The sequence below is a fragment of the Rhodococcus sp. 14-2470-1b genome (assembly GCF_002259415.1).
GTDB lineage: Bacteria > Actinomycetota > Actinomycetes > Mycobacteriales > Mycobacteriaceae > Rhodococcoides.
Genome location: NZ_NPFY01000031.1, coordinates 1 through 57671, shown reverse-complemented (window position 1 = coordinate 57671; position 57671 = coordinate 1). Strand labels below are relative to the sequence as shown.

Annotated in this window: 52 protein-coding genes and 1 riboswitch (1 of these 53 running past the window's edge); of the genes, 18 read left to right on the top strand and 34 right to left on the bottom strand. The window is 65.2% G+C overall.

The features are described from left to right. From CH293_RS21810 to CH293_RS21730, 17 genes are all read right to left on the bottom strand, one after another. Window positions 1-376, bottom strand: partial view of a YggS family pyridoxal phosphate-dependent enzyme gene (locus CH293_RS21810; protein ID WP_094721474.1) — the 5' end (the start) only. It extends 386 nt beyond the left edge of the window; only the first 376 of its 762 coding nucleotides appear in the window; its start codon is at window positions 374-376; the stop codon falls past the left edge of the window. 8 nt (window positions 377-384) lie between these two features. Further along, window positions 385-1131 carry a peptidoglycan editing factor PgeF gene (gene pgeF / locus CH293_RS21805; protein WP_037109119.1) on the bottom strand — a complete coding sequence of 249 codons (747 nt, stop codon included), beginning with the start codon at window positions 1129-1131 and terminating at the stop codon, window positions 385-387. Between the two features lie 6 nt (window positions 1132-1137). Next, window positions 1138-2364: a cell division protein FtsZ gene (gene ftsZ / locus CH293_RS21800; RefSeq protein WP_037109121.1), complete on the bottom strand. Its 1227-nt coding sequence runs from the start codon at window positions 2362-2364 to the stop codon at window positions 1138-1140. Window positions 2365-2557: 193 nt separating this feature from the next. After that, a complete protein-coding gene (locus CH293_RS21795; protein WP_094721473.1) occupies window positions 2558-3478 on the bottom strand; it encodes a cell division protein FtsQ/DivIB in 921 nt (306 codons plus the stop codon). Beyond that, window positions 3475-4971 (bottom strand): UDP-N-acetylmuramate--L-alanine ligase, encoded by a 1497-nt coding sequence (gene murC / locus CH293_RS21790; RefSeq protein ID WP_176460085.1) that lies wholly within the window; start codon window positions 4969-4971, stop codon window positions 3475-3477. The genes CH293_RS21795 and murC overlap by 4 nt, the downstream gene beginning before the upstream one ends. 38 nt (window positions 4972-5009) lie before the next feature. After that, window positions 5010-6155 (bottom strand): undecaprenyldiphospho-muramoylpentapeptide beta-N-acetylglucosaminyltransferase, encoded by a 1146-nt coding sequence (murG, locus tag CH293_RS21785; protein WP_176460084.1) that lies wholly within the window; start codon window positions 6153-6155, stop codon window positions 5010-5012. Then, window positions 6152-7699 (bottom strand): putative lipid II flippase FtsW, encoded by a 1548-nt coding sequence (gene ftsW, locus CH293_RS21780; protein ID WP_094721471.1) that lies wholly within the window; start codon window positions 7697-7699, stop codon window positions 6152-6154. The genes murG and ftsW overlap by 4 nt, the downstream gene beginning before the upstream one ends. Further along, window positions 7699-9147 carry a UDP-N-acetylmuramoyl-L-alanine--D-glutamate ligase gene (gene murD, locus CH293_RS21775; RefSeq protein WP_094721470.1) on the bottom strand — a complete coding sequence of 483 codons (1449 nt, stop codon included), beginning with the start codon at window positions 9145-9147 and terminating at the stop codon, window positions 7699-7701. Before murD ends, ftsW begins: the two co-directional genes overlap by 1 nt. A gap of 27 nt (window positions 9148-9174) precedes the next feature. Continuing rightward, window positions 9175-10254 (bottom strand): phospho-N-acetylmuramoyl-pentapeptide-transferase, encoded by a 1080-nt coding sequence (gene mraY / locus CH293_RS21770; RefSeq protein ID WP_019665926.1) that lies wholly within the window; start codon window positions 10252-10254, stop codon window positions 9175-9177. Continuing rightward, a complete protein-coding gene (murF, locus tag CH293_RS21765; protein WP_094721469.1) occupies window positions 10251-11777 on the bottom strand; it encodes a UDP-N-acetylmuramoyl-tripeptide--D-alanyl-D-alanine ligase in 1527 nt (508 codons plus the stop codon). The genes mraY and murF overlap by 4 nt, the downstream gene beginning before the upstream one ends. Next, entirely contained in the window at window positions 11774-13390 is a 1617-nt protein-coding gene (locus CH293_RS21760; protein WP_094721468.1) for a UDP-N-acetylmuramoyl-L-alanyl-D-glutamate--2,6-diaminopimelate ligase, read from the bottom strand. Before CH293_RS21760 ends, murF begins: the two co-directional genes overlap by 4 nt. 175 nt (window positions 13391-13565) lie before the next feature. Beyond that, complete coding sequence (locus CH293_RS21755; RefSeq protein ID WP_094721467.1) at window positions 13566-15407, bottom strand: penicillin-binding protein 2; 1842 nt, start codon at window positions 15405-15407, stop codon at window positions 13566-13568. 128 nt (window positions 15408-15535) lie between these two features. Next, a complete protein-coding gene (locus CH293_RS21750; RefSeq protein ID WP_255122951.1) occupies window positions 15536-16342 on the bottom strand; it encodes a hypothetical protein in 807 nt (268 codons plus the stop codon). After that, entirely contained in the window at window positions 16343-17302 is a 960-nt protein-coding gene (rsmH, locus tag CH293_RS21745; protein ID WP_170945324.1) for a 16S rRNA (cytosine(1402)-N(4))-methyltransferase RsmH, read from the bottom strand. It lies immediately after the preceding gene. A gap of 310 nt (window positions 17303-17612) precedes the next feature. Further along, entirely contained in the window at window positions 17613-18044 is a 432-nt protein-coding gene (gene mraZ / locus CH293_RS21740) for a division/cell wall cluster transcriptional repressor MraZ (protein WP_019665932.1), read from the bottom strand. Window positions 18045-18567: 523 nt separating this feature from the next. After that, on the bottom strand, window positions 18568-18999 hold the full coding sequence (locus tag CH293_RS21735; RefSeq protein WP_037109137.1) for a DUF3040 domain-containing protein: 432 nt from the start codon (window positions 18997-18999) through the stop codon (window positions 18568-18570). Between the two features lie 253 nt (window positions 19000-19252). Then, the gene (locus CH293_RS21730; protein ID WP_094721464.1) at window positions 19253-19696 is read right to left on the bottom strand and encodes an SAV_6107 family HEPN domain-containing protein; all 444 of its coding nucleotides are present in this window, start codon (window positions 19694-19696) and stop codon (window positions 19253-19255) included. 192 nt (window positions 19697-19888) lie between these two features. Here CH293_RS21730 and CH293_RS21725 point away from each other — a divergent pair, with 192 nt between their 5' ends. The 5 genes from CH293_RS21725 to CH293_RS21705 are packed head-to-tail and all read left to right on the top strand — an operon-like array spanning window position 19889 to window position 24844. Further along, on the top strand, window positions 19889-20503 hold the full coding sequence (locus CH293_RS21725) for an N-acetyltransferase (RefSeq protein ID WP_037109140.1): 615 nt from the start codon (window positions 19889-19891) through the stop codon (window positions 20501-20503). Window positions 20504-20522: 19 nt separating this feature from the next. Beyond that, on the top strand, window positions 20523-22136 hold the full coding sequence (locus CH293_RS21720) for an NAD(P)/FAD-dependent oxidoreductase (RefSeq protein WP_094721463.1): 1614 nt from the start codon (window positions 20523-20525) through the stop codon (window positions 22134-22136). Then, window positions 22133-22948 carry a carotenoid biosynthesis protein gene (locus tag CH293_RS21715; RefSeq protein WP_170945319.1) on the top strand — a complete coding sequence of 272 codons (816 nt, stop codon included), beginning with the start codon at window positions 22133-22135 and terminating at the stop codon, window positions 22946-22948. Before CH293_RS21720 ends, CH293_RS21715 begins: the two co-directional genes overlap by 4 nt. Before the next feature lie 49 nt (window positions 22949-22997). Continuing rightward, on the top strand, window positions 22998-23696 hold the full coding sequence (locus CH293_RS21710) for a DUF3153 domain-containing protein (protein WP_037109144.1): 699 nt from the start codon (window positions 22998-23000) through the stop codon (window positions 23694-23696). Further along, the gene (locus tag CH293_RS21705) at window positions 23693-24844 is read left to right on the top strand and encodes a glycosyltransferase family 2 protein (protein WP_037109146.1); all 1152 of its coding nucleotides are present in this window, start codon (window positions 23693-23695) and stop codon (window positions 24842-24844) included. The genes CH293_RS21710 and CH293_RS21705 overlap by 4 nt, the downstream gene beginning before the upstream one ends. 39 nt (window positions 24845-24883) lie before the next feature. On the opposite strand, the gene CH293_RS21700 is transcribed toward CH293_RS21705, so the two are convergent. After that, entirely contained in the window at window positions 24884-25852 is a 969-nt protein-coding gene (locus CH293_RS21700) for a methylenetetrahydrofolate reductase (protein ID WP_170945318.1), read from the bottom strand. A 170-nt stretch (window positions 25853-26022) separates the two neighbouring features. Between CH293_RS21700 and CH293_RS21695 the strand changes: the two genes are divergently transcribed. The 4 genes from CH293_RS21695 to CH293_RS21680 all read left to right on the top strand — a co-directional run bounded on the left by CH293_RS21695 (window position 26023) and on the right by CH293_RS21680 (window position 31496). Next, window positions 26023-27117, top strand: coding sequence for a polyprenyl synthetase family protein (locus CH293_RS21695; protein WP_255122955.1), 1095 nt, complete (start codon window positions 26023-26025; stop codon window positions 27115-27117). A 35-nt stretch (window positions 27118-27152) separates the two neighbouring features. Beyond that, window positions 27153-28718 (top strand): phytoene desaturase family protein, encoded by a 1566-nt coding sequence (gene crtI / locus CH293_RS21690; protein ID WP_037109150.1) that lies wholly within the window; start codon window positions 27153-27155, stop codon window positions 28716-28718. 143 nt (window positions 28719-28861) lie between these two features. Further along, window positions 28862-30508, top strand: coding sequence for an alpha-(1->6)-mannopyranosyltransferase A (locus CH293_RS21685; RefSeq protein ID WP_037109152.1), 1647 nt, complete (start codon window positions 28862-28864; stop codon window positions 30506-30508). Beyond that, entirely contained in the window at window positions 30501-31496 is a 996-nt protein-coding gene (locus CH293_RS21680) for a phytoene/squalene synthase family protein (protein ID WP_037109153.1), read from the top strand. Before CH293_RS21685 ends, CH293_RS21680 begins: the two co-directional genes overlap by 8 nt. Here CH293_RS21680 and CH293_RS21675 read toward each other — a convergent pair. Continuing rightward, window positions 31468-31839, bottom strand: a complete 372-nt coding sequence (locus CH293_RS21675) for an Rv2175c family DNA-binding protein (RefSeq protein WP_019665946.1) — start codon at window positions 31837-31839, stop codon at window positions 31468-31470. The genes CH293_RS21680 and CH293_RS21675 overlap by 29 nt on opposite strands. Window positions 31840-32008: 169 nt before the next feature. Here CH293_RS21675 and pknB point away from each other — a divergent pair, with 169 nt between their 5' ends. Further along, a complete protein-coding gene (gene pknB, locus CH293_RS21670; RefSeq protein WP_094721462.1) occupies window positions 32009-34033 on the top strand; it encodes a Stk1 family PASTA domain-containing Ser/Thr kinase in 2025 nt (674 codons plus the stop codon). Window positions 34034-34045: 12 nt separating this feature from the next. Here pknB and CH293_RS21665 read toward each other — a convergent pair whose 3' ends face one another. Both CH293_RS21665 and CH293_RS21660 read right to left on the bottom strand, forming a co-directional pair. Beyond that, on the bottom strand, window positions 34046-35434 hold the full coding sequence (locus CH293_RS21665) for a class II 3-deoxy-7-phosphoheptulonate synthase (protein ID WP_019665948.1): 1389 nt from the start codon (window positions 35432-35434) through the stop codon (window positions 34046-34048). A 61-nt stretch (window positions 35435-35495) separates the two neighbouring features. Beyond that, window positions 35496-35981, bottom strand: a complete 486-nt coding sequence (locus CH293_RS21660) for a polyadenylate-specific 3'-exoribonuclease AS (RefSeq protein WP_094721461.1) — start codon at window positions 35979-35981, stop codon at window positions 35496-35498. 217 nt (window positions 35982-36198) lie between these two features. On the opposite strand from CH293_RS21660, the gene CH293_RS21655 reads away from it, so the two are divergent. Beyond that, window positions 36199-37506, top strand: coding sequence for a glycosyltransferase 87 family protein (locus CH293_RS21655; protein WP_094721460.1), 1308 nt, complete (start codon window positions 36199-36201; stop codon window positions 37504-37506). A gap of 15 nt (window positions 37507-37521) precedes the next feature. Here CH293_RS21655 and CH293_RS21650 read toward each other — a convergent pair whose 3' ends face one another. The 6 genes from CH293_RS21650 to CH293_RS21625 all read right to left on the bottom strand — a co-directional run bounded on the left by CH293_RS21650 (window position 37522) and on the right by CH293_RS21625 (window position 42137). Next, window positions 37522-38247 carry a 1-acyl-sn-glycerol-3-phosphate acyltransferase gene (locus CH293_RS21650; RefSeq protein ID WP_019665951.1) on the bottom strand — a complete coding sequence of 242 codons (726 nt, stop codon included), beginning with the start codon at window positions 38245-38247 and terminating at the stop codon, window positions 37522-37524. Between the two features lie 162 nt (window positions 38248-38409). Then, on the bottom strand, window positions 38410-39384 hold the full coding sequence (locus CH293_RS21645; RefSeq protein ID WP_094721459.1) for an ROK family protein: 975 nt from the start codon (window positions 39382-39384) through the stop codon (window positions 38410-38412). Window positions 39385-39460: 76 nt separating this feature from the next. Further along, the gene (locus tag CH293_RS21640) at window positions 39461-39913 is read right to left on the bottom strand and encodes a hypothetical protein (protein ID WP_094721529.1); all 453 of its coding nucleotides are present in this window, start codon (window positions 39911-39913) and stop codon (window positions 39461-39463) included. 40 nt (window positions 39914-39953) lie between these two features. Then, window positions 39954-41165 (bottom strand): ArsA family ATPase, encoded by a 1212-nt coding sequence (locus tag CH293_RS21635; protein ID WP_080732948.1) that lies wholly within the window; start codon window positions 41163-41165, stop codon window positions 39954-39956. A gap of 35 nt (window positions 41166-41200) precedes the next feature. Beyond that, a complete protein-coding gene (locus CH293_RS21630) occupies window positions 41201-41638 on the bottom strand; it encodes an SRPBCC family protein (RefSeq protein ID WP_019665955.1) in 438 nt (145 codons plus the stop codon). Between the two features lie 100 nt (window positions 41639-41738). Continuing rightward, entirely contained in the window at window positions 41739-42137 is a 399-nt protein-coding gene (locus CH293_RS21625; RefSeq protein WP_170945317.1) for a polyketide cyclase / dehydrase and lipid transport, read from the bottom strand. A 126-nt stretch (window positions 42138-42263) separates the two neighbouring features. Here CH293_RS21625 and CH293_RS21620 point away from each other — a divergent pair, with 126 nt between their 5' ends. Beyond that, window positions 42264-44069, top strand: coding sequence for a long-chain fatty acid--CoA ligase (locus tag CH293_RS21620; protein WP_170945316.1), 1806 nt, complete (start codon window positions 42264-42266; stop codon window positions 44067-44069). A gap of 40 nt (window positions 44070-44109) precedes the next feature. Here CH293_RS21620 and CH293_RS21615 read toward each other — a convergent pair whose 3' ends face one another. The 5 genes from CH293_RS21615 to CH293_RS21595 all read right to left on the bottom strand — a co-directional run bounded on the left by CH293_RS21615 (window position 44110) and on the right by CH293_RS21595 (window position 49084). After that, window positions 44110-45234, bottom strand: a complete 1125-nt coding sequence (locus CH293_RS21615; RefSeq protein ID WP_176460083.1) for a glycosyltransferase family 4 protein — start codon at window positions 45232-45234, stop codon at window positions 44110-44112. Between the two features lie 14 nt (window positions 45235-45248). Further along, window positions 45249-46565, bottom strand: coding sequence for a hypothetical protein (locus CH293_RS21610; protein WP_094721457.1), 1317 nt, complete (start codon window positions 46563-46565; stop codon window positions 45249-45251). 8 nt (window positions 46566-46573) lie between these two features. After that, on the bottom strand, window positions 46574-47635 hold the full coding sequence (locus tag CH293_RS21605) for a C40 family peptidase (protein ID WP_094721456.1): 1062 nt from the start codon (window positions 47633-47635) through the stop codon (window positions 46574-46576). A 308-nt stretch (window positions 47636-47943) separates the two neighbouring features. Beyond that, entirely contained in the window at window positions 47944-48504 is a 561-nt protein-coding gene (locus CH293_RS21600) for a C40 family peptidase (RefSeq protein WP_027498846.1), read from the bottom strand. A 19-nt stretch (window positions 48505-48523) separates the two neighbouring features. After that, a riboswitch (cyclic di-AMP (ydaO/yuaA leader) is annotated at window positions 48524-48687 on the bottom strand. Between the two features lie 115 nt (window positions 48688-48802). After that, on the bottom strand, window positions 48803-49084 hold the full coding sequence (locus CH293_RS21595) for a hypothetical protein (protein WP_094721528.1): 282 nt from the start codon (window positions 49082-49084) through the stop codon (window positions 48803-48805). Window positions 49085-49210: 126 nt separating this feature from the next. Here CH293_RS21595 and CH293_RS21590 point away from each other — a divergent pair, with 126 nt between their 5' ends. Both CH293_RS21590 and CH293_RS21585 read left to right on the top strand, forming a co-directional pair. Next, window positions 49211-50962 (top strand): DEDD exonuclease domain-containing protein, encoded by a 1752-nt coding sequence (locus tag CH293_RS21590; protein ID WP_094721455.1) that lies wholly within the window; start codon window positions 49211-49213, stop codon window positions 50960-50962. A gap of 10 nt (window positions 50963-50972) precedes the next feature. Further along, the gene (locus CH293_RS21585) at window positions 50973-51248 is read left to right on the top strand and encodes an Lrp/AsnC family transcriptional regulator (protein WP_019665964.1); all 276 of its coding nucleotides are present in this window, start codon (window positions 50973-50975) and stop codon (window positions 51246-51248) included. Window positions 51249-51269: 21 nt separating this feature from the next. On the opposite strand, the gene trpD is transcribed toward CH293_RS21585, so the two are convergent. Continuing rightward, complete coding sequence (gene trpD / locus CH293_RS21580) at window positions 51270-52343, bottom strand: anthranilate phosphoribosyltransferase (protein ID WP_170945315.1); 1074 nt, start codon at window positions 52341-52343, stop codon at window positions 51270-51272. A gap of 79 nt (window positions 52344-52422) precedes the next feature. Then, window positions 52423-52905 carry a hypothetical protein gene (locus CH293_RS21575; protein WP_176460089.1) on the bottom strand — a complete coding sequence of 161 codons (483 nt, stop codon included), beginning with the start codon at window positions 52903-52905 and terminating at the stop codon, window positions 52423-52425. Window positions 52906-53056: 151 nt separating this feature from the next. Here CH293_RS21575 and CH293_RS21570 point away from each other — a divergent pair, with 151 nt between their 5' ends. The 4 genes from CH293_RS21570 (at window position 53057) to CH293_RS21555 (ending at window position 57588) form a co-directional block, all read left to right on the top strand. Beyond that, window positions 53057-53668: a heme-copper oxidase subunit III gene (locus CH293_RS21570; RefSeq protein WP_026347923.1), complete on the top strand. Its 612-nt coding sequence runs from the start codon at window positions 53057-53059 to the stop codon at window positions 53666-53668. Between the two features lie 103 nt (window positions 53669-53771). Next, entirely contained in the window at window positions 53772-54614 is an 843-nt protein-coding gene (locus CH293_RS21565) for a c-type cytochrome (RefSeq protein ID WP_037109179.1), read from the top strand. After that, window positions 54593-55813 (top strand): ubiquinol-cytochrome c reductase iron-sulfur subunit, encoded by a 1221-nt coding sequence (locus CH293_RS21560; protein WP_052059245.1) that lies wholly within the window; start codon window positions 54593-54595, stop codon window positions 55811-55813. Before CH293_RS21565 ends, CH293_RS21560 begins: the two co-directional genes overlap by 22 nt. Beyond that, complete coding sequence (locus CH293_RS21555; RefSeq protein WP_094721453.1) at window positions 55810-57588, top strand: cytochrome bc complex cytochrome b subunit; 1779 nt, start codon at window positions 55810-55812, stop codon at window positions 57586-57588. Before CH293_RS21560 ends, CH293_RS21555 begins: the two co-directional genes overlap by 4 nt. Window positions 57589-57671: the final 83 nt, after the last annotated feature.

Here is a 57671-nt window from a genome sequence, read left to right as displayed (position 1 = left end):
GCGCTGCGTCCACCGCCTTGCCGAGAGCAGACACCAAGCGATCACTGTCGACCGAGTGGATCGACGTGGCCCATCTTGCGACGGATTTGGCCTTGTTACGTTGCAGATGCCCGATCATGTGCCACCTGGCCGGTTCGGTACCGAACGCTCCGGCCAACTCGTCGACCTTCGCCGACGCGTCCTGCTCGCGCGACTCGCCGAAATCGCGGCATCCGAGACCGTACAAAATCTCGATGTCCGACGCCGGGAAAAACTTGGTGACCGGAAGCAACATCACGTCGTCCACCGAACGGCCGGCGGCGGCACACGCGGCGGCAAGCCGAGCGTTCACCGAGCGAAGTGCCTCCGAGATCTCGGACTCTCTGGTCGTCGTCATACCGACAGTCAAGCAGGGCCGTCGGTGCGGCCGGCCGAGGTGTCCATCCAGATCACGCTTGCCGATCGTCCGGTCGGCGAACCGCGCCGATGGCTGAACAGGGTCCGATCTTCGATGGTGCACCGAGGATCGACGGCAACCGATGTGACGCCGAGTCCATTGAGCTGTCGTCTGATTCCGTCGCGGATGTCCAGGCCCGGCGTCTTCCTGACGGTCGTCGTGGCGCTACCGGGAAGGTGTTTCTCCACGTCGGCCTGCATGTGTGCGGGCACCTCGTACTGGCGCCCGCTCGCCGCCGGGCCGAGAAACGCACCGATTCGACCCGGTTCGGCTCCGAGCGACACCATCGCCTCGACCACACGGGGAACGATGCCGATGCGTGCTCCGACCCTCCCGGCGTGTACAGCTGCGATCACACCGGCCTCGTCGTCGGAGAGCAGGACCGGCACGCAGTCGGCAGTGAGCACGACGAGTGCGAGATCACGACTGGTCGTGACCAACGCGTCGGTCACCGGAACGGGTTCGGACGTCGGGCCGTCGACGACAGTGACGGTGCGTCCGTGGACCTGCTCCATCCACACCAGACGACTCGCGCCCATGCCGAGCTCACTACCGAGCCGTTCGCGGTTGGCGGCCACGGCCGACGGTTCGTCGCCGACGTGGTCGCCGAGGTTGAAGCTGTCGTACGGCGGCGCCGACACTCCGCCTGCCCGCGAGGTGGTGACCCTACGAACCTTGAAGTCGTTCTCCGCCATCGGCGATCAACGACGCATGAACGATGGCACGTCCACATCGTCTTCGCCGTCGTCCTCGGTGACGGGCACACGCCGACCCGAGTTGTTCGACCCTGACGATCCCGAGTTCGAGGACTGAAGAGGAGGCAGGCTGCTGCCGTTACCTGCACTACCAGCACCGACCGGGTCACGGAACACGGCACCGGATTCGGTCGACTCGGACCGAGACGACACCTCTCCTGATCGTGCGGATCCGATAGTGCTGCGTGAGGCGCCGGGAGCTGCCTCGACGGGACGTCTCGTCGGGGTCCCTCCGTCGAAACCGGCTGCGATCACGGTGACGCGTACTTCGTCGCCGAGCGAATCGTCGATGACGGTTCCGAAGATGATGTTGGCGTCGATGTGTGCCGCTTCCTGAACGAGCGACGCAGCTTCGTTGATCTCGAAAAGTCCGAGGTCCGAGCCTCCCGCGATCGACAGCAACACCCCGCGCGCACCTTCCATCGACGCTTCGAGCAACGGCGAATTGATGGCGGACTCGGCTGCTTTGATGGCACGGCCTTCGCCGCGCGACGAGCCGATTCCCATCAGGGCGCTGCCCGCCCCCGACATGACTCCCTTGACGTCGGCGAAGTCGACGTTGATCAGCCCAGGAGTGGTGATGAGGTCGGTGATGCCCTGAACGCCGTTGAGGAGCACCTCGTCTGCGCTTCGGAACGCGTCCATCAGGCTGACGGCTGCGTCACCGAGCTGGAGCAGACGGTCGTTGGGGATGACGATGAGGGTGTCGCAGGACTCGCGCAGTTGTTGGATCCCGGTGTCGGCCTGCCCACCGCGACGCTTGCCCTCGAACGAGAACGGGCGCGTGACGACGCCGACGGTGAGTGCGCCGAGCTTGCGAGCGATATTGGCGACGACGGGCGCGCCACCGGTACCGGTGCCACCTCCCTCGCCTGCGGTGACGAAGACCATGTCGGCGCCCTTGAGCACCTCTTCGATCTCGTCCTTGTGGTCGTCGGCGGCCTTGCGGCCGACTTCGGGATCGGCGCCTGCGCCGAGGCCACGGGTGAGCTCACGACCGACGTCGAGCTTGACGTCGGCGTCGCTCATCAGCAGCGCTTGAGCATCGGTGTTGACCGCGATGAACTCGACTCCCTTGAGTCCCTGTTCGATCATGCGGTTGACCGCGTTAACGCCGCCGCCGCCGATGCCGACGACCTTGATTACGGCGAGGTAGTTGTGCGGGGGCGTCATTGGCTCTCGCCTTCCGTGGTTGTGTACTGGTCCGTCTTCGTACCTGGCTGATGCGCTTCGACAAAACCCTCAACCTAAACCATAGGCTTAAGGTTATGTCAAGTACTCGACGCTCGGAACGCTATTCATCGCGACGGAGATACGCCATTAGGCGCGCCGAGAAGTCGAGAAAAGAATTTGGCTTTCGTGAAAGTCACTTGGTGGTGGGCAGGTCCGGACTCGACACATCCAGGATCTGTCCGGGTTGAGACAACAGCGCAAGAGCCACAGCGGATTTCCGCTCGGATCTGTCGCGGTCGCCCCACACCACCGTCCTGCCGTCGAACAGAATCAAGGATACGTCCGACGCCGAACCCGCCCGAATCTCCCCTACCTGCACTCGCAGCGGCTCGGGCAACGAATCGAGCACTGCGAGAGCACTTTCCGTCGGCGGATCGCCTGTCACCGGATTGTCGGTGACCAGTCGGATCACCCCGGGAGGCGGCGGGGCGACGGCGAAATCCACGGCATCGGCGTCGAGCAGGTGGGTTCCGTCCGGCCGGTCGACGAACACGACCGGTACCCGCTCGGTGACGGTCACCCGGATGGTCGACGGGTACATCCGTTGCACCCGAACCGAAGCCAACGAAGGAATCGACGCGACGCGCCGTGCGGCAGCGCCGGTGTCGACTCGAACGAGCTTCTCCCCCATCGGCACCGCCAGATCGGCGATCACCTCGTCTTCCGAGACCGACACCGCCCCGCGTACGTCGATGGTCCGCACCGTCAGGACGGGTGACAGGTACACGACGGCGAACCCTGCGAGTACGACGGCGAGAACGGCCGCCGCGATCAGTCCGGCGCGCCGACGCGACCGCGACACCTTCGCGCGTTCGTCCTCGCGCGCTCGACGACGATCCGCGCGTTCCTGGGATTCGGCGCTCGGATGGGAGGCGTCGCGGTTGTCCCGGCGTGCGTACGCGCGCCGATCCCGAGCGCCGCCCTTCGATGCACTGCCCGTGTCGACCTTGCCCGTGTCGACCTTGCCCGTGCCGACCGGGGTTCCCGTGTCGGTCCGAGCGGAGTCCTCGCCGGAGGACGTGTCCTCGGTCGGACGCTTCGGACGAGACGTCACTGCGAAGCCCGGCCCTGACCGATCCGGAAAGTCGTCCTCGAACGCAGCGCGTCGAGGATCGGACCGGCCAGCATGGTGACGTCCCCGGCACCCATGGTGATGACGACGTCGCCGGGCTCGGCGAGGGACGCAACCTGCTTCGCCACGAGCGACAGATCCGGTTGGTAGATGACGGGCTTGGTCACCGCAGACGCGACGAGCGCTCCCGTCACACCGGGGAGCGGTTCTTCGCGGGCACCGTAGACGTCGAGGACGACCACTTCGTCGGCGATCGACAGCGCTGCACCGAACTCCGCCGCAAACGTTTCCGTACGGGAGTACAGGTGCGGTTGGAAGACGACGACGACTCGCCCACGCTCGCCCGCGCCTGCAGCGCTCGTGACGAGTTGCTGAGCTGCGCCCAGCACGGCACGCACCTCGGTGGGATGGTGCGCATAGTCGTCGAACACACGGATGCCGTGCTCGCGGCCGCGAATCTGGAAACGTCGGTGCACACCGCCGAAGCCTGCAAGACCTTCCAGCAGATCCGTCGCTGCGGCGCCTGCCTGGGTTCCGGCCGTGAACGCAGCCAGTGCGTTCAGTGCCGTGTGCCGTCCCGGAACACCGAGTCTCAACGTCCGCGGGCTCTCCTCCCCCGCTATCGACAGTTCGGCGACGCCGCCGACGTCCTCGGGTTCCCACTTCAGCAACCGGACCGCCATCTCCACGTCGCCTGCGTCGGTGTCCTCGGATCCGTATCCCAGCACGCGGACGCCTGGCAGAGCGCGTTCGTGGACTCGCCGAGCCAGAGCAGCCGACCCTGGATCGTCCATACAGGCAACGAGCACTCCCCCCGGACCGAGCAACGCGGCAAAATCGTCGAAGACCTGCGTGTACGCCTCGGGCGTGCCGAAGTAGTCGAGGTGATCGGCCTCGATGTTGGTGACGATGACGACATTCGGGCTGTATTGCAGGAGCGAACCGTCGCTCTCGTCTGCCTCGGCGACGAACACGTCACCACTGCCGTGGTGCGCGTTGGTGCCCGCCTCGTTCAGTTCTCCACCCACCGCGAACGACGGATCGAAGCCGCAGTGCTGCAGTGCGACGATCAACATCGACGTGGTCGAGGTCTTGCCGTGGGTGCCGGACACCAGCAGTGCCCGATAGCCCTCCATCAGCGATGCCAACACAGTCGGCCGGAGCACGACGGGAATTCCCCGTCGCCCGGCTTCTACCAGTTCGGGATTGGTCTTGGGTATCGCGGCGTGCGTGGTGACCACCACCGTCGGACCACCGGAGATCAAGTCGAGAGCCGAGGCATCATGACCGACGCGAACCTGCGCACCACGAGCGCGCAGTGCCAGAACCCCGCGGCTTTCCTTCGCATCGGAGCCGGAGACTTCGCCGCCGCGAGCGAGCAGAATCCTGGCGATGCCGGACATGCCTGCACCCCCGATTCCGACCATGTGAACACGTCGGAGATCCTCCGGCAGTTCGGCGGGTAGCTCGGGCATGTCCGTCCTTTCGGTACCACCTTGTCGTGCCACGACCGTCACGCGCCCTGTCGACGCTGGGAAGCGACGTCGAGCACGATTCTCGCCACGGTCGCAGCTGCGTCGCGGTGGCCTGCGCTCGCGGCGCTCCTCGACATCGCTTCCACTCGCGCGGAATCTGTGATCAGGTCGATCACGTCACGTGCGACGTAATCCGGAGTCACCGATCCGTCGGCCACGAGTATGCCTCCCCCGGCGTCGACCACGGGGCGTGCGTTGAGTTCCTGTTCACCGTTTCCGTGGGGCAACGGAACGTACACTGCGGGTAGACCCGTCGCCGACACTTCTGCGACCGTCATAGCCCCCGAACGGCAGATGGCCAGATCCGCGGCGGCGTACGCCAGGTCCATGCGATCGATGTACGGAACTGCGACGTACGGTGCAGGAGCATCGGCCGTCGGCACCTCGATCGAATTCTTGGGTCCGACGGCATGCAGTACCGACACTCCGGCATCGGCCAACCGATCCGCGGCGCCCGACACGGCATCGTTGAGCGACCTGGCACCCTGCGATCCGCCGAACACCAGCAGTACAGGGCCGCTCTCCGGCAGCCCGAAATACTCGCGAGCCTCGGCGCGCATCGCCGCTCGGTCCAGCCCGGTGATGGTCGGTCGCACCGGAATTCCGACGATGTCGGCGTCGGAGCGGCCACGAGCCGACACTCCGGATCCGGCCACCGCGGCGAGAACACGCGTCGCGACCTTCGCGCCGACTTTGTTCGCGATCCCGGCACTGGCATTGGCCTCGTGGACGATGACCGGAATCGACCGTTCACGTCCGAAGGCACGCCGCGCAGCAAGGTAAGCGGGCAAGGCCACGTAGCCACCGAACCCGACCAGCACGTCGGCGTCGACGGCCGCGAAGACCGCCCTGGTGGCCCGCACCGACCGAATCACACGACCGGGCAGCCGGACCAGATCCAGGGTGGGCTTGCGCGGCAGCGGGACCGGCGGAATCAACTCGAGCTGGTAGCCCCGCGCCGGAACGAGCGTGGTCTCGAGTCCACGCTCGGTTCCCAGGGCAGTGATCCGTACCGAGTCGTCGAGCGCGCGCAGTGCGTCCGCGACAGCCAACGCCGGCTCGATGTGCCCCGCGGTCCCACCGCCCGCGACGACGACGGACAAGTGTGTGGGAGATGCATTCACCGTCGATATCCTCGCGTATCCGAGTGTCCGTACGCACCGCGGGGTTGAGCACTTGCGCGCGGTGCTGCGTTTCGCCCTCCCACTGCACTGCCACGAACTGCACTGCCACGAACTGCACCACCACGGGGAAGTGCAGCGCCGGTTCTGCGTGGTTCGGAACGGCGAGGGGGCTCGCCCGCTCGAGCTCGACCCGTGCGGGCACCGGCGTCCGGTGCACGACGCTGCGAGGGACCGCTCTCGATCCGACGGCGATCCTCGCGATCGAGCGCAGGCCGGGTGGACTTGGATCTGGCCGCGGCGGCACGCAACGGAGAGAACGACGCGGGCATCGGGAGTCGCAGCACACGGTCCAACCGCGAGTCCTGTCCCGAGTGCAGTGCCGCGATGGCTTCCGGTTCGTGCCGCGCGGCGTTGGCGATGATGCCGAACATCATCAGTGTGATCGCGGTCGACGAACCGCCGTAGGACACGAGGGGAAGCTGGAGACCGGTGACCGGGAGCAGCCCGACCACGTATCCGATGTTGATCATCGCCTGCGCGAAGATCCAGGTTGTCGAACCCGCCGCGAGCAGACGCAGAAACGGATCGACCGATCGCATCGCGATGCGCAGACCCGTGTAGACGAACAATGCGAACAGACCCAGTACTGCGAGACAGCCGATGAAACCCAGCTCTTCACCGATGATCGCGAAGATGAAGTCGTTGTGCGCGTTGGGCAGGTAGCTCCACTTGGCGCGGCTCTGACCGAGACCGACACCGAACGGCCCCCCGTCGGCAAGCGAGAACTTGGCCTGATTCGACTGGTAACCCAGCCCTTGCGGATCGTCACCGGGGTTCAGCCAGGCCTTGATTCGGTTCGATCGGTATCCCGCGGTGAAGGCGAGCACCGTCGCCGCGGCGATACCGCCGCCGACGATGATCGCGAAGAGCCTGGCGTCGAGACCGGCGAACCACAGCAGCGACACGAGAATGATGCCGATCGCGATGGCGGTACTGAGGTTCGGCTGCAGAACAACGAGACCCGCCATCAGCAGCGCTGCGGGGACAAGCGGAATGAGAAGCGATTTCAGGCTGGCGTGCTCGCTACGGCGAGATGCCAGCAGGTGGGCTCCCCACAGTACGAGGGTGACTTTCGCCAGCTCGGACGGCTGGAACGAGACGCCGGCGACATTGAACCACCGGCGCGCGCCGTCGGCGCCCTCCGATCCGATACCGGGAATGAGCACCATCATGAGCATGACGACGGAGAGGCAGAAGAGCGGGAAGGAGACTTTCCGCAGCATGCGCACGGACGTCCGCAGCGCGATATAGAACGCCACGACGCCGAGACCGACGCCGATCAGCTGCTGAGTGAACAGGGTGTACGCCGATCCGTCGGTGGCGTACGCCTCGGCAGCCGACGACGACAGCACCATCACCAGGCCGAGAATCGTGAGCAGAGCGGCAACGGTGACGATCAAGTGGAACGACGCCAGAGGACGACCGAGCCACAATCCGATCCTGGTGCGCGGCGAGTTCGCCGCGGCGTTCGCAGGACGGGCCATCAGGACTGCCCGCCCGGCTGCGTGGTCCCGAGCGCGTGCACGGCGTCGGCGAAGCTGCGGCCACGATGGCCGTAGTCGACGAACATGTCGAGCGAGGCGGCAGCGGGAGCGAGGAGCACCGTGTCCCCTGGCTTGGCTCGCCGGGCGGCCTCGTCGACCGCGGCGCGCATCACGACTTCAGCATCTTCCGCCACATGAGTCACACCAGCATCGTCTCTCAGCGGGAACTCGACAACGGGAACATCCGGTGCGTGTCGCGCCAAAGCCTCTGCGATCTGCGTCCCATCACGCCCGATCAGCACCGCAGCGACGAGTCGAGGCGCCACTTCGACAACGAGCTCGTCGACCGATGCTCCCTTGAGGAGACCGCCTGCGATCCAGACGACGTGCTCGTGCGCGAGCAACGACGACCGCGCTGCATGCGGGTTGGTCGCCTTGGAATCGTCGACGAACGTCACGTCCCCCACTGTGCGGACGACCGACGCACGATGTGAGCCCACCTCGTACGTGCGTATACCCTCCGCTACAGCCCCTGCCGGGGCCCCGATCGCGCGGGCGAGCGCCGCCGCCGCCAACGCGTCCATCGTCCCGGCCGGACCGGACGGGCTGACATCGTCCACCGACATCAAGTGCAGCCGCTCGCCGAAAGCGTTGTCCACGATCTGTCCGTCGATCACCCCGAGTTCTCCTGGCGCCGGGACTCCGAGGCGGAACCCGACCACTCGATCGGCACGAGCCGAGCCTGCCAGGGCCGCTGCCCGCGCATCGTCGAGACCCACCACCCCGACGTCGCCGACGAGCGCTCGTGCTTTGGCCTCGACGTAGCCGTCCATACCGCCGTGCCAGTCCAGATGATCCTCGGCGATGTTGAGGACGACACCCGCCGCGGGCCGGACGGACGGAGCCCAGAACAACTGGAACGACGACAACTCGACCGCGAGGACCTCCGGATGCGGGTCCGACTGCAGAGCGTCGAGCACCGGCAGACCGATGTTTCCGCAAGCCGCACTCGCCAGACCGGCCGATTCGAGGACGGACGCGAGCATCGAGGTGGTCGTGGTCTTTCCGTTCGTTCCCGTGACTACCAGCCATGTCGTCGGCGCGCCGTACACACCCGCGCGATCGACGTGCCAGGACAGCTCGATGTCCCCCCAGATCGGGATGCCGCGTTCGGCGGCACGCGCGAGCACCGGTGCGTCCGGGCGAAAGCCCGGACTGGTGACGACGAGCGCGACCGACTCGAATGTGGAATCGTCCGCGAGAAGGTCGTCCTGCAGGATTCCGTCGGCACCGGCTGCGCGCGCCTTGTCCAGCGCGGCCGGGTCGGTATCGGTGACGAGCACCCGCGCACCGAGATCGCGGAGCGGCCCGACGGTCGCCAGCCCGGATACCCGTCCGCCGGCGACCAGCACGGTCTTGTCCCTCAGCCACGCCACGTCGTCGGACATCGCACTCCCCTTCATCGGATTCGAGCTCTATCCACCGACAGCGGCGAGGTACTCGCTGTAGAACAAGGCAAGGCCGACGGCCGACGCGATGGCCGCCAGCAGCCAGAATCTGATGATCACCGTGGTTTCTGCCCAGCCTGCGAGCTCGAAGTGGTGGTGGAACGGCGCCATTCGGAACACACGCCGCCGACTCGATCGGAACACCGCGACCTGGATCACGACGGAGGCTGCCTCGGCGACGAACAGTGCCGCGATGACGACCATGATCAGTTCGGTGCGCGTCACGATGGACAAGCCGGCGATGAGTCCACCGAGGGCCAACGACCCGGTGTCGCCCATGAAGATCTTCGCCGGAGCTGCGTTCCACCACAGGAAACCGATGCAGGCACCAGCAGCGGCCGCGCAGATGAGCGCCAGGTCCAGAGGGTCACGCACGTCGTAGCATCCGGGCCCCGGGTTGGTGGAGCAGGACTGTCGGTACTGCCAGAAGGTGATGACGGTGTAGGCGCCGAGGACGAGCGTCATCGAACCTGCCGCCAGACCGTCGAGTCCGTCCGTGAGGTTCACGGCGTTGGACCATGCAGTGACGAGGAAGTAGCACCATACGATGAACACCAGTGGGCCCAGGCTGACCGTCGCGATATCGCGCACGTAAGAAAGCTGCATGCTCGCTGGAGTGAGCCCGTTCTCGCCTTTGAACTGCAGTGCGAGGATGCCGAAGAGAACCGCGGCGAACAGCTGGCCGACCAGTTTCGCTGTCTTGTTCAGACCCAGATTGCGCTGCTTGCGAATCTTGATGAAGTCGTCGAGGAAACCGACGAGACCCAGGACCGTGGTCAACCCGAGAACCAGCAACGCGGACGCCGACGGCCCGTCGGCGTCGTAGCCGATTCCGATCAGGTGCGAGCCCCAGTAACCAGCCCAGAGACCGGCAAGGATCGCGACTCCGCCCATCGTCGGCGTGCCGCGTTTGGATTGATGACTTGCCGGGCCTTCGACGCGGATCTCCTGGCCGAAGCCTTGTTTGGAGAACGCCTTGATCAACACCGGCGTCAGCAGAATCGCCACAGCGAGCGCGATGCCTCCGGCGAAGAGGATCTGTCTCACTGCGGTGCCTCCCCGTTGGTTGTCGTGTTCTCCCCGGCGTGCTCGCCGTCCTGCAGTAATGCGTCGGCGACGGTCCACAGTGCGACGGACTGCGATGCCTTGACCAGCACGATGTCGTCCGGTCGAAGTTCTTCCCTCAACACCGCGACGGCAGAATCCCGATCGGGAACCAACATCGACTCCTCGCCCCAGGAGCCTTCCATGACTGCGCCCTGGTGCATCGCTCTGGTCGGGCGGCCCGACTCGACGATGATCAACCTGGACACGTCGAGCCGTACCGCAAGGCGTCCGATCGCGTCGTGTTCGACGACGGAATCCGGCCCCAGCTCGCCCATCTCCCCCAGAACCGCCCATGTTCGACGCGGTGGCCCGGTTCCCGACCTCGACATCGTGACGAGAGCCTTGAGCGCTGCGCGCATGGAGTCGGGGTTGGCGTTGTAGGAGTCGTTGACGACGGTGACGCCGTCCGGTCTCGTCCGAACGTCCATGCGCCGGACGGAAGCCGCGGTGGAACCGGCGAGTGCATCGGCAATCCCGGTGAGGGTGCCGCCGCATTCGAGAGCGACCGCGGCGGCAGCGAGGGCGTTGCCGACCTGGTGCTCACCGTGGACGGCCAACGCCACGTCGACGGTTCCAGCCGAGGTGACCATGGTGAAACGGGCTCGCGCTTCGGCGTCGAGTGTGACGTTCTCGGCCCTGATGTCCGCGTCCGGGGACATGCCCACGGTCACCACCCGAGCCGACGTGCGCGTGCGCATCGCCGACACCAGTCGGTCGTCGGCGTTGAGGATGGCCACGCCGCCGTCTGCGGCACTCGGAAGCGCTTCGATCAGTTCGCCTTTGGCGACGGCGATGATATCTCGGGAACCGAATTCACCGAGGTGGGCTGTGCCGACGTTGAGTACGACGCCGATTCGGGGAGGCGCAGCATGGGCTAGGGCGGCAATATGTCCGACACCCCGAGCAGACAGTTCGAGCACGAGGAAATCCGAGGACTCGTCGGCGCGCAGAACTGTCCAGGGATGGCCCAGTTCGTTGTTGAACGAGCCCGGCGGCGCGACGACGGATCCGAGTGGTCGCAGCACCGCGGCCAGCAAGTCCTTCGTCGAGGTCTTTCCGGACGAACCCGTCACTCCGACGATCGTCAGCCCGGAATCAGCGGTCAGTTCCACCGCCGAGGCGCGGGCGAGCGCGCTGAGCGCCGCCAATACCGCGGCACCGGACCCGTCGGAGTCGTGTTCCAGTGCCATCGCCTTGCCATCGTGCGGCTTCGGCGCGACGACGACGGCCGGAACGCCGACCGGCCGCGCCGCCAGCACCACGGCGGCACCTGCCGCGACTGCTGCAGCCGCGTGGTCGTGGCCGTCGACTCGCGCACCGGGGAGCGCCAGAAACAGCCCGCCTGGGCCGATCTTGCGTGAATCGAACTCGACCGAGCCGGTGACCAGCACGGACGGGTCTTCCACGTCGTGCATCTCACCCCCGACGATGTCGGCGATCTGTGTGATGGTCAGGTCTTTCACGAACTGGCTCCTGCGTGTTCATCGGTCGCGCGATCGAGGGCATCGGCGAGCACGACGCGGTCGTCGAACGGATACTTCACCCCATCGATCTCCTGACCTGTTTCGTGGCCCTTGCCCGCGATCAGCACGACGTCGCCTTCCCGCGCCCAGTTCACCGCGTCGGCGATCGCAGCGCCGCGGCCGGCGACGTTCCTGACCTCACCTCGGGACGACTCGTCGACCGAAAGAGCACCCGCCATCACCGCATCCCGAATGAGTGCAGGATCTTCGGATCGCGGATTGTCGTCGGTGATGACGAGAAGATCGGCACCTCGGGCACCCGCGGCACCCATCAACGGACGTTTGGCGGTGTCACGGTCGCCGCCTGCACCGAGGACCACCGCGATTCTGCCCTGAGTCTGTTCGCGCAGTGTCTCGATCACGGCTTCGACGGCAGCAGGCTTGTGTGCGTAGTCGACGACGGCGAGGAACTTCTGGCCGCGGGATATGCGCTGCACTCTGCCCGGGACGTCGACGTCGGCCATTCCGGCGACAGCCCGACGCACGTCGACGCCTGCAGCCGCGCAGACCGCGGTCGCCAGTGCGGCGTTGGCGACGTTGTATCGGCCCGGCAGTCGGATCGATGCAGCGTGTCGGTTGCCTGCGGTGTCGACGAGGGTGAATCGTTGGGTTCCCGTCGGTTCCTTCGACCATCCGTCGACAGTCCAGTCGGCGTCGCCGAGGACGGACACGGTGAGCAGGGTCGAGCCCGCCGATCGCGCGATGTCGGCCATGCGCTGGCCCCAGGCGTCGTCTATGCACACGGCAGCCGACCGCGTGTGGACGCGCGACTCGGCGGCGAACAGTCTGCTCTTGGCGAGGAAGTACTCCTCCAGCGTGTCGTGGAAATCGAGGTGATCCTGCGAGAGGTTGGTGAACGCCCCGACCGAGAAGACCGTGCCGTCGACCCGCCCGAGAGACAGTGCGTGGCTGGACACTTCCATGACCACGGTGTCGAGGCCTTGCTCGACCATCGCCGCGAACAGCGCGTGCAGATGCGGCGCCTCCGGTGTGGTGAGGGCACTCGGCACTCGGGTGCCGGCGATCTTGGTCTCGATGGTGCCGATGAGGCCGGTTCGTCTACCGGCGGCCGACAGTGCCGCTTCCAACAGATACGACGTGGTCGTCTTACCGGACGTCCCGGTGATGCCGATGACGGTCATCTTCTCCGACGGATTGCCGTAGACGAGCGCGGACACGTGTCCCAGCACCTCCCTCGGCCGGTCACGCACGAGGACAGGCACCGGTAGCTGCGGATACTGCGCCGAAACGAGCTCCAGACCCTCGGAGTCGGTGAGGATCGCGGCTGCTCCCCTGTCGATTGCTGTCGCGACGAAGGAGGCGCCGTGCGCGGCGGATCCGGGCAGTGCCGCGAAGAGATCGCCTGTGACGACTCCCTGCGCTCGAAGATCGACTCCGGTGACGAACGGCGACTGCAGCTCGGAGCCGTCCGCCATGGCCGCGTGAACCAGCCTGGCTTCCGCCGCGGCTGCGATGTCCTCGACCGCGGTACGCGGTGGGTTCGACGGTCTGAGCGACGACGGAGCATCGGTCGACTCTGCTGGCACGGACACTGCGCTCCTTTCTGCTCGACGTACAACTTCAGGCCCACCCGCAGGCCGTGGTGCTGCGCCGAGCGCTGCAGGACGGACTTTCGGTTTCGGGCCGACGAGTCAGGTTACCGGCGCGGCTTCGCCGCGCTGACCCCCGACCCTTTCAGCCGAACCACACGCGAGGTGCGCGTCACTGTCAGTCGGCTTGCAGCACCAATTTCGGTCCGGAAGCAGACAGTGGAACGCTGTCTCGCTGGAGCATCCAACTGGCGATGTTGTGGAACAGCGGCGCTGCAGACTGTCCACCTGATCCGTCTGCACTCCTGGTCGGGGCGTCCAGCATGATGCCGATGACGTACCGGGGGTCGTCGGCCGGGGCGATGCCGGCGAACGTGATCCAGTAGTTCGAGTTGGAGTAACAACCGCATTCCGGATCGACCTGCTGCGCAGTGCCGGTCTTGCCGCTGATCTGGTACCCGGGGATCCCCGCTGCGACACCGGTTCCTCGCTGGTTACCGGTGTCGTCCTGCGTGACGGAACGGAACATGTCGCGAACGGTCGTCGCAGTCTGCGGGCTCACCACATAGACGCCTTCGGGCCTGTCGGTATCCGTACGATTTCCGTCCGGGTCGACCGTCGACTTGACGATCCTGGGCGGAATCCGCATCCCGTCGTTGGCGATCGCCTGGTACATCGCCGTCATCTGCAGCAACGACATGGACAGACCCTGACCGATGGGGAGGTTGGCGAACGTGCCGCCGGACCACTGATCCCGACTCGGCACGCTGCCTGCACTCTCTCCTGGAAGCCCGACATCGGTGCGTTGACCGAGCCCGAACCTGGAGAGCATGTCTGCAAAGCGATCTTCGCCGACGCGCTGAGCGAGCATGAGTGTGCCGACGTTCGACGACTTTCCGAACACACCGGTCGACGTGTAGGGAACCACGCCGTGATCCCACGCGTCCTTCACCGACACACCGGACATGAAGATGTTGCCGGGAACTTGCAACACCTCATCGGGCGTCGTGAGGCCGTATTCGATTGCGGCAGCGGCAGTGATGATCTTGTTGACCGAACCGGGCTCGAACGGAGTGGAGACGGCGAGGTTGCCCATCTCCTTGTTGCGGTCGTTGTTGCCGACGCCGATACCCGGGTTGAACGTGTTGTCGTTGGACATCGCCAGAACCTCGCCGGTGCGTGCGTCCTGCACGACGGCGGACGCATTCTTCGCACCGGACAGGTCTTTTGCGAGCTGCACCTGTTGCTGGACGTAGTACTGCAGATCCGCGTCGATGGTCAGCTCCACTCCCGAGCCGTTCACCGCGGTCTGCTTGTCGCGCCAGCTGCCGGGTATGACGGCGCCGTCCGACCCGCGATCGTAGGTCTGCGATCCGTCGGTTCCGGCCAGCGTCGCGTCGAGCGAATCCTCCAGTCCCAGAAGGCCGTGGCCGTCCCAACCTGTCGCGCCGACCATGTTGGCGGCGAGTGATCCGCCCGGGTACTCGCGAATGTCCTGCCGCTCGAGGCCGACTTCTTCGAATTCTTCGCTGATCCGTGTCGCCACGGTCGAGTCGACGCCGCGGACGAGGTAGGCGAACGTGTCGTCGCTCTTCAGCTTGGCGAGAATGTCCTTCTCGTTCGCGATGTCACCCAGTTCGTCGTGGATGCCTGCGGCGATCTCGGCCAACCTGTCGTCGGTTTGGGGCGCAGAGGGATCCTTGGCCCGCGCCTCGTCCAACTCCTGCCGGACGCGCACGGGTTGGAACGTCAAGGCCTTGGCTTCCATCGTGAAGGCGATGGGCTTGCCGTTCCTGTCCGTGATGGAGCCGCGTGCTGCTGCGTCCACCAGGGTGGTGGTGCGCTGTGACGCGGCTTCGACGGACAGTCGAGTTCCGTTGACTCCCATGATCCAGACCAACTGCAGTACGACGACACCGAGAATGCCGAACATGACGATGCGGCCGAAGCCGTTGCGGAAAGTGAACGACGAGGCGTCGAAGCGACTGCCCGCTCGGGGATGCGGGCGACGTGGAGGCACGCCGCCTCGGGCCGAGGCGGGCCTTCGGTCGGACACAGTGACGCCGGATGCGTTCCGCCTGGAATCATTCCGCCGGCTCCGCTCGTGCGGCGCTGGTGTACGACGAGTGTTCCCGGATGTCGGCCTGGTCACTGCCGACTACCCGAAGGACTCGCCGACGGGATGCTCATGGGAACCAATTGTTCACCCATTGCCTCGGTTCCCGCGCCATTCGCCGTGTTCGGCGTGGCGGATGTGACTGATGGTGCGACGCCGGATGGTGTACCTGCGTCGTCGGATGCCGCCCGCGTGCCCGACGGGTCGGAGGCCGAGCGCGGAGCAGTCGAGTCCGATGCCGCTCGGGGCGCGGTCGTCTGCGGCTGATTGCGCACCTGCAACGGGTTTCGGGCCTCGGAATCCGCCGATTGCGACGTGCCCTGTGAGGTGGGCGGATCGAGTGGTGCAACCGGGTTGCCCTGTGCGGGAGCGGGAGTGCCGACGACCTGAACCGAACCGTCCTCCGCCACCACGATGCGCGCAGCGCCTGCGGCAGGGACCATCCCCAACTCGGCGGCTTTACGCGCGAGTTCCGGTGCGGAATCCGCCAATTCGACATCACGCTGCAGCGACGCACGTTCCTGAACGAGACGCTCGTTCTGGGCCTTCGCATCGCTCAGTACATAGGAGTCACCGGCAGATCTCGTCGTCAACAGCAGCGTCAAACCGAGACCGAGGGACAGGAGTCCGATCACCAACGCGACGAACGGAACTCGCGCGCCGATGGACGCGGACATCGTCCTCGCTGCCGCATGTCCGCTCGATGCAAGCTCCACCCCGCGCGAGGACGCGCGTTGTTGACGACGCTCGTACGCCCGCGATGCCGCGCCGGAGCGACCCGAGCCGACGCCGCGGCGCTGGCGCCGTGTGGTCGGTGACGAAGTCGAGGTAATGGTCATCTACGATCTCCTCGCAATTCGCTCGGCCGCGCGCAGGCGCACCGGGGCCGAGCGCGGGTTCTCCTCGATTTCTTCTTCCGACGCGCGTTCCGCTCCCTTGGTCAGAAGACGAAACTCGGGTCCCATCCCGGGTAGCTCGACCGGAAGCCCCTCGGGGCTGCGCGATTTCACGCGGGGCGTGAGCTCTTTCTTCACCACGCGGTCCTCGAGCGACTGGTAGGACATGAACACGACACGTCCTCCGACGGCCAACGCATCGAGTCCGGCGGGTACGGCCGTCTCGAGCGAGTCCAACTCACCGTTCACCTCGACCCGCAGCGCCTGGAAGGTGCGCTTGGCGGGATGACCTCCCGTTCGCCGCGTCGCGGCCGGAATTGCCGAGTAGAGCAGTTCGACGAGGGCCGCGCTCGTGGTGAACGGGGTGGTTTCGCGACGTTTGACGACAGCCGACGCAATGCGTCCGGCGAATCGTTCTTCACCGTACGTGCTGAGCACGCGGGCGATGTCGCCGTGCGAGTAGGTGTTCAGGACGTCCGCCGCAGTCAGCCCGACCGTCGGATCCATCCGCATGTCGAGTGGGGCGTCCACCGAGTAGGCGAATCCGCGGTCCGCTTCGTCCAGCTGCATCGAGGACACTCCGAGGTCGAACAGAATGGCGTGGACCGAGTCCTGCGGCGCGAAGCCGGATTGCTCGAGGGCGTCGGCAATTCCGTCGTACGTGGTGTGCACGAACGAGGTTCGATCCGAGAACTCCTCCAGCCGCCGGCCGGCACGCGCGAGCGCGTCCGGATCTCGATCGAGGCCGATCAGATGCAGCGTCGGATAAGTACGCAAGAAGTGTTCGGAATGTCCGCCGAGGCCGAGCGTCGCATCGATCATCACAGGTGTGAGACCTGACGCGTGAGCTGCGGTGAGGGCGGGTCCCAGAAGTTCGTCCGCGCGTTCGAGGCGAACGGGGATGTGTTTCGGCTGAGGCCGGTCGACGGAGTCGTCGCCGTCGGGAGCGCTGTCAGAGGCGGCCGACGATTCGCCTTCCACGATGATTCCTCCCGGTTCGTGCGTCTGCGCGGTGGTGCGTCGAGATCGCGCATCGATCGATGGTGTGGACGAATGCCTCGAGGTCCCTGTCCGATAGGAACCTGACGTCGGGGAAGTACGTCAGGGTCCTGATCTTCGAAACCTGGCGTTGGGGAAGAACGTCAGGGTTCTGATCGGGCAGAGGCCTCGCGGCACTCGGCGGTTGATCCGGGCGGTTACTGGCTTCCTGCGGTTACAAGATTCCTTCCAGGGATGCATCCACTGCATCCGAGAAGCTCTGCTCACCCTCGGACGAGTAGCGAGCCCAGGCTTCTTCGTTCCAGATCTCGATGAACTCGATGGATCCGTTCACGACGACGTTGCGTTCCAGACTCGCGTAGCGCCTGTGGTCCGAGCTGAGCATGATGCGGCCCTGACCATCGAGCTTCTGCTCGTCCGTGCCCGCACCGAGCTGCCTGATGTACGAGCGCGCAACCGGATTGGAACGAGATGCTTCGGTGAGCTTTCTTACCTTTTCCGCGAACGCTTCCTGGGTGTAGATCGCGAGGCTGTGGTCTTGACCTTTGCTCACCATCACACCTTCCTTCAGCGCATCCCGGAACTTCGCCGGCAACGTGAGCCGGCCCTTCTCGTCGAGCTTGGGCGTGTAGGTACCGAGGAACACTCGACACCTCCCGCTCTCGCTGCTGCCACCACATTACCCCACTTTCCTCCACTTTCAATCCATCGGGAGGAATATTTTTGGGATCTACCCCAATTTCCGCAGGTCAACTTGGTGGTTGATTGTGGGGAACGTATCGGCACGAATCGACAATTGTCGACCTACACAGAGCCCGGAAAGTGACGATCAAGCGAAAGGCCAGGTCAGGAGGTCCCGAACGTCAATGGATCGGTCATCGACACTGATGGTGGTTGAAAGTGGGGATTACGCAGTTCGCTCCCCCACGCGGTGGGGAGAAGTGGGTGACGAGGTTCTGATTCATCCTCGACAAGGCCAGATGGCACCCCATGCGGGGCGCCGGCCATACGCAACCGGGACATACGAAAGCGGTGCCCACCCATTCGGGTGAGCACCGCTTCTGTGGTGATCTGTTGTCTCTGAATCCAGGGCTTTCCGGACTGGCTGCATCCGGCTTTGCTGCATCCGACTCAGCTGCGCAGCGCCTTCGACATCGAGACGGAGATAACTAGTCCTGTTCGAATCGCTTCCGGAAACGATCTTCCATACGGGAAGTGAAACCGCCGCCGCCCTTGCGGCCGGACTTGGGTTTCGGTCCCGAACTCTTGGGTCCGCCCGAGCCAGTCGCTTCGGACTCCTCCTGTGACGCAGCAGCGCCCTTACGAGACCCACCGAGTAGGAACAGCACACCGGCACCGAACATGAAGACGAAGCCGACGAGACTGATCACCGGGAAACCACCGGGCTTGAACGGCAGCGCCAGCCCGGCGATGAGCAAAACTAGTCCCAAGACGAACAAAGCGGCCGCCTGGAAGCGACGTTTGCTCGAAGCCGTACGCATACGGCCGCTTCGCACGTGAGAAGCGAACTTGGGATCCTCGGCGTAGAGAGCGCTCTCGATTTGATCGAGCATGCGCTGCTCGTGCTCGGAGAGTGGCACGGTACCTCCCCCTGCACAGATATTAGAAGTCATTCCGGGTGCGAAACGACGGGAAGCTGACTCTGGCGGCTACCTGTCATCGATAATACGAGGTGAATCGACTGCTTACCACCTACTCGGTCCATGTGTTCCTGAGAATGTCCGAAGTTTCCCTGCGCAGACCCCTGACAGGACGCATGCGGACCCGACCACTCGGACCCTCCGGCGCACTGAACTTCGACGAAAGGCAACACGACCGCGACAGAATCAGCCCTCACGCCGACATCGATCGAGGCGGCAGGACTGCCCGATCGAGCCGTGAATCCGCGCCGATGAAATCCTCCACCACATGCAGGAACCGGCCGACTTCGCGATAGAACGAGTCAGCGACGTCCTGATCGATGGAGCGAGACACACCGGCCTGCAGTGCCGCTCGCAGCGACGAGTAGCTCGCGAAATACTCCGCCCAGGCTTGAAGTTCCGGCTCGGCTTTAGCCAGCAGTACCCACGCACTGCGTGATCTTGCTCGCGTCGAGGGCGCAACTTCCAGAATCGCGGCCGCTCCACGGAGGGCCGCCATGTAGCAATCCAGAAATTGGTCCGCGACCGACTCGGCGCCGAGGGAACCCGACAGCAAGGCATCTGCCCGGCCCAGCAGTACGCGAGCACGCGGCGACACCGGCGGACGCACATCACCACGGAGAACCTTCGTAGCCATACTCGAACACCTCCCGATTGCATTCGCCGTTCGTGACCGCAATTTCCGAAACGACCGGACGTCGACGACGATCTAAGGTCAGGGATCCAGCGAGCCCCGCTTCCCTCGGGGTCATCGCCGGATCACCGACATCGAACATCCGTTCGACATATTCAATATAGCTGTGCCCACCGACAAGTCGTCAAGGAAAGGTTGAGAACAGTCGCTACCGACGCGGAACCGACCCCGTACCTGGTCGATCTGTCCGCCCGAGAACTCCGTCGTCGCCTTCCCGAAGCGCTGGCGATCTACGTCGAGGCAATGGGTTACCCGCAAGGCACGGAGTATCACCGCGCCCCGATGTGGTCCGAGCACGTCCTCCGCCCCGGATGGTGCGCTGTCGGTGCAGTCCTGCCCACGCCCGACTCCCCACTGGTCGCCGTCGCGTACGGGTACAAGGGTGCTCGGCATCAGTGGTGGCACCAGCAGGTCAGGGACGGTCTGCGTAGATCCGGCGCCGATGACGAGTACGTCGACTCTGTCCTCTCGGACTATTTCGAATTGACCGAGCTGCACGTGTCCCCACATGCACAGGGACACGGACTCGGTCGCGCACTCACGCGCAGACTCCTTCGCGGCCGCCCGGAAAGCGGCGTGCTGCTGTCCACTCCGGAAGTGGAGAACGAGAACAACCGCGCGTGGCGCCTGTACCGAAGTCTCGGTTTCGGGGACGTACTCCGCAACTTCACCTTCGCGGGCGACCGACGACCGTTCGCAGTTCTCGGTCACGCACTGCCCTTCGAAACGGACGAACCGCTCGAACGGTGACGATCTATACGCTGGTGCCGTGATCGATGTTCTCGTAGTGGGCTCAGGCCACAATGCCTTGACTTCAGCGTGTTACCTGGCCGACGCCGGCCTGTCCGTCGAAGTCGTGGAGAAGGACACGATCGCAGGTGGTGGCGTGTCGTCCGCCGAGCGCTTCCCCGGCCACCGAGTCGACCGTGGCTCGTCTGCTCACATCATGGTTCGGCATACCGGCGTCGTCGAGGAACTCGGTCTGGCCGACCACGGTCTGGTCTACGTCGATTGCGATCCGTGGGCGATCGCTCCCGGCGCACCTGGTACGGACGACGAGGCCATCGTGTTTCGTCGCGACCTCGACGCCACCTGTGACTCCATCGCGCGGTCGTGCGGTGCTGCGGATGCGATGGCGTATCGGACGTTCGTCGCGTCCTGGGGGCCGCGCAGCGCACGCACCATGAAAGCGTTCTCGGCGGCGCCGACGGGAGCCAATCTGGTGCGCTCCTTCTGGGGACTCGATGCGCCGGACGGCGGGAGTGCTCTCTCCCGTGAGTTCCTCACGACCGGGGACGCGCTGCTCGACGCCACGTTCTCGTCGGAGAGGCTGAAAGCTGCCCTCGCATGGTTCGGTGCGCAGTCCGGCCCGCCGATGTCGGAACCGGGCACCGCGCCCATGGTTGGCTTCGCGGCGCTGATGCACACACTTCCACCCGGTCGCGCCGTCGGAGGAAGCGGCGCGTTGACCGAGGCGATGATCTCGAAGCTCGTCGCCACGGGAGGTCAGCTCACCGTCGGTGACGGCGCCGTCTCAGTGGCGCGGTCCGGCGACGGGTGGACGACGCGCACGGAATCGGGTCGGTCGATTCGCAGTCGCACGGTCGTCGCCGGCTGCCATGTTCTGACGACTCTGGACCTGCTCGACGCTGGAGGATTCGATCGTCGACGAACGGAGGCATGGCGACGAGGAATCCGCGTCGGGCCCGGCCTGGGAATGGCGGTCCGACTGGCCACCTCCGCCGTGCCGCAGTATTCCAGTGCACCCTCGGTGCAGGACGGTACCTCCGGTCTGCAGTTGCTCGTGCACGATCGCCGGCAACTGCGCCGTGCGCACGGTCACGCCCTGGCAGGAGATCTGCCGCCCGAGCCTGCCGTCCTCGGGATGTCGTTCACCGCAATCGAACCGAGCGTGGCACCGGAGGGCGAGCACCAGGTGTCTCTCTGGTCGCAGTGGCATCCGCACACCCTGTCCGACGGACGGCGATGGCGTGCGTCGGACACCGAACGCGTGGCGACGGATCTTGCGGAGACCGAAGCCGACCGCATCGTCGAATCGCTCGAGTCGTACGCGCCCGGCTTCCGCGACACGATCCTGCACCGTTACGTCCAGTCCCCCACCGACATCGAGCGCGAACTGGGAATGATCGGCGGGAACATCATGCACGTGGAGATGTCCTTGGACCAGATGATGATCTGGCGTCCGGTCCCCGAACTCGCGGGCCATCGTGTGCCCGGTGCACAGGGGTTGTACCTGACGGGCGCATCCACCCATCCCGGCGGCGGCGTGTCCGCGGCCAGCGGACGGACGGCGGCGAAGATCGCGTTGTCCGACCACGGCGGCGGCCGTGTCCGAGCGTGGCTGGGACGGAAGCGGCGATGAACAGATTCGTGTGGATCCTCGCCGGAAGTGCAGTGACGGCGCAGATCGTCTATCCGCTCGTGAGCGGCTCGAACCGCGATGTCGTGACTGTCGCCGTCGTCGCGCTGCTCGCGGCGTCCGCTCTCGCGCACGCCGCGATCACCCGGGGCGTCAAGTGGGCGGCAGTATTGTTCGTCACCACGGCCGGGCTCGGTATCGCTGCCGAGATCGTCGGCACCGCAACCGGGTTCCCGTTCGGCTCGTACTTCTACGCCACGAGTCGACTCGGCCCGGACATCCTCGGTGTTCCCGCGGTGGTGCCGTTGGCCTGGACGGCCGGCTTCTACCCCATCTGGTGCGCGGTCTCGCTTCTGCTGCACCGTGTCCGTCCAGATCAGCGAGCGACGCTGCACCGGATCGTCATGACGGCGGTCGCAATGGTCGGTTGGGACCTCTACCTCGACACCCAGATGGTCACGGACGGGCAGTGGACCTGGACCTCGCCCATCGCCGGACTCCCCGGGATCCCGTCGATTCCGGTGACGAATTATCTGGGCTGGTTCGTCGTGGCACTGACGATGGCCGTGATCGTGGAGTTCGCCGGAAAGTCGGTGATCCGCACGGATCCGCCTCGTCTCACCGATTCCGCACCCATCGTCCTGTTCATGTGGACGTGGCTGGGCTCCGCCTTCGCGCACGCAGTCTTCCTCTCCGGTCCCGAATTTCGATTCTCCGCGATCTACGGGTTCGTCGTCATGGGGACCGTCGGCGTACCCCTCGTGTGGACGTGGACCACCCGATCGAGGCGAAGGACGATCGACACGGCGCGGTGATCGCCACCGTGCGTCGTCGACCGGCCTGGTTCTCTGGCACGATGTCGCTGTGCAGTCGACATCACGCGAACGTAGTACTCGTAGACGGAACCGCATCGCGAAGGTGCTCGCGCTCACCCTGTTGCTCGCGCCGCTACTGACCGGGTGTCTCCGCGCCCAGGTGTCGATCGGTGTGTCCGCGGACGATCGGGTGTCCGGTCAGATCGTGGCCGCGACGATTCCCACGTCGGACACCGACACCGGCCCCCAGTTGGTCGCACCGTCGACTCTTGCCAGCAAGATCCGCATCCAGGAGTACCGCCAGGACGGATACGTGGGCACCGAAGCTCGATTCAACGATCTGTCCTTCGGAGACGTGCAGACCCTCGGCCAGATGTCCGAACAGGCAACGGGCAGCTATCAACTGGTGCTCCAGCGCGCTGGGGACACCGTCACTCTCGACGGCAAGGCCGATCTGCAGAACGTTCCCGCTCAGGGCACGGACGTGCAGTTCACCATCGCGTTCCCGGCTCGAATCGGAACAACCAACGGAACCCGTGAGGGCGACAACATCATCACCTGGAAGTTGCCGGCAGGTGAGGTCACGTCGATGCGCGCCGAGGTCAACTACCCCGACCCGAACACTCGCAGTTTCGCAGGATGGGCAGGAATCGTCGGGGGCGTCACCGTCGGCATCGCAGCGATCGTCGGCGCCATGGCGTGGGTGACACGCAATCCTCCCGTGCGACGCACACCGTCGTCCGTGTGACCGATTTCCGCGACGCGGTCAGGCGGGCGACGACGGCCGGTGCGGCGCTTGCCGGTGTCGGCGCGGCGACGACTGCCGTCAATGCTCTGTCGATGAGGTCGCTGCGTCGGCCCACATCCGATGTTCCCGGCTCCGTCGCCGTGTGCATCCCTGCGAGAAACGAGGTCGATCTGATCTCGGCACTCGTCGCCGATCTGCGGCAGCAGGTCCACTGCCCCACCCTCGAAGTGTTCGTTCTCGACGACGGGTCGACGGACGGCACGTTCGAGGCCGCCGTCGCCGCGGCTGATTCCGATCCACGGTTCCACGTCCGCCGCTCGACGACGGAACCGCCCGCGGGCTGGACGGGCAAAGCGGCCGCCTGCCACACGCTGGCGGGGCAGGCCCTGGCGGGCAGGCCCGACTGCATTGCGTTCGTCGACGCCGACGTGCGACTGTCGGCCGGTGCGATCGCCGCGGCTGTGTCGGAGCTCCGACGCGGGCGCACTGCCCTTGTCAGTCCGTGGCCACGGCAACAGGCAGACAGTTGCGCCGAGCGCCTCGTGCAACCACTTCTGAGTTTTTCCTGGCTGTCGACGCTGCCGGTACGGGTCGCCAATGCCTCGACGAGGCCGTCGACCGTCGTCGCATGCGGTCAATTCCTGATGTTCGACGCCCGCGCGTATCGGGATATCGGGGGGCACGAGTCGGTCGCGAGCAGCGCCACAGAGGATCTGGACATCGCCCGGGCGCTGCGCAGATCCGGGCACCGTACGGCCGTCGTGTTGGGCGGTGAGCTGGCGCGGTGCCGGATGTACGACGGTTGGTCCGATCTCCGTGAGGGATACAGCCGCTGGCTGTGGAGTGCGTTCGGCGGGCCGGTCGGTTCCACTGCTGTTCTGGGTGCGGCTGCACTCGCGTATGTACTGCCACCCGTTGCTGCAGTGTTCGGCTCGGGCCGCACCCGTAGGTGGGGCCTCGGCGGTTACGGCGCGGCCGTGGCAGCGCGTCTCGTGGCCGACCGAGCCGAGTCCGGGGTCGTCGGTTCAGGAGCTGTTGCGGCGGCGTTTGTTCACCCGGTGTCCGTACTCCTCTACGGCGCACTGACAGTCGACTCGTTCCTCAGATCGAAGACCGGTTCGATCACGTGGAAGGGTCGTCCGCTCTGACGAGTGCGCCGGGCACGGACTTCCGAGAACCGGTGAGTCCTAGACCCTGGCGGCGCACAATCCGAGGTTGGTGAGTACCTCGCGCGTGGCCTTCGCGAAATTCAGGGTGATGAAGTGCAGCGCCGGTGCGCCTTCCGCGATCAGCCGCTCACCGATCTGTGTCGCGAGTTCGATACCCACCTCGCGCACCGCCGCCCTGTCCTCTTCCGGACCGGTCCCGGCCGCTGTGGTGAAGCGGTCGTCCAGTGCTTTCGGCAGCGCGGACCCGGACAGCGCCAGAGCTCGCCGCACCGTGCGAAGCGACGTGATCGGCATGATCTCCGGCACGATGGGCTTCGCCCCCTGCTCAGGATCGAACGCGACCACCCGATCACGTAAGCGGAGGTAGTCGTCGACATCGAAGAACATCTGCGTGATGGAGTACTCGGCTCCTGCACGGAGCTTGTTCACCAGAACCCGAGTGTCCTGTTCCAGATTCAGCGCACGGTAATGGCCTTCGGGGAACGACGCGACGCCGACGTGGAAGTCGCCCAGCTCTCGCACGAGCGTGACCAGCTCGTCCGCGTACTCGACACCGTCCGGATGCTTTTCCCAGTCGCCGAGCGGATCACCGGGCGGGTCACCACGAAGGACCAGGATGTTGGAGATTCCGCGGTCCGCATAGGAACCGACCATCGACCGCAGCTCGTCCACACTGTGCGACACGGCGGTCAGGTGCGCCACGGGCAGTAGCGTCGTTTCCTCAGCTATCTGGCCGGTGACACGGACCGTCCGATCCCTGGTGGACCCACCCGCCCCGTAGGTCATCGACACGAACGCAGGCTGCAGCTGCTCGAACTCACGCACCGCGCGCCACAAGCGCGCTTCACCTGCTTCGTCGCGAGGAGGTGAGAATTCGACGGAGAACGGAATTCGGGCCGCGCCGTCGCTGCGCAGCCGGTCCACGATCGACGGCGTTCGCGTTACGAATCCGTCGCTCGACCGCCCCCTGACGGAATCAAATGTCACCGGGACATCATAGATTCCCGCCTGGGGTGTTGCGCGGGAAGGTCGCGCGCGTGCGAATCGGACGCGGACCGCTACTGTTGAAACCGCAGCCTGCACGTTCGGATCGACTGGAGGATCTTCTGTCCGGGAAAACGACCACGCCCAGCACCGTCGACCTGACGACCGTCGACATCCCCGCCGGCACACCGGGCGACTCCGCTGGTGCCACCACACCTCGCGAGTTGGTCGAGACCGCTCTTGCAGAGTTCTTCGAATCCCGTCGTGATCAGGTTGCAGCCGTGGGCGGTGGTTACGTCTCGGCGGTCCACGACCTGACCGAATTCGTTCTCCGCGGCGGCAAGCGCGTTCGCCCGTCGTTCGCGTGGACTGCCTGGCTCGGCGCGGGCGGGCAGCCGTCGGGCGAGACGGCTGCGGCGGTGATCAAAGCATGCTCGTCGCTCGAGCTGGTTCAGGCGTGCGCGCTGATCCACGACGACATCATCGACGCCTCCACGACGCGCCGCGGTTCCCCGACGGTGCACGTCGCTCTCGCCGATCGCCACCGGTCCGCCGGCTGGGCAGGCTCGTCGGCCAGGTTCGGTGAATCGGCTGCGATTCTGCTGGGCGATCTCGCCCTGTGCTGGGCGGACGACATGCTGCGCGAATCCGGAGTCGATGCCGACGCCTCCTCACGCGTGTCCCCCGTGTGGTCGTCGATGCGCCTCGAAGTGCTCGGCGGACAACTTCTCGACATCGAGGCCGAGGCAGGGTTGGACGAGTCCGTCGAGGCGGCGATGCGCGTCAACCGCTACAAGACGGCGGCATACACCGTCGAACGGCCTTTGCATCTCGGCGCCGCCCTCGCCGACGCCTCCCCGGAGCTGATTGCCGCGTTCCGTTCGTTCGGCACCGACATAGGCCTGGCGTTCCAGCTCCGAGACGACCTGCTCGGCGTGTTCGGCGATCCCGCCGTCACCGGCAAACCGTCGGGCGACGACATTCGTGAGGGCAAGAGGACCGTCCTCATGGCGGTCGCGCTGGCCGATGCGGACGCGCAGTCCGCCGCGCTGATTCGCACGTCGCTCGGTGATCACGAGCTGTCCGAGGAGCGCATCGGCGAGGTACGGACGGTGTTGACCGACCTGGGCGCCGTCGACGACGTCGAACGCAGAATCTCGGATCTCACCGAACGTGCCTTCGTGACACTCGACAACAGCGACTGCGAGCCCGGTGCGGCCGAACAACTGCGGCGCATGGGTACAGCAGCAACACAGCGGCAGTACTGACGTACACGCTTCGATACACCTGACGAAAGGCTCACGTGCGCGCCATCAATGGACCCACGAACTCGGTGGTCGTCGTAGGAGCCGGATTGGCCGGTCTCTCTGCCGCACTGCGTCTCCTCGGTGCGGGACGATCGGTCACGGTGCTCGAACGCGAGCAGTCCGTCGGCGGCCGGGTCGGCATCTATCCGGTACAGGACGAGGACGGATCGCACCTGTACGACATCGACAACGGGGCCAGCGTGCTCACGATGCCCGACCTCATCGAAGCCGCCCTCGCCGCCGTGGGTGAGACGTTCCAGTCCGTCACCCCGGCGATCGAGCTCGAATCGTTGGCGCCGAGCTACCACACGCGCTACGCCGACGGCACGTCCATCGACGTCTTCGCCGACCCGGAGGTGATGGCCGCCGAGGTGGAGAAGAAATGCGGCGCTGCCGAGGCCGAGGGGTATCGATCCCTGCGCCGCTGGCTCGCTGCAATCTTCGACTCGGAGTTCGATCGGTACATCGACTCGAACTTCGACTCTCCCCTCGACCTCGTCTCGTCTCCGGCGGCTCTACGGGACACGCTTACCCTCGCCCGTCTGGGAGGGTTCGGCAAGCTCGGACCCAAGGTGGATCGCTTCCTGAAGGACGACCGCTTGCGTCGAGTGTTCACCTTCCAAGCCCTGTACGCGGGGATGGCGCCTGCGCGGGCACTCGCCGTCTACGGCGCGATCGCCCATATGGACACTTCGCTCGGGGTGTATTTCCCCGCCGGCGGGATGGCGACGATCGCGGCGGGGATGGCCGATGCCGTTCGCAAGCACGGCGGTTCCGTCGTCACCGGCACCGAAGTCGCGGACATCGTGGTCACCGACGGGCGCGCGACGGCGGTGATCACGTCCGACGGCACCGAGATTCCATGTGATGCTCTCGTCCTGACGCCCGACCTCCCCGTCGTCGACGCCCTGTTGGACAGAGCGAATGTCACCCGGGCGGGCCGACGCCGTGGCTACGGTCGGGTGTCGCCGTCGGCGGTGGTCTTCCACGGCACCGTGCCCACGTCGGTGACCGCGACATGGCCGTCCGAGTCGCACCACACCATCGATTTCGGTGCGGACTGGGCGGCGACCTTCCGCCGTATCACCGCTCGTTCCGGGCGTGGTTCGCTCATGAGCGACCCGTCGCTGTTGATCACTCGGCCCTCGGTGTCCGATCGGTCGCTGCTCGTTCAGCGGGGTGGAACGGCGTGTGAGCCGGTGTCCGTGCTCGCCCCGTGCCCCAACCTGGACAGCGCACCACTGGACTGGGCACGCTTGCGTGACCCCTATGTACGGGAGCTGGGGATCGAGCTGGAGCGCCGCGGCTACCACGGGATCCGGTCGATGACGATCGATCACATCGACACGCCCCAGACGTGGGCCGATCGCGGGATGGTGGAAGGATCGCCGTTCTCCTCGGCTCATGTGTTCCGTCAGACCGGCCCGTTCCGACGCCGGAATCTCGTGTCCGGGCTCTCGAACGTCGTGCTGGCCGGTTCCGCGACCACGCCGGGTGTCGGCGTGCCGACGGTACTCGTGTCCGGCAAACTGGCCGCGGAGAGAATCGTCGGAACACCGTGACATCCGCCCGAGTCGCGGGATGGTTCGGATCGCCCGAAATCACCAACTAAACTGACTGCGGCCATCGGCGCGGTGCTTCGTGTTCACCGTCCGGACCACAGGCGCTTGAAGTCCGCGACACCGAGAGGAGGATGACAGCAACGATGTCCCCGGTTCAGGGTTCGGCCCCATCCGAGAAACCCGGCGACAGCACCGTTTCGAGCCCTGCGTCCTCCTCGGGTGCGGCAAGTGACTCGAGGGTTCGACACCTGGCTTCTTTCCTGCGTAGTCCGGAAGGCCACGCTGCCGTCCTCGGCGTCGTGGGCGCGGCGCTCATCACGTTCGGAGGTTTCGGCGCGGGCAGTGTCCGGCGCCGCGACCCGTTGCTCGAAGCGATGCACCTGTCGTGGCTACGATTCGGCCACGGTCTGATCATCTCCAGCATCATCGTGTGGGTTGGCGTCGTCCTGATGATCGTTGCCTGGGTCCGGCTGGGCCGCGCGACGCTCGGAGGCCGCACCTCTTTGCGAGAACTGCGCTGGGTTGTCCCGGCCTGGACTGCGCCGTTACTGCTGGCCGTACCGATGTTCAGCCGCGATGCCTACTCGTACCTGGCGCAGGGGGCGCTGCTACGCGACGGTTTCGACCCCTACGCTGTCGGCCCGGTCGCCAATCCCGGCATCCTGCTGGACAACGTCAGTAACGTGTGGACCACGACTACGGCACCGTACGGGCCACTGTTCCTGCTCCTCGGACAGGCCATCACGAGCGTCACCGGCGACAACGTCATCGCGGGCACCATGCTCCTGCGCATCACGATGCTGCCGGGACTCGCTTTGATGATGTGGGCCGTCCCGCGTCTGGCGTCGCACCTCGGCGGCAAACCCGCGATCGCGTTGTGGCTGGCCGTCCTCAACCCCCTCGTTCTCATCCACCTCATCGGCGGCGTTCACAACGAACTGCTGATGGTTGGATTGATGACCGCCGGAATCGTGTTGGTTCTGGAACGAAAACACGTCGCCGGGGTCGCACTGGTCGCAATAGCGGTCGCGATCAAGGCAACAGCCGGTCTGGCGTTGCCGTTCATGGTGTGGATCTGGATGATTCACGAACGGGAGAAGGCCGTCGCGGAGAATCGTGCACCGTCCTCCCCCATCGTGTCGTTCGCGAAGACGGCAGGAACCGGCGCAGGAGTGTTCGCCGCAGTGTTCGCGATCGCATCGGTCGTGGCCGGTGTCGGAATCGGGTGGCTGACGGCGTTGTCCGGCTCTGCCAAGATCATCAACTGGCTTTCCTTGCCGACGATCCTCGCGCATCTCGTCACCGTCAGCACGTCGTGGTTCCTGGATCTCCGTCTCGGCCCCGTCCTCGAAGTGACACGAATGCTGTGTGCGCTCGCGCTGGCAGTCATCATCGTCGGAACCTGGTGGTTGTTCCGCCGAACCGAACGGGACGCGGTGAAGGGCATCGTCATCGCGCTCGTCGCTATCGTCGTTCTCTCCCCCGCCGCTCTGCCGTGGTACTACTCGTGGCCGCTGGCGCTCGCGGCCGGTTTCGCGTTGTCGACCAGGACGTTGATGGTTCTCGTGGGGCTGTCCACCTGGTTGATGCTCGTGTTCCGGCCCGACGGATCGATCGGGCTGTACACGGTTGCGCATGTCGCGCTCGCAACCTTCGCGGCAGTGGTCGCGGCAGTGTCACTGACTCGGGTGGATCCGCTCCGGTTGCGCGGACACCCCGAGAAGCGAAGTCCGAAGACGACGTCCGAGCTCGACACGACGGACCGCACGAGTACGGCCGACCATGGGTGAACTCGACGCGATCGACCCAGCGCTGCACGACGCATACCGCCTGTGCCGGGATCTCAATGCCCGCCACGGTAAGACGTACTTCCTCGCGACGAGGCTTCTTCCGGTCGAGAAGCGCGCTGCCGTGCATGCTCTCTACGGGTTCGCGCGCATGGTGGACGACATCATCGACGTCGACGTCGACGGGTCTCTGACCGAAACGGACACGGCTGCAACGTCTCTGGCGCCCGCGGACGAACGTGCGGCTGCCTCCGTCGACGAGCTCGAACTGCGAGTGACGGCGGCTCTGAACGGCGAGCAACTCGGCACCGGTCCGTCGGACATGGTCCTTCGCGCCTTCGTGGACACCGTGAACCGGTACCACATCGATCACGAGTACTTCCGTGCGTTCTTCCATTCGATGCGCATGGACATCCCGGGCACCGAGTTCTTCAAGGCCCGCTACCGGACCATGCCCGAACTTCGTGAATACATGTACGGGTCCGCGGCCGTCATCGGCCTCGAGATGCTGCCCATTCTGGGCACCGCCGTCGACGGTGCGGAGGAGCCTGCCGCTGCCCTCGGCGAAGCCTTCCAGCTGACCAACTTCATTCGGGACATGGGCGAGGACCTCGACCGAGACCGGATCTACCTGCCCACCGACGAGCTAGCGGCGTTCGGCGTGGACGAGGATCTTCTTCGGTACTGCCGTCGGGAGAAACGAACCGATCCGCGGGTGGACCGCGCGCTTGCCCACTTGATCGTGCACACCCGTGCGATCTACCGGGTCGCGGATCCAGGGATCGATTTTCTCGATCCTCGGGTGCGCCCAGGTATGCGGACCGCGTCGCTCCTCTACAGCGGAATTCTGCGCGAGGTCGAGGAGAACGGCTACCGAGTGCTGTTCGAGCGCGCGCGGGTGTCGCGCGGACGGAGGCTGTCGGTGGCGGCGCCGAGGCTGCTCGCCACCGGGTGGATCAACCTCAGAACGCCATCGCCTGCGCGCGCCTGATCACCTCGCGCATGAGGTGACCGTGCATCGCGTCGATAGGCCGACCGGGGAGGCTGTCGTCGGCCTCGAACAGCCACTTCAGAATCTCCTCGTCCTCGAATCCGCCGTCGTGGAGAACGGCGAGCAGTCCGGGAAGTCCTTTGACGATCTCGCGGCGTTCGGCGTCGAGAAAGACCTCGGGTACGCCGGGGACGCGTTCACGCTTGACTGCCAGGAGCTGGCGGTCGCGAAGCATCTGCTCGACCCTCGACTTCGGAACCTCGAGGATTTTGCTCACGTCCGTCAGCTGTAGCAGCGATTCGGACGGATCGAGGACGTCGCCTGAGTAAGGGATTGTGCTCACTGCAGTAACGTTAACTGCTTCGGTCTCGTATACGAAAAACGCCCGTACCGCGCACGAACGCGGGCCGAGACGACGTCGGTGCTCGGTGCGGCCGAGACGAAGTCGATACCAACCCTGGCTACCATCACGTAGGCAGCGCCCACTTTTTCCACAGGAGGTAGACGAGGTGATGTGGAAAGATCTGCATGGATCCGTTTCGACGGGTTCGTTGCTGGATCGGCGCTACCGGATCGACGCGCCCATCGCACGTGGCGGAATGTCGACCGTGTACCGCGCACTCGACACCCGGCTGGACCGACCGGTCGCAGTCAAGATCATGGACCCCAAGTTCGCCGAGGATCCGCAGTTCGTCGCCCGGTTCGAGTTCGAGGCGAGGGCCGTGGCCAGGCTCAACAATCCGGGCCTCGTCGCTGTGTACGACCACGGCCGAGACGGAGAGTTCGCGTTTCTGGTCATGGAGTTGGTGGAGGGCGGAACCCTGCGCGAACTTCTCCGTGAGCGTGGGCCGATGCCGCCGCACGCCGCTGCCGCGGTCGTCCGACCGGTTCTCGACGCCCTGGGTACCGCTCACCGTGCAGGCCTCGTTCACCGCGACATCAAACCCGAGAACATTCTCATCTCGGACGGCGGGGACGTGAAGATCGCCGATTTCGGCCTCGTTCGAGCCGTGGCGGCCTCGAATGCCACGTCGAGTTCCGTCATTCTGGGCACAGCCGCCTATCTCTCGCCCGAACAGGTGACGACCGGGTCCGCCAATGCGGGCAGCGACGTGTACGGCGTGGGTGTCGTCCTGTTCGAGTTGCTGACCGGGCGTACCCCCTTCAACGGTGACACGTCCCTCTCGATCGCGTACCAGCGGATCGACAACGATGTTCCCCATCCCAGCGCGTACATCGCTGGTGTACCGCCGGAATTCGACGAGCTGGTGGCCCGCGCCACCGATCGAGACCCGGCCTCCAGGTTCCAGAACGCCGACGAGATGGCACGTGCGCTCCGCGTGGTGTGTGGACGGTTGGAACTGCCCCCGTACCGCGTGCCTGCGCCGCGGCGTTCGGCCGAACATCGCAGTGCTGCAGCGTTGGGTGCGCCCACCACGTTCGCCGGCGAGCGCCCCGCCGCCGAACCACCCACCCAGGTGGTGCCGTCCACGCCCCCACCGGATGCTGTGGTGCATCACACCCGCGTTCAGACTGCACCGACGTATCGCGGCGACGCTTCGGGACCGACCGTCGACGACGACTCGGCCGATGCCGCACCGCCGCGCGCACCGGGTCGCCGCGAGTACCAGTTCCCCGACTTCGATGCCGACCGGCAGCGTTCGCGCCGAGCCATCGTCATCTGGCTGACCATCGTCGCGCTACTGGCGGTCGCCGTGGGAATCGGAGGTTGGTGGATGGGATCGGGCAGATACACCTCCGTCCCCGAAATCGGCGGATTGGATCTGCAGAGCGCACAGAGCACGCTCGCGGCCGCGGACCTGGAGAACACCGTCCAGGGCACCTACTCGGACACCATGCCGGTCGATGCTCTGATCGGCACCGACCCGGCCTCCGGTTCACGGGTGGCAAAGGGCGACACCGTCGACGTGCTCGTGTCGCTGGGCAAGCCGACCGTTCCGGACATCACGTCGAACATCTCGATCGGTGACATGCAGGATCTGTTGCGTGAGCGAACTTTCGAACCGGTCGACGGCGGTGAGGCCTTCAGCACCACCGCCCCCGTCGGCGGGGTCGCGGCGTTGGATCCGGCACCGGGAACCACACTCGCCGTCGGCGACACCGTCAAGATCCTGCGTTCCAAAGGCGCACCGCCGGTGGACGTTCCGGACGTGAACGGCCTGACAGCCGAGGAGGCGACGGCAGCGCTCGCCGCTGTCGACATCTCGGTGTCCGGCACCCAGGACCAGTTCGACAAGGACGTCGACGGCGGCCGCGTCGCGGGTACGTCACCGGAGATCGGCACGTCCGTCACCGCGGGAAGCAGTGTGGAACTGCAGATCTCGAACGCGGTGTCGGTGCCGTCGCTGCTCGGCCGGTCCGTCGGCTCGGCACGAGAGACGGTTCAGCGGTTGGGCTTGGACGTACAGGTCCGTCAGGTATTCGACACCGACGGCTCACTCGTGGTGTCGCAGACCCCGGGACCTGGATCCAGAGTGGCCCCGGGGTCGACGGTCACCGTCGTGTCGTTGCCCTGATGCGGCAGTAGATCAGCCGCGCAGCATCTCCGCGACCAGGAAGGCGAGTTCGAGCGACTGCTGAGTGTTGAGCCTGGGGTCGCACGCTGTCTCGTAACGCCCGGCCAGATCCAGATCCGAGATCTCCTGAGCGCCACCGAGGCACTCGGTGACGTTGTCCCCGGTCAACTCGACATGCAGTCCACCCGGATGCGTTCCGAGCGCGCGGTGGATCTCGAAGAAGCCCTGAACCTCGTCGACGATTCGGTCGAAGTGTCGAGTCTTGTATCCCGTCGACGCCTCGTGCGTGTTGCCGTGCATCGGGTCGCACTGCCAGATGACCTGGTGTCCGGTGGCCTGCACCTTCTCGATGATCGGCGGCAGTAGCTCACGGACCTTGCCGTTGCCCATCCGCGAGATCAGGGTGAGCCGGCCGGGCTTGTTCGTCGGGTCGAGGCGTTCCACGTATTCCACGGCCATGTCCGGCGTGGTGGACGGCCCGATCTTCAGCCCGATGGGATTGTTGATCAACTCTGCGAGCGCGATGTGCGCCCCGTCGAGCTGACGGGTCCGGTCGCCGATCCACAGGAAGTGCGCGGACAGGTCGTACAGCTTGGGATGCTCGGCGTCCGCGTTGTCCAGCCGCAGCATCGCGCGCTCGTAATCCAGTACCAGTGCCTCGTGACTGGCGAAGATCTGCGCGGTTTCCAGGTTGGGATCCTTGACACCACAGGCGTCCATGAACCGCAGACCGCGATCGATCTCCCCCGCCAACGCCTCGTACCGGGCACCGGCAGGCGAGTTCTGGACGAACTCGCGGTTCCAATCGTGCACCTTGTGCAGATCTGCCATACCTGCGCCGGTCAGGGCGCGCACGAGGTTCATCGCAGCGCTCGCGTTGGCGTACGCGCGCACCAGGCGAGACGGATCGTGCTGGCGGACAGCCTCGTCCGCGACGAGGGAGTTGACCATGTCACCGCGGTAGGACTTGAGCCCCAGCGCGTCGACATCGGCCGACCTGGGCTTGGCGTACTGGCCGGCGATCCTGCCTACCTTGACCACCGGCAGGCTTGCGCCGTACGTCAGAACGACCGCCATCTGCAGCAAGGTGCGGATGTTGCCCTTGATGTGCGGCTCCGTGTTGTCGACGAACGTCTCCGCACAATCACCACCCTGCAGCAGGAAGGCCTCACCCCGCGCGACCGCGGCCAGCTGGTCCGACAAGGACTCGACCTCGCCGGCGACGGTGATCGGGGGAACGCTCTCGAGCACTTTCCGCATGTCGGCTGCCTGCGCCGAATCCCACGACGGCTGCTGCGCCGCCGGCCGTGCGAGCGCGTCGTCGAGTTGCTGGCGCAACGTCGACGGCAAGGGCGGCAGGTCGGGCAAGCGGTCGATGGGTACGTCGACAGTCCAGTTCACCGGTACAGGATATTCGCACCGATACCGGTGCCGGCGTCGGGCTCCCCTGTCCGCCGCCGTGTCAGTTCGACGCGCCCTCGACGGCCCTGTATTTGGCGAGATTGTGTCGGGCGTCGGCCAATGCGTCGTGTGCATCGTCGGGAGCGGGAGGCAGATACGGACTACCTCTGTCCTCCCAATGTTGACGAAGCTCACGAGTGAATCGCGGCAGCGATCGAGGCAGCTCGGTCATCGATCCCCAGAGTTGGCACAGCGCGACATGGTCGTATGCGGCGACCCACGCCCACAGTTCCACCTCGGCACCCGGGTGAGGCACCAGAAATTCCAGCAGCTCGTCGCGGATTCTCGCGCGACTCTTCCACAGCGGCGACGAGTACGGTGGCAGCTTGGGAAGGACGTTCCGGCGGACCCACTTGCCCGCCCGCTCGGGATCGAACTCGGAGGACACGGCGTAGAACTCACGTCCGTCCTCGGAGACCACAGCGATCGAGACCAGCTCGATTGTGCGACCATCCTCGATGAACTCGGTGTCGTAGAAGTAGCGCACGCTTCGAAGACTATCGGGCAGCCACAGGGTCGGCGTGAGTGGAGCCTGTGGAATGAACCAGGCTCAGCAGTGAGTGGAGCCTGCGGAATGAATCGGGCTCAGCAGTGAGTGGAGCCTGCGGAATGAACCAGGCTCAGCAGTGAGTGGAGCCTGCGGAATGAATCGGGGTGGGTGCCACACCGTCGAGAATCGATATCGAGCACGCAGAAGGAACACGATGCTGGAAACACCAGAGATCGACGCGGATTTGTCGGCGGGATCGACGCGACGTCGTCCGTCGCCGTCGATCGTCGTAGTGTGCGTGATCATTGCCGTCGCAGCGTTGGCAGGCATCGCGTACAACATTCTCGGCTTGCCGGGGCTGCGTGGCCTGACTCCGCTCGGGAATTATTACCGCATCGACCTCGACGTCTATCGAATCGGTGGCGGCGTGTTCGCTTCCGGTTCGCCGCTGTACGGGCAGATGCCTCCGACTGCGCTGGGAAATACTCTTCCCTTCACGTACCCGCCTATTGCCGCTGTTCTGTTCAGTCCGTTGTCCGCTGTCAGTCTGTACTGGGCGAACATCATCGTGACGAGTGTGTCGCTGGTGTTGCTGTTCGCCACCATCGTGCTGACGTTGAGGTCGCTCGGCGTGCCTGCCTCGATGTCGGCGTGGAGAGAACAGAAACTGCCGAGCCATGTTCTGCTGTGGTCCGCCGTCGCCATCTTCGCTGCTGCGCTTCTGCTCGAACCGGTGTTCTCGACTCTCGACTACGGGCAGATCAACATCCTGTTGATGGCGTTCGTCACCGCCGACTGCCTGCTTCGTAAGACTCCGTGGCCGCGCGGACTCCTCATCGGCTTCGTCGCCGCGGTGAAGCTGACACCTGCTGTTTTCGTCCTGTACTTCCTGCTCCGCAAGGACTTTCGTGCCGCCGTCGTGGCCGGTGTCAGCTTTGCCGCGTTCACTGCACTCGGATTCCTGATCACGTTCTCGGACTCGGTGACCTACTGGACCGACACATTGATCGATTCCGACCGAATCGGTCGGCCCGCGTACCCCGCGAATCAAAGCATCACCGGTGTGCTCGCGCGCTTCGGACTCGACGATTCGCTTCGCTCGGTTCTCTGGATCGCACTGTCCTGCTGTGTCCTCGCGGTAGCGGCGCTTGCGATGCGACGAGCCTTCTCGGCCGGGCAAGGCGCACTGGCCCTGGGAGTGAACGCGATCTTCGGTCTGCTCGTGTCCCCGGTGTCCTGGTCTCACCACTGGGTGTGGGTGGTCCCGTTCATGATGGCCCTGACTGCACTCGCCTACCGCAGGCGTAGCTACCTGACGTTCGCGCTCGTTGGCGTCGGCATTGTGTTGATGCACTTCGCGCCGCACTGGCGACTGGCACCCGGCCGCTACTCGGGGCTCGGGTGGCCGCTGTGGGACCAGGTAGCGGCGTCGTCGTACGTCCTTTGGGGAGCCGCTGCTCTCGTCGTCGTCTTCGCGCTGCTGCGCTCGCCCGGAGTCGGTCGAACCCCTTCTGCGTCCTGACGACCCGCAGAACACTCAGCTCGCGCGGGTATCCGGGATTCGCTCGGAACCTGCGACGGCGGAGTCCTCGGGCTTCTTCTTCATCGACGCCGCGTACACGTCCACGTACTCCTGACCGGACAGCAGCATCAGGTCGTACATGACCTCGTCGGTGACCGCGCGCTCGACGAAGCGGTTGCCCGCCATACCGTCGAAGCGCGAGAAGTCGATGGGCTTACCGATCTTGATGGTGATCTTCGCCGGACGCCACATCTTGGAACCGATGGGGTTCATCTTGTCGGTGCCGATCATCGCGACGGGAACAACCTGAACACCGGTCTGCAGAGCAAGCCGCGCCATGCCTGTCTTGCCCTTGTACAAACGACCGTCGGGCGAACGGGTGCCCTCGGGGTAGATACCGAGGAGCTTGCCCTTGCCGATGACTCGTGCGCCTGCATTCAACGCGTCCTGCGCAGCATCCGCTCCGGTCCGGTCGATGGGGACCTGACCGACCGCGGTGAAGAACCACTTCTGGAATGCGCCCTTGAGCCCGGGTCCGGTGAAGTACTCGCTCTTCGCGAGGAACGTGATGCGCCGCTGCACTTTCAGCGGCAGGTAGAACGAGTCGAGAACCGCCTGATGGTTGCTGGCGAGGATCATCGGTCCTCGCGCAGGAATGTTCTCGAGGCCCTCTATCGTCGGCCTACCCAGTGCAACCAGGAGCGGACCGATGAGGACGTACTTGAACAGCCAGTACCACATGGCGTCCTTCCTGGTGAGACCAACGATGTCGAGTATCGGGTGCAGATGAAACTGTACCTACCGTTTATGACGCCAGCCACAGATAGTGCGCACACGGGAGAAGCATCACAGAACCGGACCGTGAGGTCGCGTCCGGACCGTCGGCGCGACGCCTCGCCTGCGTCAGCGTGACATTGTCGAGAACGCGCTTCGCGCAAGGTCGGCCGCACCGATCATTCCGGCGGCCTCGCCCAGCTGGGTGGCGCGGATGGTCGCGAGTGGGCGGTGCCCCGCACCCGTCACCAGGCGCGCACAGTGCTCGGTCGCCTCGTTGAGGAATTGACTGGACGACGTCGCCACTCCGCCGGCGATCACGATCAGATCGGGATCGTAGACATCGCTCACCATCGACAGCCCGACGCCGAGCCATCGCGAGAACTCGTGCATGGTGCGGATACCGATCTCGTCGCCGTCCTGGGCCGCCGAGGCGATCCTCCGTCCCGTCAGCGAACCGGGATCGAGAAAGACCTCGCGCGCCAGAATCGTCGACGAACCCTGATCTGCGGCAAGAAATTCGACGGCAGTGTCCACCAATGCCGTTCCGCTGCAGTACCGTTCCCAGCATCCTCGCTTGCCGCAGGGGCAGGCGCGACCGTCCGGGACAACTTGGATGTGCCCGAGTTCCGGTGCAACACCGTAACTTCCGCGATAGATCTTGCCGTCGATCAGAAGCGCGGCACCGATACCCGTTCCGATGGCGACCATCACGACGTTGCGGCCGTCGGCTGCAGCACCGAATCGGTACTCGGCCCACGCCGCCGAGTTGGCGTCGTGCTCCAGCACGACGGGCAAGCCGATACGGTCGCTCATCCGTTTGGCTACCGGGCTACCCACCCACGGGAGATGCGGGGCGAATCGGACCGACGTCCGATCGGAATCGAGGAAACCCGCGACCGCCAGACCGACTGCCTCCACGGGGTGCCGAGTCGCGAGTTCGCGGACGACACGCTCCAACCCGCGCTCGAGGGCAGCAGCGGTGTGCGGCGTCGGCGACTGGGTGGAATCGATGACCTGACCGGACGCGTCGACTACGGACGCACGCAAACTGGTGCCACCGACGTCGATACCGATCGTGAGTGATTGACGCTGCCGTTTCATTGTCCGACCTTTCTCGGCCGCCCCCAACGGCTATCTCGAGCTTCCGCGCTTCAGCCACCCCTGGAACGGCTGTCCGTCAGTTCCCGGGCTTCTCGGTGGCCGCATCTTTCACGGTAACCGTAATAGGTACGAACTTCGCTCGTCGAACTATCGGGTCTTCCGTGTCGTGCCCGACAGTGCTGTCCTCGCCGTGAGGCATGTCACCGGAGATGTCTTCCGCCGACGACGCCGCGGTGTCGCGCGCACCGGCGTAGCCCCCACCAGGAGCAGGGCCGCCCGCGTGCTCGGCCATGATCTGCCTCAGCAACGCCAGAACCGTCGCGCCCTCGGAGGCGAGCAGCGTCAACAGGTCGTGCTGCTCCCCTCGCAACAAGGCAGCCAACGCGCAGACCGGGCACCAACTGCATCCCTGCTTCGGTCGTTCGCTCTGCTCCTCGACAGCTTGACGGAGAACAGGTTCCAACCTCGTCAGCACCGTCTCCGCGAGCGACCACAATTCAGCCGCGACATCCGAATGGCGCTCGTTCACGTCGAACACACGCCTCGACGAGCGTCCCGCGCACTTACCTTCATGCCGGCCACACCGCCGGGTCGGGACGGAAACGGATGACGAGGCGCCCGGCATCGAACTCCGCGCCGAGCACGATGCATCGCCTCAGGACGGAAGCGAGCCGGACGCGCCTGCGAACGCCGTCGGCCCCGATGATCACGTCGTCGTCCACGCGTCCGAGAGTGAGGGTCGACGGATCGACGAGCGGCAGAACCATCGTCATCGCGTAGATCGACTCCAACCCTGTTCCTGACTCGTGCGCGACGGTCGGCGTGTCCGTTCCCGGTCGCTCGTCCGTCGTGTCGGTGGTCCGTTGCGTGTTCAGTGCAGCAAGAGAGCCCAACCCTACCGGCTCCTGGGATGCCTGTTCCACGACGACGACGGCCGTACCTGCAGCGAGGTCGGATACCTCTCCGAGCACCTCCTGTTGAGCGGACCGCCACCCTTCGAACCAGAATACGGCGGGGTGCGCTCCGACCAAGCCGATCGACGACGAATTGAGCAGCGGCAGAACTTTGTTGACGACGATCGTGTCCACGGCCAGACCCGTCAGCGCAGCCGCGGACAGCGTCCTCCTGGCCTCGGCGACACCGACTCGGTCCGGGGTGAGCACCACCGTCATCGATGTTCGAGAGTGGTCGAGGAACAGTTCCCTGATACGTTCCGCCGCGGTGACGATGTTCTCCAGCATCGCGACGACGAGGGTCAGTCTCGGGTCCGTGCCGGTTCCGGCGACGATCCGGTCGTGGCGCGGCCAGAGCCGTTCGAGATACCCGGCAACGAGGTCCGGCAGTTGAAGAATGCGCAATGCGTCCGCGGTGGCCGGAAGGTCGACGAACACAGTGTCCCAGCGGGATTGGTCGACGAGGTCGACCAGCCGATCGAGACCGACGAGTTCCTGTACCCCTGGAGCGCCGATGATCTCCTCGGGATCGACCGCACCGAACCGGACTCCGTGTTCGTGGCCGGCGCCGGCCATGGACAGGATGGAGGTCAACGCGGCGTATTTCGTCGCCACCAGGGCCAGAGTGTCCAGTTCGAGAACGTCCAATCCAGGCTCGACCGCCGTGGGCTCGGCGCCCGCGCGGCCGTTGTTCACGCCGAGCACGTCGGTCACCGAATGCGCTTGATCGAACGAGACGACGAGAGCTCGTGCTCCCGCTCGTACGTCGTCGGCAGCCGACTTCAGCGCAAACGTCGTTTTGCCCGCACCGCCTTTACCGACGAACAGCCGGACTGCAGTGCGGGCATCGGAACGGGCCTCGGTCAGCCTTCGACTCGCTTCTTCAGTTCTTTGAGTGCAGTGTCGGTGATGACTTTCTCTGCCTTCCGCTTGAACAGACCGATCATCGGAATGTTCAGGTCCACGGCGAGTTCGTACGTGACCTCGGTACCGCCGGCTGCGTTGTCCTTCAACGTGTACGAGCCGTTCTGCGATTTCTGCATCTCACCCGACACCAGTTCCCAGGACACGGACTTTCCGTCCGCTGCCCACTGGTAACTCAGCTCGTAGGTGTCCTTGACCATGCCCGCGTCCAGTACGAACTTCACCCGCTCGGCGCGACCGTCGGATCCGGCCGCGACGACCTCGACGGACTTCGCCGCCGACACCCAGGACGGGTAGGCATCGAAGTCCGCGATCACGTCCATCACCTGCGCGGACGGAGCATCGACTGTGATCGACCTCTGAGTTCTCTCGGCCATCGTGGTTACTCGGTGTCCCTTCTGTTCTCACGCCGCACTTGTTCACGTCATCGGCAGGTACGTACGTCACCCGTGCCGGGGAGCACTGCCGTCCCTCATCTCACACGATGGCAGGCGGCTCGCACAACGGCCGCTCACCTGCCGCGCGTCCCGCCTCGAGCTCTCGTTTCACTTCGAACGCCATTGCCTTGCCTGCTACCCGTCGCCGTTGATTCTCCGCGGCGAGGTCGATGGATGTCCGGACGGCGGGCTCCGCGTGCAGAAAGTAATGGAGTACGACGCCGTCGAGCTTCGGAACGGGCTCGAGCCAGACCTCCATCGTTCCTGTCAGGGCGCCCTCGACGGACCACCTGAAGCCTTTGTCGGCGCGATCGTCGGTGACGTCGATGCGGAGGTCCGGCCACCATCGGCGCCAACGCCTCGGATGCCCCAGCGACTCCGCCACGGCGGAACCCGGCGCAGCGACGAACGTCTGATCGGCTACTTGGACACTGCTCATGAGATGAGCTTCACACATCGGGACTTCAGCGCGCGCACGAGGCGGTCGAACCGGCCGCACGGCCGGGTCTACAGTGAGACGAATCCGACTACTCGTGAGTAGAGCTAACGTTCATTGGAGGTAACCGTGCGCGAGTTCACATCTCCCGCCGCTTTTGTCGTCGAAGAATCTGCGTCGGTCGTGGACACCGTGTTCGCCCGGTCGGTCTCGGAACCTCGGTCGGTCGCATTTCGCCGGTTCGCGAACGGTTCCTGGTCGGATGTCACCGCCGAGCAGTTCGCCACGGAGGTGAACGCCGTCGCGAAGGGTTTGATCGCCGCAGGCGTCGAGCAGGGTGACCGAGTCGGGCTGATGTCGTCCACCCGGTACGAATGGACGGTCGTGGACTACGCGATCTGGGCCTCGGGCGGAGTCACGGTCCCGATCTACGAAACGTCGTCGGCAGGTCAGGTGGAATGGATCCTGTCCGACGCCCAACCTGTTCTGCTGATCCTCGAGACCGAGAAACACGTCACCGAAACCGCGGACGTGGTGGCCGCCGCAGAATCGGTGCGGACGACCTTCCGAATCGACGCAGGCAACGACGACAACGGTGCTGTTGCTCGGTTGACCGAACTGGGTGCAACCGTCGAGGACAACGCCGTACGCACACGCGTCGACGCCCTGCGCTCCTCGGATCCAGCGACGCTCATCTACACCTCCGGCACCACGGGGCGTCCCAAAGGTGTGCAGTTGACGCACGCGAACCTCGTCGCCGAGTCTCGTGGAATTCGCGAAACTTCTTTGAAGGAGTTGCTGCGGCCCGGCAGCCGGACGTTGATGTTCCTACCGTTGGCGCACGTTCTCGCTCGCGCGGTCACGATCGCCGCGTTCGACGCAGGCACAGCCGTCGGACACACCAGCGACATCCCCAATCTCGTCGCGACGTTCGGTTCCTTCCGCCCGGACTTCATACTCTCGGTGCCCCGTGTGTTCGAGAAGGTCTACAACACCGCCAAGCAGAAGGCACACGCGGACGGCAAGGGCAAGATCTTCGACGCAGCCGCGGACACGGCCGTGGCGTGGAGCGAAGCGCAGGACACAGGCGCAGGTCTGGTGTTGCGGATCAAGCACGCTGTGTTCGACAAGCTTGTCTACTCGAAGTTGCGCGCTGCGCTCGGCGGGCAGTGCCAACTCGCGATCTCCGGTGGCGCGCCGCTCGGTGCACGCCTCGGCCACTTCTACCGAGGTATCGGAGTACCGATCTTCGAGGGCTACGGACTTACCGAGACCAGTGCAGCATTCGCGGTCAACACTATCGGCCACCAGCGCGTGGGCAGCGTCGGACGACCACTGCCCGGCAATACGGTTCGCATCGCCGAAGACGGCGAGATCCAGCTTCGCGGCCCAGTGGTGTTCGACGGCTACTGGCGCAACGACGAGGCATCGGCCGAGTCACTCGACGAAGGCTGGTTCCGTACAGGCGATCTGGGTTCGGTGGACGGCGACGGGTACATCACGATCACGGGTCGCAAGAAGGAACTCATCGTCACCGCGGGTGGAAAGAACGTGTCGCCTGCGGGGCTGGAGGACCGGTTGCGCGCGCACCCACTCGTCAGTCAGGCCATCGTCGTCGGCGATCAGAAGCCGTTCATCGGTGCGCTCGTCACGCTCGACGAGGACGCACTGTCCGGGTGGAAGGACGCACACGGCAAAGCCGCCGACGCGACGGCTGCGGATCTCGCGACCGACCCCGACCTCATCGCCGACCTCGATGCGGCTGTGGCGGACGCCAACACCACTGTCTCGCATGCCGAAGCGATCAAGAAGTACCGCGTACTTCCAAGCGATTTCACCGAGGACGCCGGTGAGATGACGCCGACCATGAAACTCAAGCGCAACGTCATCACGGCGTCGTACGCCAAGGACATCGAGGCCATCTACTCCAAGTGAACGTCGTCTGTGATGGAAGCCGAGACTTTCCCGGCTTCCATCACAGCAAGCGTCGAAGCTTCGCTGCCAATGCGTCCCACTGCCATTCGGCTCGGACCCAGGAGCGACCTGCGTTTCCCATCGTCGTCGCGAGCGCTCGATCGGAGAGAATCCGTACGACGGCGTCGGTGATCGCATCGACGGACGTGCCGTCGACCACCAAGCCGGTCTTGCCTTCGAGGACGGTTTCGGGTGCGCCACCGGACATTCCGGCGACGACGGGGACTCCGGTCGCGGACGCTTCGAGGTAGACGATGCCGAGACCTTCGACGTCGAGACCGGCGCCTCGCGTCCGGCTGGGCATCGCGAACACGTCGGCAATCGTGTGATGTGCCGCCAGCTCGGCGGAAGGGACGGTGCCGGTGAAGATCACGTGCTCCTCGACACCGGCCTTGCGCGCCAAGGCGCGCAGAGTTCCTTCGTAGGGACCGCCTCCGACGATCACCAGGACGGCACCGTTCACCTCCGCCCGGATGCCCTCGATCGATCGGATCAGGTAGTCCTGCCCTTTCCGCGGTACCAGCCGGGACAGACACAGAACCGTCGGACGATCCCCGAGTCCGTACCGCGCCCGAAGCTCGGTTCGCGCCGCGTCGTCCGGTTTGAATCGGTCGGTGTCCACTCCGGACGGAACGTGTTCGAGGGCTGCACGTGGACCGAATGCCGCGGCGAATCTGCCGCGGGTGTACTTGCTGACGTAGGTCACCGTATCGACGGAGTTGCCGATGATGCGCAGGGTGCCTCGCCCACCGGGAACCATCGACCACCCCACCTCGTGACCGTGAGTACTTGCGACGATTGTCTCCGCTCCGGCGCGTCGCACCGCAGGGGCCATCACCGCGAGCGGTGCCGCCGCACCGAACCACACCGAATCGCACCCGTGCGTCCGCACCAGCTGCGCCGCCCGCCGCGCCACCAGCGGAGTGGGAAGCATCAGTGTCGTCGGGTGCCGAACCACCTCGAACGGTTGACGTTCGTCGAACTTCACATGACTGTCTCCGCGCCACCGCGGCGCATAGACCATCAACTCGTCCGCAGGGAACCGCGTGGCGAAGCTGTGCAAGTAGGACTGGATGCCGCCGGGGCGTGGTGGAAAGTCGTTCGTCACCAGCAGAGTCCTAGGCATGTGATCACCGTAGGTCAGCGGGACTGCTCGAGAACCCACGACCCCCATTGGTCCACGAACTCGTCCATGCCGATTCCCAGAGCGGAGGCGACGCCCCCCGCTGTCTCGGCTGCAGTCTTCGGGCCATCCGCGAGTTGCATGTACAACCGGCGCTGTGACGGTTCGCCGAACGTGGCTGCCACGAAGGCGAAGACAGACCAGGCGGACTCGTACGCGAGGGTGGTGCGCACTCCCCCCGCTGAGAAGTCGGAATCCTCCGGGAGCACCGTCGGTGAACCCCCCTGCGCCACCACAGCACTCAAAGTCGGTGCAATGCGGGCGAACTCGATATCCGATTCGCGATAGCCCGAATAGTCGGCGAACCCCTCGAGCACCCACATGGGTGAACCGTCGACGGTGTCGGATCTTGCCGCGACATGGGTGAGCTCGTGGCGCAGAACGGTTCGAGTCGTGACATCGGTGAGCCGAGCAGGGGCTCCGGGCCCGAACACGACTCGTTGTCCGGTCACCGGCCGGTCCTGGCGCACCGCATCCGACACCGTCACGGCGGCGACGTCGGACTCCGCGGTGGCGTCTCCGGCCGATGCCGCGAATTCCGCTGCCGATCCGGAAGTGAAGATCAACGCCGACTGCGGCCAGTCGTCGCCGTAGAAGCTGGTGACGGCATCGACGGCCGAGGGTAGCTCGGCAACGACCGCGTCGACGAGTGCGCTCTGGTCCGGATGGCCGAGCACGACGGAGGTACCACCCGCGGTGGCAACCGATCGCGCGATAACGGGCCCGAAGTCCCACGGTCCTCGCCACGTCGTCCGATCCGTTCCCGGCACCGGCGCGTCCGACACGATGCGCCACTCGTCATCACGCCGCGCCACCACCAGGGAAACCGGCCGACGTGTCGATTCGGCGTCGGGTCCGGACACTGCGTAGCGCAGCACCACGGACGGCGCCCAGACATCGGCGGCGTTCAGCGGCGACGCGATCGCCGAGGGAACCGGAATCTCCGGCTCGTCGACCAGTTCGTATCCCCAGTCCGAGAACGGGACTGCGGCCATGTCGTTCGCTCGACGGACCTGGGCCTGCAGAAACTCGGGATCCGCCGCGGGATCGACGACCTGCTCCAACGCGTCGACGTCGTTGGTGCGGAGTGCGTCCGCCCATTTCTGCAGCAGCTCCTCGACGCCGTTCCGCCGACCGTCCTCGTAGGGGTTCGAGACAGTCGTGGACTGCGGTGAGTCAGGCGGTGGCGTCGTAGTTGCCCCGGACGCGCAGGAACCGAGCACGGATACTGCACACAACAATGCGAACGACGCTCGAAGTGCCCGTGCTCGCACGACGGAGATCAGTAGCGACGTGCGCCGTAGAACGGGAACGACGCCATGGACTGCACCTTCACCGGGACGCCGAACGTGGAGGCGTGCAGAACGTTGCCGTTACCCGCGTACAGGCCGACGTGAGACGCGTCGGGGTAGAAGAGCACGACGTCTCCGGGCTGCAGGTCCTTCTGATCGACGGGAGTGCCGCCCGCGGCCTGAGCCTGACTGGACCGGGGCAGGGTCTTTCCCACCTGCTTGTACGCCCACACGACCAAGCCCGAACAGTCGAATCCGTCCGGTCCGGTCGCGCCCCACACGTAGGGCTTACCGATCTGGGTGAGCCCAGCCTGCAGCGCACCGGAACCCGACCCGGGGATGAGGTTGGACAGAATCTTGGACAGATCGAACCCAGGCGGCAGAGGCGAACCCGCGAGCTCGGCCTGCTCCGCTCCGGACAGTGCGTTGAAGCTGGCGATGACCTCGGCCATCTGACTCTGGAGCTCGCTCTGCTTGGCCTGAAGATCGTCGCTGACGACCTTGGCTTGCTCTGCTGCCGCGCGCGCGGCGTCGGCCGCGGCACGTGCTGCCTGATCCGCCGCCGCTGCATCGGCGCTGGCCTGCTTGAACTGCTCCACCTGACGCGCCGTCTCAGCGGAAATGACGTCGAGCGCAGACATCTGGTCGAGGAGTTGCTGTGGAGAGTCACTGACCATCACAGCGAACAGACGATTGGTCCGGCCGCCTTGATAATTGGCGTTGGCGACCTTGTCGACGGCCGGCTTCACCTGCGCCAGGGCCTCCTGCGCACTATCCAACTCGGCCTGGTGTGCCCCCACTGCGGCCTCAGCGTCGCGTTGCACGGCTGTCTTCGCATCCAGATCGATCTGGGCGTTGTGCATTGCCTCCGTCGTCTGCTCGGATTCTCGTGACAGGTCCGCAAGACGTGTCTGAGCGTCGGATGCACTGTCGACACCCGGCTGCGCGTTGGCCACGGCCGTCGGCGAGACGACGAGGCAGGCCGCGAGAATGGCCGCCGCGAGAATGCCCTTCTTCGAGCGGGTGACGCGCTTGACAATCGGTGTCGCCACGGAAGGTGACTCTCCGTTCTTGCAGTTCGTAGTCCGAGGGGTGCGCCGAAATCAGACTTTCGGCGAAGAAACAAACCCTACCCATGAGTAGGTGGCCGCGGGCGTGGAACGAGACCGGAATTTCGGACTTTTTCGGAACTCGACTCCCGCTCCACCGAGGTCGACGGTCTCGAACAGGTTACGGTCCGGCGGCCGACGAGTCCATTCGGCGTCTTTGCAGGCTCCGCGCACCGGCGCCTGACGAAAAACAGCACCAGGCGAGCCCGTGGGGCTCACTCCTGGTGCTGTCCTTACACACGATCATCGAATCAGTAGCGACGCGCTCCGTCGAACGGCATCGACGAGACGGGCGCGACCTTGACGGGAACACCCGACGTCGACGCGTGGATGACGTTGCCGTTACCCGCGTAGATTCCCGAGTGCGATCCGCCGTAGAACGAGACGACATCGCCCGGCTGCAGGTCGGACTGCGACACGGGGGTGCCTGCCGCGGCCTGGTCGTAGCTGGTACGCGGCAAGCTGATGCCGGCCTGCTTGTACGCCCACTGAACGAGTCCGGAGCAGTCGAACGAGTCGGGTCCCGAAGCGCCGTAGACATACGGCGAACCGATCTTCGACTCGGCGGCCTGAACTGCCTTGGCAGCCGGGGTGACCTGTGGTGCGAGCGGTGCGGGGGCCGCAGGCAGACCGGGGATCTCGGTCGGCAGCGGCGGAAGACCTGGGATTTCCGGAATCTCGAAGGTACCGACTCCGGGGATGGTGATGGGGGCCGCCATTGCGGGGGCTGCGGGCAGAACGACCGCACCGGCAGTGATCGCGCCGGCTACGAGGATTCGACGCAATTGGCGGGTTGAAGTATGTGACGCCACGAGAAAGGGTTGCTCCGTTTCTTCCACTCATCCGCCGACCGAGTTAGCTGACGGGTTCGGGCTGGGAAGATCAGCCCTACCCACCCGGACGCTGGTAGCGGCCGAAGCAGGATTCACCCCAATGGAAATCGGGTTCCCGGTACGGGCGCTCTCGCGAGCATCCCGATTAGGCGGTGACTTGCGACGCCGCTCCGGTTTGGATTGGCGAGACTCCGCAAGGTCTCAGGAAGATTACGAAACGGCATACCCCTGTGTCGACCCCAACTCGCCGAAGCGAGGCGTAGAAGTCGATTCGACGCTAGATCGCGCGTCGATCCCCGCTTGTGTCACGAGCCGGTAACGACCCCTCGGACGGACCCTGTTCCGGGTCGACTACGAGACGTAGTTTCGGCACGAGACCACCCTCGGCAAGAACGTCCATGGCCCCCAGTTCTTCCTGGTCGAGAGCTATCCGAGGGTGCGGCATCCCGACGTCCACCGGACGCCCCGGGGCCATACCGGGCGGTCCGAGCAACACCGTCACGACACAGTCTGCGCACGCGATGTCACGGACCTTGCAATCACTGCAATCGATGATCATGTGATCTCCATCTCTTTCCCGTTCGGTCGACCCTTCACGGCGAAACCTAGCGATCCACTCCGACACGTTCAGCGTCCCGAGCAAGATCGACATTGCTGTCGGTGCCTGTCGCTACCGTCTGCACTCGTGAGCGTCCCGATTCAGCTGAGCTTCGACGAGCTCGACACTCCGTTGCACGACACGACCTTCGTCGTGGTCGACCTGGAGACCACAGGTGGCAGCCCGGACACCGAAGCGATCACCGAGATCGGGGCAGTGAAGATTCGGGGCGGCGAGGTCATCGCCGAATTCGCGACGCTGGTGGACCCGGGCCGATCCATTCCGCCGTACATCGTCGAGCTCACCGGGATCACCACTGCCATGCTGATCGGCGCCCCTCGGATCGACCGAGTGCTGCCGAGCTTTCTCGAGTTCGCGCGCGGCTCGGTCCTCGTCGCACACAACGCCCGTTTCGACACTGCTTTCCTCAGGGCGGCCGCGTCACGCCTGGACATCGCCTGGCCCAAGTTCCAGGTGCTCTGCACGGTCAAACTCGCCCGGCGAGTACTCACCCGCGACGAGGCACCCTCGGTGAAACTGTCGGCACTGTCCTCGCTCTTCCAGGTCAGCACTGTGCCCACCCACCGCGCCCTCGACGATGCACGAGCAACGGTCGACGTACTGCACGCATTGATCGAGCGAGTAGGTAATCAGGGTGTCCACAGCTATGCGGAACTCGTCGACTACCTGCCTGCTGTGTCGGCCGGGCAAAGAGCCAAACGCTCACTCGCTTCTCACCTACCCCGCACCCCGGGCGTCTATCTCTTCAAGGGACCGGGCAACGAGGTGCTGTACGTCGGCACGTCGAACAATCTGCAACGACGCGTGCGCAATTACTTCACCGGGTCCGAGACGCGTGGCCGCATGAAGGAAATGGTGGGCCTCGCCGTCGGCGTCGACCACGTCGAATGCGCCCATGCCCTCGAAGCCGGAGTGCGCGAGCTTCGACTTCTGTGCGCCCACATCCCCCCGTACAACCGCCGCTCCAAGTTCCCCAAGAAGGGTTGGTGGATCACGACGACCACGGAGGCGTTTCCACGCCTCTCCGTCGTCCGCTCACCGACGGAGAGCTCGATCGGCCCGTTCGCTGCCCGCGGTGATGCCGCCGACGCCGCTGCGCTCGTCTCCGAGGTACTCGGTATCCGTACCTGCACTCGCCGCATCCCCCGCACCTCTCTGCACGCGTGTCCGGCCGAAGCTGTCGGCGGGTGCGCCGCGGGTGGTCCCACGCCACTCACGCCCGACGAGTACGCAGTCCTGCCGGGCCGGTTCGTCGAGCTCGCACACGGGCGCGACGACCGTGCGCTCCAGGCCGCCCGGGATCGAATCTCCGCGCTGTCCGTTGCCGAACTGTTCGAGTCGGCGGCCAGGCTCCGAGACAGGCTCGCCTCGCTCGCAGACGTTCTGCGTCGGATGCACCGGCTCGCGGCCATCGCGGCGATCGCCGAGTTGATCGTCGCCCGACGTGCGCCGGACGGAGGGTGGGAACTTGCCGTCGTCCGCCACGGCCGGCTCGCTGCATCGGCCGTCACCGCGCGGCGAGTGCATCCCATGCCCGTCGTGGAAGCGATCGTGGCGGCCGCGGAAACCGTGGTGCCGGACGCCACGCCCTTTCGCGGCGCATCACCGGAGGAAGTAGCCCTCGTCGGCCGCTGGCTCGAATCCGACGGCGTCAGGATCGTCCGGACCACCGATGGATACGCGGAGCCCGTTCACGGAGCCGGAGGGTGGCGGCAGTGGTGCACGACCGCTCGCACCGTGTCCAGGCGCGAACGCTCGATGGCCGTCACACCCGTGGAGGACACCGGCGTCGGCGCCCACCTTCGTGCGGCGCTCTAAACTCGGCAGCATGATCAACGCAATCGTCATGATCGATGCCGAGTCGCACGCCATCCCGGAGACCGCACAGGCGGTCGCGGACGTCGACGGCGTCACCGAGGTCTACTCGTGTGCAGGGGACGTGGACCTCATCGCGATCGTCAAGGTCAGGGACCACGCACAGATCGCCGACGTGATCACGCAGCACATCAACAAGGTGCCCGGTGTCGTGAACACCGCCACCCACATCGCGTTCCAGTCCTACTCCAGCGCGGACATAGAAGCGGGCTTCTCCATCGGCGAGTAGTCGGCCGGGCGCAGCGACCCGTCAATCGAGTTCGTTGGACCGTGCGATCCATCGATCGAGCAGGCCTGCGGTTGCCCCGGAATCGACAGCGGCAGCAGCACGCTCGACACCACGCTTCAGCAGACCGGTCAAGTCGTCGGCGACGATCCCGGACGTGATCCCGTCGTACGCCGTCAGTGCCGCAGCGGCGTTCAGCAGGACTGCGTCGCGCACCGCACCGTGCTTGCCGGCGAACACCTCCCGCGCCACCTGCGCGTTGAAGGCAGCGTCGCCTCCGCGGAGCGCGTCGATGTCGACGAGGTCGAACCCGAAGTCCCTCGGGTCGATCCTGGCCACCGTCACGTCGCCACCCGACACGATGTGCACTGTCGTCGTCGTGGACAGCGTTATCTCGTCGAGGCCGTCGTCACCACGAACGACCAACGCACTGGTGCCGCGGCCGGCGAACACCCGAGCCACGACGGGAAGCAACGAGTCGAACGCACAGCCGATCAGACCCGCCCGCGGCCGCCCCGGGTTGGTCAGGGGACCGAGCACGTTGAAGACCGTCGGGATACCGATCTCCTTCCGCGGAGGGCCCGCGAAACGCAGCGCCGGATGGTAGACAGGCGCGAAACAGAACCCGATTCCCACGTCTCGGACCGTAGTCGCGACACCGTCCGCTCCGAGCCCGAACTTCACTCCGAGGGCCTCGAGCACATCCGTCGTCCCACTTCGCGAAGACGCAGCACGGTTGCCGTGTTTGACCACCGGAGCTCCGGCCGACGCCACGACGAGAGCGGCCATCGTCGAGATGTTGACCGTGTCGGCGCCGTCGCCACCCGTACCGACGACGTCGACGGCATTCGGTTCGCTGTCGACCAAGGTCGCATGGCCCAGCATCGAGTTCGCCAGTCCGCTCACTTCCTCCGGAGTCGGACCCTTCATCTTCAGAGCGACACCGAAGGCCGCGATCTGAGCGGCGGTGGCGTTGTCGGACATGATCTCGTCCATCGCCCAGGCCGTGTCGTCGGCGGAGAGATCGACGTTCGACGTCAGCGCACCGAGTACGGCCTTCCAGGTCCGGCTCGGCACACCGTTGCTCGCATCTGTCATCGACTACTCCCCATACCTTCCTCGGCCGTTCCAGAGCTCGACGCCCTCGATCGGCAGTCCGCGACGTGCGACCGAAAGCCTAGTCAGCACCGGCCGGAGACGCCCCTCCAGGTTGCAGCGCATCCCACCCCTCGACCACACCACCTCGCCGCTGCGCGAGGCCGGCCATTCGCGAGCGTTCCTGTGAGCAGTGCAACGCGTCGATCACCTGCACCCGCTGCAGCGTCAGGCCGACACCGCCCTCGACACTCGGGCGGTAACCGGTGGTCGGAATCTCCGGGCGCGGGCGCGGATCCATCACCGGCTCGTACCCGTCCTGCGCGGCGACGGCCGTCGCGTCCTCGATCTGGTCCGGCGGCAACACCAGGTGATGTCGGAACACCGCCTCCGCTGTGTCGACCCATCCCGCAGCCGCTCCGCGACCGAGCGCCGTCGAACACGATTCGGCGTCGACGAAGGAAAATGCCACTACCACCAAATCGTCCCTGGCGGGGTCGAGAGGAACAGTCTTCGCCCCTCCGAACAACCGCCGGAACCACGATGCGCCACCGTTCGTTGCCATGAGGCGAGCCTTGCACGACAACCTATGCGCAGCGTGGTCGATGCCCTTGACCTGGCCATACGCGGGAGCCGGCCATCGCCCCTGCGTCGGCGACGCGCCAAGACCGGACCCGAGTATGCCTCCGGTACTACGAGCAGTCATACTTCTTTCTGTGACGAGCGCTGTAGGGACTCAAGGATCGGCAATCACCCAACGCGTGCACTCGCTGAACCGTCCCAATATGGTCAGCGTCGGCACCATCGTGTGGCTGTCGAGCGAACTCATGTTCTTCGCTGGACTTTTTGCGATGTACTTCGTCGCGAGGGCGCAGGCAAACGGAAACTGGCCACCGGAACCGACCGAGCTCAATCTCGCGCTCGCCGTTCCGGTCACCGCCGTGCTGATCGCGTCGTCGTTCACCTGCCAGCTCGGGGTCTTCGCCGCCGAGCGCGGTGACGTCTTCGGACTGCGACGCTGGTACGTCATCACCCTGGCGATGGGCATCTTCTTCGTGGCCGGACAGGGCTACGAGTACTACCACATGGTTCACGAAGGCACGACGCTCTCCTCGAGCGTCTACGGATCGGTCTTCTACATCACGACCGGATTCCACGGACTGCACGTCATCGGCGGTCTGATCGCATTCGTCTTCCTCATCACTCGAACGCTTGTCAGTAAGTTCACGCCGGCACAGGCCACCGCCGCGATCGTCGTGTCCTACTACTGGCACTTCGTCGACATCGTGTGGATCGCGTTGTTCGCCACCATTTACTTCATCCGCTAGTAGACATAAAGCAGATCAAGTGTTTTCACTTCGCCAACCGCAGCGAACGACCTGTATCAGCCCCAGGCCGTTCGGTCCGTCCCGACACGACAAGGGATAGAAGATGAGTTCATCTCCCCCAGCAGCATCCGATGCCGCAGCCAAGAACAGGCGCAAGCGCAAGACTCGTCGCCGTGTGACCGGTGCGCTCGTGCTGATGATGGGACTCCTGAGTGCAGGATTTCTCGCATCGGCTCTGACCCCCACACCGCAGGTCGCGACGGCCGATCAGGATTCGGCCGCTCTGATCCGCGAAGGCAAGCAGTTGTACGACACCTCGTGCGTCACGTGCCACGGCGTCAACCTGCAGGGTGTGCAGGACCGAGGCCCGAGCCTCATCGGCGTCGGTGAAGCCGCCGTCTACTTCCAGGTCTCCTCGGGACGTATGCCTGCCGTACGTAACGAAGCTCAGGCGATCCGTAAGCCACCGAAGTTCGACGACAAGCAGATCGACGCTCTCGGTGCGTACATCCAGGAGAACGGTGGAGGCCCCACGGTCATCCGCGACAGCAACGGCGAAATCGCGCAGTCCTCGCTCGCCAGCGGCGACGTCGCCCGCGGTAGCGAACTGTTCCGCTTGAACTGCGCGTCGTGCCACAACTTCACCGGTGAGGGTGGCGCACTGTCGTCCGGCAAGTTCGCTCCCCCGCTCGGCCCCGCGTCGGAGCAGGAGATCTACGCGGCCATGATCAGTGGCCCGCAGAACATGCCGAAATTCTCCGACCGTCAGCTGACGCAGGAAGAGAAGATCGACATCATCTCGTACGTGAAGTCCGCTCAGGACACGCGGGCTCCCGGCGGATGGGGACTCGGCGGCTTCGGACCCGGCACGGAAATGATTGCTATCTGGGTCGTCGGAATCGCTGCCGTCGTCGGCGCGACGATGTGGATCGGATCACGGTCATGAGCGAAGCCGATCCCGAACGCACAAGCCATGGCCACGATGACAGCGCGAAGGTCGACAAGGTGGATCTGAACAAGAAGTACACCGACGAGGAACTCGCCGGTATGACACGTGAGCAGTTGGTCGAACTCGGCACCAACCTCGACCACGTGGACGTCGCGTACCGCCGCGACCGTTGGGCTGTGAAGGGAACCCGCGCGGAGAAGCGGGCCGAGCGCAGCGTTGCTGCCTGGTTCACTCTCGCCGGCGTGTCCGCGGTCGCGTTCATCGCGATCTACCTGTTCTGGCCCTGGCAGTACGCCGGCATGGGAGAAGAGAACTACGGCGCCTACTCGCTGTACACCCCTCTGATCGGCCTCACCATGGGTCTGGCGATCCTCGGTGTCGGCGTCGGCGCAGTCCAGTTCACCAAGAAGTTCATCCCCGAAGAGGTGTCCATTCAGGACCGCCACGACGGTGGTTCGTCCGAGGTCGACCGAAGGACGGTAGTCGCCGAGCTCGGTGACTCGCTCGCGACGTCGACGATCGGTCGTCGCAAGGTCATCAAGCGTTCACTGTTCTTCGGCGGTGGCGCACTCGGAATCATGGCGCTGTTGCCCCTCGGTGGCCTCGTCAAGAATCCATGGGCCGAAGGCGATGAATCTCCGCTCTGGGTGTCCGGCTGGACGCCGCGCTACCCTGGAGAGACGATCTATCTCAGGCGCGATACCGGACGGCCACACGACGTCGTTCTGGTCCGCCCCGAGGATATGGATGCCGGAGCCATGGAAACTGTGTTCCCGTTCCGCGAGGCCGATCGCGACGACGACCACGCGCTTCTCGCGTCGCTGCGCGGAATTCGTAACTCCGTGATGCTCATTCGTCTTCGTACCGAGGACGCGGAGACGGCCATCAAGCGCAAGGGCCAGGAGAGCTTCAACTACGGCGATTACTTCGCCTACTCCAAGATCTGCACGCATTTGGGTTGCCCGACTTCGTTGTTCGAGCAGCAGACGAACCGCATTCTGTGCCCGTGCCACCAGTCGCAGTTCAACGCGCTGGAATACGGCAAGCCGATCTTCGGCCCTGCCGCTCGCGCATTGCCACAGCTGCCGATCACCGTGAACGAAGAAGGCTTCCTCGTTGCCAACGGGGACTTCATAGAAGCCCTCGGACCTGCCTTCTGGGAGCGTCCGAACCGCGAAGCGGAGAGTGAATCATGAGTCCTTCACTGCAGACACTCGCAGCGAAGCAGGCAGACGACGTAGACAGTCGGTACCACCTCGCACCGGGTCTGCGCCGTCAGATCAACAAGGTGTTCCCGACGCACTGGTCGTTCCTTCTCGGCGAGATCGCGCTGTACAGCTTCATCATCCTGTTGCTGTCCGGTGTCTTCCTGACACTGTTCTTCGACCCCTCGCTCAGCGAGGTCGAGTACAACGGCATCTACGAACCGCTTCGCGGTGTCACCATGTCCCGTGCGTACGCGACGACGCTCGACATCTCGTTCGAGGTCCGCGGCGGATTGTTCATGCGACAGATCCATCACTGGGCTGCGTTGATGTTCGCGTGCTCGATCATCGTGCACATGCTGCGCATCTTCTTCACCGGTGCGTTCCGTCGCCCGCGTGAGGCCAACTGGGTCATCGGCTGCCTGCTGCTGATCCTGGCCATGTTCGAAGGCTTCTTCGGATACTCCCTCCCCGACGACCTGCTCTCCGGCACCGGCCTCCGCGCCGCGTTCTCCGGCATCACGATGAGCGTCCCGATCGTCGGAACGTGGCTGCACTGGCTGATCTTCGACGGCGACTTCCCCGGCACGATCATCATCCCGCGCCTGTACGTCGCTCACGTTCTACTGCTACCCGCCATCATCCTCGCGCTGATCGCGGCACACCTGGCACTCGTCTGGTACCAGAAGCACACGCAGTTCCCCGGACCCGGCCGCACCGAGAAGAACGTCGTCGGCGTTCGCATCCTCCCGGTCTTCGCCGTCAAGTCCGGTGCGTTCTTCGCCGTCACGTTCGGTGTACTCGCACTCATGGGTGGTCTGCTGCAGATCAACCCGGTCTGGAACCTCGGCCCGTACAACCCGGCTCAGGTGTCCGCGGGCTCGCAGCCCGACTTCTACATGATGTGGACGGACGGACTGGCTCGACTGTGGCCGGCATGGGACATCTACATCGCCAACCGCTACACGATCCCCGCAGTGTTCGCAGTGGCCCTGATCATGGGACTCGTCTTCACCGTGATGATCGCGTACCCGTGGATCGAGAAGCGCCTCACCGGGGACAATGCTCACCACAACTTGCTGCAGCGTCCCCGCGACGTACCGGTCCGTACCGCGATCGGTGCCATGGCACTGGCGTTCTACGTGGTGGCAACGCTCTCCTGCATCAACGACATCATTGCGTACAAGCTGGACATCTCCCTGAACGCAATGACGTGGATCGGCCGCATCGGCATCCTGGTGTTGCCGCCCATCGCCTACTTCGTGGCCTACCGCTTCTGCATCGGCTTGCAGCGCAGTGACCGCGCAGTACTCGATCACGGAATCGAGACCGGCATCATCAAGCGTCTCCCCCACGGTCAGTACGTGGAGGTGCACCAGCCGCTCGGACCTGTCGACGACCACGGACACCCCATCGCTCTGCCTTACCAGGGCGCAGCCGTCCCGAAGAAGATGAGCAAGCTCGGCTCGGCCGGCAAGCCCGGATCCGGATCGCTCTTCCGTCCCGACCCTGTCTCCGAAAGCAAGGCACTCGAGGAAGCACTGCACCACGGCGAACTCGAGCAGCTGAAGATGCTGACGGACTACCAGACATCGCTGTACGGCAACGGATCCAACGGCAACGGCCACAACGGCAACGGCCACAATGGCAACGGAGCCAACGGCCACAACGGCAACGGCTCGAACGGCCACGCTTCGAACGGCCACGCTTCGAACGGCAACGGGGATCACTCGCCCGCACGCCAGGAAAGCGACAGCGAGCACTAGCTACACGTAGAACCACGACGAGGGCGGCACCGATCCGGTGCCGCCCTCGTCGTATGTCGTACACCCACCACCCCTCCCCTCCC

Coding starts and splice junctions, on each gene's coding strand:
- CH293_RS21585 (WP_019665964.1), top strand. CDS start 50,973: ATGATCAACGCAATCGTCATGATCGATGCCGAGTCGCACGCCATCCCG.
- CH293_RS21685 (WP_037109152.1), top strand. CDS start 28,862: ATGTCCCCGGTTCAGGGTTCGGCCCCATCCGAGAAACCCGGCGACAGC.
- CH293_RS21630 (WP_019665955.1), bottom strand. CDS start 41,638: ATGGCCGAGAGAACTCAGAGGTCGATCACAGTCGATGCTCCGTCCGCG.
- CH293_RS21565 (WP_037109179.1), top strand. CDS start 53,772: ATGAGTTCATCTCCCCCAGCAGCATCCGATGCCGCAGCCAAGAACAGG.
- ftsW (WP_094721471.1), bottom strand. CDS start 7,699: ATGGCCCGTCCTGCGAACGCCGCGGCGAACTCGCCGCGCACCAGGATC.
- pgeF (WP_037109119.1), bottom strand. CDS start 1,131: ATGGCGGAGAACGACTTCAAGGTTCGTAGGGTCACCACCTCGCGGGCA.
- trpD (WP_170945315.1), bottom strand. CDS start 52,343: ATGACAGATGCGAGCAACGGTGTGCCGAGCCGGACCTGGAAGGCCGTA.
- CH293_RS21645 (WP_094721459.1), bottom strand. CDS start 39,384: ATGAAACGGCAGCGTCAATCACTCACGATCGGTATCGACGTCGGTGGC.
- murD (WP_094721470.1), bottom strand. CDS start 9,147: ATGTCCGACGACGTGGCGTGGCTGAGGGACAAGACCGTGCTGGTCGCC.
- CH293_RS21730 (WP_094721464.1), bottom strand. CDS start 19,696: ATGGCTACGAAGGTTCTCCGTGGTGATGTGCGTCCGCCGGTGTCGCCG.
- CH293_RS21575 (WP_176460089.1), bottom strand. CDS start 52,905: ATGGCAACGAACGGTGGCGCATCGTGGTTCCGGCGGTTGTTCGGAGGG.
- CH293_RS21715 (WP_170945319.1), top strand. CDS start 22,133: ATGAACAGATTCGTGTGGATCCTCGCCGGAAGTGCAGTGACGGCGCAG.
- CH293_RS21655 (WP_094721460.1), top strand. CDS start 36,199: ATGCTGGAAACACCAGAGATCGACGCGGATTTGTCGGCGGGATCGACG.
- murC (WP_176460085.1), bottom strand. CDS start 4,971: ATGCCCGAGCTACCCGCCGAACTGCCGGAGGATCTCCGACGTGTTCAC.
- CH293_RS21750 (WP_255122951.1), bottom strand. CDS start 16,342: ATGACCATTACCTCGACTTCGTCACCGACCACACGGCGCCAGCGCCGC.
- CH293_RS21615 (WP_176460083.1), bottom strand. CDS start 45,234: ATGCCTAGGACTCTGCTGGTGACGAACGACTTTCCACCACGCCCCGGC.
- ftsZ (WP_037109121.1), bottom strand. CDS start 2,364: ATGACGCCCCCGCACAACTACCTCGCCGTAATCAAGGTCGTCGGCATC.
- CH293_RS21680 (WP_037109153.1), top strand. CDS start 30,501: ATGGGTGAACTCGACGCGATCGACCCAGCGCTGCACGACGCATACCGC.
- CH293_RS21595 (WP_094721528.1), bottom strand. CDS start 49,084: ATGATCATCGATTGCAGTGATTGCAAGGTCCGTGACATCGCGTGCGCA.
- CH293_RS21555 (WP_094721453.1), top strand. CDS start 55,810: ATGAGTCCTTCACTGCAGACACTCGCAGCGAAGCAGGCAGACGACGTA.
- pknB (WP_094721462.1), top strand. CDS start 32,009: ATGTGGAAAGATCTGCATGGATCCGTTTCGACGGGTTCGTTGCTGGAT.
- CH293_RS21625 (WP_170945317.1), bottom strand. CDS start 42,137: ATGAGCAGTGTCCAAGTAGCCGATCAGACGTTCGTCGCTGCGCCGGGT.
- CH293_RS21650 (WP_019665951.1), bottom strand. CDS start 38,247: ATGTGGTACTGGCTGTTCAAGTACGTCCTCATCGGTCCGCTCCTGGTT.